The sequence below is a fragment of the Chryseobacterium sp. RU33C genome (assembly GCF_900156015.1).
GTDB classification, from domain to species: Bacteria; Bacteroidota; Bacteroidia; order Flavobacteriales; family Weeksellaceae; genus Chryseobacterium; species Chryseobacterium candidae.
On record NZ_FTMT01000010.1, the window covers coordinates 115,344 to 158,311 of the forward strand.

50 protein-coding genes, 1 pseudogene and 1 riboswitch (1 of these 52 only partly in view) are annotated in these 42,968 nt (G+C 36.3%); of the genes and pseudogenes, 20 read left to right on the forward strand and 31 right to left on the reverse strand.

The window, feature by feature from the left end:
* The 4 genes from hemL to BW946_RS10395 all read right to left on the reverse strand — a co-directional run.
* Positions 1 to 789, reverse strand: the 5' portion of a protein-coding gene (gene hemL, locus BW946_RS10380; protein WP_076596117.1) for a glutamate-1-semialdehyde 2,1-aminomutase. The gene continues 501 nt to the left of window position 1, outside the view; 789 of the gene's 1,290 nt are visible here — the first part of the coding sequence; it begins with the start codon at positions 787 to 789; its stop codon lies off the left edge, out of view.
* Positions 790 to 864: 75 nt separating this feature from the next.
* On the reverse strand, positions 865 to 1,923 hold the full coding sequence (locus BW946_RS10385) for a glucosaminidase domain-containing protein (protein WP_076596118.1): 1,059 nt from the start codon (positions 1,921 to 1,923) through the stop codon (positions 865 to 867).
* 15 nt (positions 1,924 to 1,938) lie between these two features.
* Positions 1,939 to 2,847, reverse strand: a complete 909-nt coding sequence (locus BW946_RS10390; RefSeq protein WP_076596119.1) for a 1-aminocyclopropane-1-carboxylate deaminase/D-cysteine desulfhydrase — start codon at positions 2,845 to 2,847, stop codon at positions 1,939 to 1,941.
* 246 nt (positions 2,848 to 3,093) lie between these two features.
* Positions 3,094 to 3,420 (reverse strand): hypothetical protein, encoded by a 327-nt coding sequence (locus tag BW946_RS10395; protein WP_076596161.1) that lies wholly within the window; start codon positions 3,418 to 3,420, stop codon positions 3,094 to 3,096.
* Between the two features lie 40 nt (positions 3,421 to 3,460).
* Between BW946_RS10395 and BW946_RS10400 the strand changes: the two genes are divergently transcribed.
* The 3 genes from BW946_RS10400 to BW946_RS10410 all read left to right on the forward strand — a co-directional run bounded on the left by BW946_RS10400 (position 3,461) and on the right by BW946_RS10410 (position 6,332).
* Positions 3,461 to 3,643, forward strand: coding sequence for a DUF5522 domain-containing protein (locus BW946_RS10400; RefSeq protein ID WP_047434227.1), 183 nt, complete (start codon positions 3,461 to 3,463; stop codon positions 3,641 to 3,643).
* A gap of 1 nt (position 3,644) precedes the next feature.
* Positions 3,645 to 4,172, forward strand: coding sequence for a DUF4136 domain-containing protein (locus BW946_RS10405; protein WP_076596120.1), 528 nt, complete (start codon positions 3,645 to 3,647; stop codon positions 4,170 to 4,172).
* 369 nt (positions 4,173 to 4,541) lie between these two features.
* Positions 4,542 to 6,332, forward strand: a complete 1,791-nt coding sequence (locus tag BW946_RS10410) for an endonuclease (protein ID WP_076596121.1) — start codon at positions 4,542 to 4,544, stop codon at positions 6,330 to 6,332.
* Between the two features lie 93 nt (positions 6,333 to 6,425).
* Here BW946_RS10410 and BW946_RS10415 read toward each other — a convergent pair whose 3' ends face one another.
* The 17 genes from BW946_RS10415 to namA form a co-directional block, all read right to left on the reverse strand.
* Positions 6,426 to 7,142 carry a hypothetical protein gene (locus BW946_RS10415; protein WP_076596122.1) on the reverse strand — a complete coding sequence of 239 codons (717 nt, stop codon included), beginning with the start codon at positions 7,140 to 7,142 and terminating at the stop codon, positions 6,426 to 6,428.
* Between the two features lie 101 nt (positions 7,143 to 7,243).
* Positions 7,244 to 7,897 (reverse strand): hypothetical protein, encoded by a 654-nt coding sequence (locus BW946_RS10420; RefSeq protein WP_076596123.1) that lies wholly within the window; start codon positions 7,895 to 7,897, stop codon positions 7,244 to 7,246.
* A gap of 17 nt (positions 7,898 to 7,914) precedes the next feature.
* Complete coding sequence (locus BW946_RS10425; protein WP_076596124.1) at positions 7,915 to 8,295, reverse strand: hypothetical protein; 381 nt, start codon at positions 8,293 to 8,295, stop codon at positions 7,915 to 7,917.
* Positions 8,276 to 8,836, reverse strand: a complete 561-nt coding sequence (locus BW946_RS10430; RefSeq protein WP_076596125.1) for a LemA family protein — start codon at positions 8,834 to 8,836, stop codon at positions 8,276 to 8,278. The genes BW946_RS10425 and BW946_RS10430 overlap by 20 nt, the downstream gene beginning before the upstream one ends.
* Positions 8,836 to 9,618 carry a hypothetical protein gene (locus BW946_RS10435; RefSeq protein WP_076596126.1) on the reverse strand — a complete coding sequence of 261 codons (783 nt, stop codon included), beginning with the start codon at positions 9,616 to 9,618 and terminating at the stop codon, positions 8,836 to 8,838. The genes BW946_RS10430 and BW946_RS10435 overlap by 1 nt, the downstream gene beginning before the upstream one ends.
* Before the next feature lie 68 nt (positions 9,619 to 9,686).
* Positions 9,687 to 10,457 (reverse strand): hypothetical protein, encoded by a 771-nt coding sequence (locus tag BW946_RS10440; protein ID WP_076596127.1) that lies wholly within the window; start codon positions 10,455 to 10,457, stop codon positions 9,687 to 9,689.
* Positions 10,458 to 10,460: 3 nt separating this feature from the next.
* Positions 10,461 to 11,048, reverse strand: coding sequence for a hypothetical protein (locus BW946_RS10445; protein WP_131797511.1), 588 nt, complete (start codon positions 11,046 to 11,048; stop codon positions 10,461 to 10,463).
* A gap of 10 nt (positions 11,049 to 11,058) precedes the next feature.
* Entirely contained in the window at positions 11,059 to 13,851 is a 2,793-nt protein-coding gene (locus tag BW946_RS10450; RefSeq protein WP_076596128.1) for an OmpA family protein, read from the reverse strand.
* Positions 13,852 to 13,862: 11 nt separating this feature from the next.
* A complete protein-coding gene (locus tag BW946_RS10455; RefSeq protein ID WP_076596129.1) occupies positions 13,863 to 14,351 on the reverse strand; it encodes a DUF4280 domain-containing protein in 489 nt (162 codons plus the stop codon).
* Between the two features lie 29 nt (positions 14,352 to 14,380).
* Entirely contained in the window at positions 14,381 to 15,424 is a 1,044-nt protein-coding gene (locus BW946_RS10460) for a hypothetical protein (RefSeq protein ID WP_076596130.1), read from the reverse strand.
* Between the two features lie 61 nt (positions 15,425 to 15,485).
* Positions 15,486 to 16,898, reverse strand: coding sequence for a phospholipase effector Tle1 domain-containing protein (locus BW946_RS10465; RefSeq protein WP_076596131.1), 1,413 nt, complete (start codon positions 16,896 to 16,898; stop codon positions 15,486 to 15,488).
* 35 nt (positions 16,899 to 16,933) lie between these two features.
* On the reverse strand, positions 16,934 to 17,908 hold the full coding sequence (locus BW946_RS10470) for a DUF2931 family protein (RefSeq protein WP_262484565.1): 975 nt from the start codon (positions 17,906 to 17,908) through the stop codon (positions 16,934 to 16,936).
* Between the two features lie 61 nt (positions 17,909 to 17,969).
* The gene (locus tag BW946_RS21410; protein WP_156106421.1) at positions 17,970 to 18,140 is read right to left on the reverse strand and encodes a hypothetical protein; all 171 of its coding nucleotides are present in this window, start codon (positions 18,138 to 18,140) and stop codon (positions 17,970 to 17,972) included.
* A gap of 1 nt (position 18,141) precedes the next feature.
* Complete coding sequence (locus BW946_RS10475; RefSeq protein WP_076596133.1) at positions 18,142 to 20,073, reverse strand: type VI secretion system Vgr family protein; 1,932 nt, start codon at positions 20,071 to 20,073, stop codon at positions 18,142 to 18,144.
* Positions 20,074 to 20,221: 148 nt separating this feature from the next.
* Positions 20,222 to 20,626 (reverse strand): type VI secretion system tube protein TssD, encoded by a 405-nt coding sequence (gene tssD / locus BW946_RS10480; protein ID WP_002977458.1) that lies wholly within the window; start codon positions 20,624 to 20,626, stop codon positions 20,222 to 20,224.
* A 271-nt stretch (positions 20,627 to 20,897) separates the two neighbouring features.
* Positions 20,898 to 21,176 carry a DUF2752 domain-containing protein gene (locus tag BW946_RS10485; RefSeq protein WP_076596134.1) on the reverse strand — a complete coding sequence of 93 codons (279 nt, stop codon included), beginning with the start codon at positions 21,174 to 21,176 and terminating at the stop codon, positions 20,898 to 20,900.
* A gap of 30 nt (positions 21,177 to 21,206) precedes the next feature.
* Positions 21,207 to 22,259 (reverse strand): NADPH dehydrogenase NamA, encoded by a 1,053-nt coding sequence (gene namA, locus BW946_RS10490; RefSeq protein WP_076596135.1) that lies wholly within the window; start codon positions 22,257 to 22,259, stop codon positions 21,207 to 21,209.
* Between the two features lie 101 nt (positions 22,260 to 22,360).
* Here namA and BW946_RS10495 point away from each other — a divergent pair, with 101 nt between their 5' ends.
* The gene (locus BW946_RS10495; RefSeq protein ID WP_076596136.1) at positions 22,361 to 22,843 is read left to right on the forward strand and encodes a cytidine deaminase; all 483 of its coding nucleotides are present in this window, start codon (positions 22,361 to 22,363) and stop codon (positions 22,841 to 22,843) included.
* Positions 22,844 to 23,059: 216 nt separating this feature from the next.
* Here BW946_RS10495 and BW946_RS10500 read toward each other — a convergent pair whose 3' ends face one another.
* From BW946_RS10500 to BW946_RS10530, 7 genes are all read right to left on the reverse strand, one after another.
* On the reverse strand, positions 23,060 to 23,371 hold the full coding sequence (locus BW946_RS10500) for a barstar family protein (RefSeq protein ID WP_076596137.1): 312 nt from the start codon (positions 23,369 to 23,371) through the stop codon (positions 23,060 to 23,062).
* On the reverse strand, positions 23,368 to 23,949 hold the full coding sequence (locus BW946_RS10505; RefSeq protein ID WP_139325995.1) for a Zn-dependent protease: 582 nt from the start codon (positions 23,947 to 23,949) through the stop codon (positions 23,368 to 23,370). The genes BW946_RS10500 and BW946_RS10505 overlap by 4 nt, the downstream gene beginning before the upstream one ends.
* A gap of 115 nt (positions 23,950 to 24,064) precedes the next feature.
* On the reverse strand, positions 24,065 to 24,373 hold the full coding sequence (locus BW946_RS10510) for a GIY-YIG nuclease family protein (RefSeq protein ID WP_076596139.1): 309 nt from the start codon (positions 24,371 to 24,373) through the stop codon (positions 24,065 to 24,067).
* Positions 24,374 to 24,424: 51 nt separating this feature from the next.
* Complete coding sequence (locus BW946_RS10515; RefSeq protein WP_076596140.1) at positions 24,425 to 24,928, reverse strand: ribonuclease domain-containing protein; 504 nt, start codon at positions 24,926 to 24,928, stop codon at positions 24,425 to 24,427.
* A gap of 26 nt (positions 24,929 to 24,954) precedes the next feature.
* Positions 24,955 to 25,746 carry an NAD(+) synthase gene (nadE, locus tag BW946_RS10520; protein WP_076596141.1) on the reverse strand — a complete coding sequence of 264 codons (792 nt, stop codon included), beginning with the start codon at positions 25,744 to 25,746 and terminating at the stop codon, positions 24,955 to 24,957.
* 256 nt (positions 25,747 to 26,002) lie between these two features.
* Complete coding sequence (locus BW946_RS10525; RefSeq protein WP_076596142.1) at positions 26,003 to 26,533, reverse strand: GNAT family N-acetyltransferase; 531 nt, start codon at positions 26,531 to 26,533, stop codon at positions 26,003 to 26,005.
* Between the two features lie 11 nt (positions 26,534 to 26,544).
* Positions 26,545 to 27,183 carry a leucine-rich repeat domain-containing protein gene (locus tag BW946_RS10530; protein ID WP_076596143.1) on the reverse strand — a complete coding sequence of 213 codons (639 nt, stop codon included), beginning with the start codon at positions 27,181 to 27,183 and terminating at the stop codon, positions 26,545 to 26,547.
* Between the two features lie 52 nt (positions 27,184 to 27,235).
* On the opposite strand from BW946_RS10530, the gene BW946_RS10535 reads away from it, so the two are divergent.
* From BW946_RS10535 to BW946_RS10580, 10 genes are all read left to right on the forward strand, one after another.
* On the forward strand, positions 27,236 to 28,219 hold the full coding sequence (locus BW946_RS10535; protein WP_083688849.1) for a gliding motility lipoprotein GldB: 984 nt from the start codon (positions 27,236 to 27,238) through the stop codon (positions 28,217 to 28,219).
* 32 nt (positions 28,220 to 28,251) lie between these two features.
* Positions 28,252 to 28,575, forward strand: coding sequence for a gliding motility protein GldC (gene gldC / locus BW946_RS10540; RefSeq protein WP_076596144.1), 324 nt, complete (start codon positions 28,252 to 28,254; stop codon positions 28,573 to 28,575).
* Between the two features lie 132 nt (positions 28,576 to 28,707).
* Positions 28,708 to 29,850, forward strand: a complete 1,143-nt coding sequence (locus BW946_RS10545) for a cystathionine gamma-synthase (RefSeq protein ID WP_262484566.1) — start codon at positions 28,708 to 28,710, stop codon at positions 29,848 to 29,850.
* Positions 29,851 to 29,917: 67 nt separating this feature from the next.
* Complete coding sequence (locus BW946_RS10550; RefSeq protein WP_076596163.1) at positions 29,918 to 30,370, forward strand: GNAT family N-acetyltransferase; 453 nt, start codon at positions 29,918 to 29,920, stop codon at positions 30,368 to 30,370.
* Between the two features lie 80 nt (positions 30,371 to 30,450).
* A complete protein-coding gene (locus BW946_RS10555) occupies positions 30,451 to 30,963 on the forward strand; it encodes a DinB family protein (RefSeq protein WP_076596146.1) in 513 nt (170 codons plus the stop codon).
* Entirely contained in the window at positions 30,954 to 31,400 is a 447-nt protein-coding gene (locus BW946_RS10560; protein ID WP_076596147.1) for a hypothetical protein, read from the forward strand. The genes BW946_RS10555 and BW946_RS10560 overlap by 10 nt, the downstream gene beginning before the upstream one ends.
* Before the next feature lie 6 nt (positions 31,401 to 31,406).
* On the forward strand, positions 31,407 to 32,003 hold the full coding sequence (locus tag BW946_RS10565; protein WP_076596148.1) for a hypothetical protein: 597 nt from the start codon (positions 31,407 to 31,409) through the stop codon (positions 32,001 to 32,003).
* A 113-nt stretch (positions 32,004 to 32,116) separates the two neighbouring features.
* Entirely contained in the window at positions 32,117 to 32,665 is a 549-nt protein-coding gene (locus BW946_RS10570; RefSeq protein ID WP_047378653.1) for an L-threonylcarbamoyladenylate synthase, read from the forward strand.
* A gap of 107 nt (positions 32,666 to 32,772) precedes the next feature.
* On the forward strand, positions 32,773 to 33,117 hold the full coding sequence (locus tag BW946_RS10575) for a nuclear transport factor 2 family protein (RefSeq protein WP_076596149.1): 345 nt from the start codon (positions 32,773 to 32,775) through the stop codon (positions 33,115 to 33,117).
* Positions 33,118 to 33,154: 37 nt separating this feature from the next.
* Entirely contained in the window at positions 33,155 to 34,573 is a 1,419-nt protein-coding gene (locus BW946_RS10580; protein WP_076596150.1) for a CCA tRNA nucleotidyltransferase, read from the forward strand.
* 163 nt (positions 34,574 to 34,736) lie between these two features.
* Here BW946_RS10580 and BW946_RS10585 read toward each other — a convergent pair whose 3' ends face one another.
* The 3 genes from BW946_RS10585 to pafA form a co-directional block, all read right to left on the reverse strand.
* Positions 34,737 to 35,807: a hypothetical protein gene (locus BW946_RS10585; protein WP_076596151.1), complete on the reverse strand. Its 1,071-nt coding sequence runs from the start codon at positions 35,805 to 35,807 to the stop codon at positions 34,737 to 34,739.
* Between the two features lie 16 nt (positions 35,808 to 35,823).
* Positions 35,824 to 37,665 (reverse strand): TonB-dependent receptor plug domain-containing protein, encoded by a 1,842-nt coding sequence (locus BW946_RS10590; protein WP_076596152.1) that lies wholly within the window; start codon positions 37,663 to 37,665, stop codon positions 35,824 to 35,826.
* A gap of 32 nt (positions 37,666 to 37,697) precedes the next feature.
* Positions 37,698 to 37,875: riboswitch (cobalamin riboswitch) on the reverse strand.
* A gap of 172 nt (positions 37,876 to 38,047) precedes the next feature.
* On the reverse strand, positions 38,048 to 39,694 hold the full coding sequence (gene pafA / locus BW946_RS10595; RefSeq protein ID WP_076596153.1) for an alkaline phosphatase PafA: 1,647 nt from the start codon (positions 39,692 to 39,694) through the stop codon (positions 38,048 to 38,050).
* A 101-nt stretch (positions 39,695 to 39,795) separates the two neighbouring features.
* On the opposite strand from pafA, the gene BW946_RS10600 reads away from it, so the two are divergent.
* From BW946_RS10600 to BW946_RS10625, 6 genes and pseudogenes are all read left to right on the forward strand, one after another.
* Positions 39,796 to 40,581 (forward strand): hypothetical protein, encoded by a 786-nt coding sequence (locus BW946_RS10600; protein ID WP_076596154.1) that lies wholly within the window; start codon positions 39,796 to 39,798, stop codon positions 40,579 to 40,581.
* 23 nt (positions 40,582 to 40,604) lie between these two features.
* A complete protein-coding gene (locus BW946_RS10605) occupies positions 40,605 to 40,997 on the forward strand; it encodes a VOC family protein (RefSeq protein WP_076596155.1) in 393 nt (130 codons plus the stop codon).
* A gap of 17 nt (positions 40,998 to 41,014) precedes the next feature.
* On the forward strand, positions 41,015 to 41,551 hold the full coding sequence (locus BW946_RS10610) for a GNAT family N-acetyltransferase (protein ID WP_076596156.1): 537 nt from the start codon (positions 41,015 to 41,017) through the stop codon (positions 41,549 to 41,551).
* 81 nt (positions 41,552 to 41,632) lie between these two features.
* Entirely contained in the window at positions 41,633 to 41,863 is a 231-nt protein-coding gene (locus BW946_RS10615; protein WP_076596157.1) for a hypothetical protein, read from the forward strand.
* A 113-nt stretch (positions 41,864 to 41,976) separates the two neighbouring features.
* A complete protein-coding gene (locus BW946_RS10620; protein WP_076596158.1) occupies positions 41,977 to 42,567 on the forward strand; it encodes a putative glycolipid-binding domain-containing protein in 591 nt (196 codons plus the stop codon).
* A 191-nt stretch (positions 42,568 to 42,758) separates the two neighbouring features.
* A pseudogene (locus BW946_RS10625) lies at positions 42,759 to 42,968 on the forward strand (T9SS C-terminal target domain-containing protein); the annotation flags it as partial.

Below are 42,968 nucleotides of genomic sequence, written 5' to 3' on the forward strand. Positions count from 1 at the left end.
CACCAGATCAGCTTTTACATTGAAAAGTTCCTGAGCTCCTCCGAAAGCTAATCTGAAACCAGTCATCACCTCATCAAAGATCAATAAAGCTCCGTTTTCATCACAGATCTTTCTCAGTTTTTGTAAAAAATCGTTTTCCGGCAGTACACAACCCATATTTCCTGCAACAGGTTCTATAATTACCGCTGCAACCTCTCCCTGATTATGACGGAATAAATCTTCAACCTGTTCAAAATCATTATAACGCGCTAACAATGTATCTTTTGCTGTTCCAGCTGTTACGCCCGGAGAATTTGGATTTCCAAAAGTAGCTGCACCACTTCCTGCTTTAATCAGGAATGAATCCGAATGCCCATGATAACAGCCTTCAAATTTTACAATTTTATCTCTTCCTGTGTATCCTCTTGCCAGTCTGATGGCACTCATACAAGCTTCTGTTCCTGAAGAAACCATTCTTATCTGGTCGATATTCGGAACATTTTCAATGATGAATTTTGCAATTTCTGTTTCCAGTTCTGTAGGAGCACCGAAAGAGAATCCTTTCTCAGCCTGTATTTTCAGTTCTTCCAATACTTCAGGATGGGTGTGTCCTAAAATGGCTGGCCCCCATGAGTTGATATAATCAATGTAAGTATTTTCATCTGCATCGGTAAGGTAAGCTCCTTTTGCCGATTTCATAAAAACAGGCACTCCTCCTACGGATTTAAATGCTCTTACCGGAGAGTTTACACCTCCCGGAATGTATTTGTAGGCTTCATCAAATAAAGCCGAACTTCTTTGATACTTCATATATATTTAGTTGGTGCTGACAGCTGCTGGTTGGCATGTAATTGTCAACGATAAACTCTCAACAAAAAAATTAAATTAGTTTCGTGGTTTTTTGTCTATTAAATAAATAAGCTGTCCTGCAGATGGCTGCTGTCCTTCATCCATTCTGTTTTTAGCGTATAATTTATTTAATTTGATTCCGAATTTCTGTGCAATATCATGCATATCTTCTCCGTATTCAGCTTTATAGGTGGCTGTATTTCCGGTAGAATTTTTAGACTCAAGGAAAACGATGTCATTTTTCTTTAACGTTTCATTTTCCAGCTCATTCCACTTCATCAGTCTGCTTTCGCTTACTTTGAATTTGTTGGCAATGAATTTCACATCGGTATCTTCAGGAATTACAATATATTTCAGCCCGTCATTCGGGTGGCTTTTGATAAGAATAGAATTCAGAATTTCAGCTTTCGTTTTAATTCTCTCTACTCTTTTTTGTTGTTGTGCGTAAGAGGTTTGTTTGTAAGGGACTTCAACGGTAACAGGTTCTTTCACTTTTCTGGTTGCTTTTGAAGGTTCCAGCTGTGCCATGAAAGTTCTGTCGTCTTTCAGATCCGGGTACATTTTAAGAACAGCATACAATACTTCATTAGAATTGGTATTGTCATATTCATATAACTTATACTTTTCAATTTTGGAGATAAGAATGGAAGCATAGCGCGGATTGGTAGCGTACCCTGCTTTTTTTAAGCCGGTTGCCCACGCTCTGTAATCTTTCATATCCAGTTTGAAAAGGTTGGCGTAATATTTTCTTGTGGATAAAAATATAGAATGGTCTTCATAAGACTGTCTTGGATCATCGTACACACGGAAGCATTCGTTAGGTGCATCATCGGTATGTTTCATTGTTCTACCGGTCCAGTCTTCTTTACATTTTATACCGAAGTGATTTTTACCTTCCTGTGCCAGTCTGCTCTGTCCGCCCCCGGTTTCCAATAATCCCTGGGCAAGGGTAATAGAAGCCGGAATTTTATATTTTTCCATTTCTTCTACTGCATATTTAGCAAACTTCTGAATATACTGATCTTCGGTTGCCCAAGTCTGGGCTGAAAATTTTGATAAAACTAAAAGGCTTATGGATAGAAAAAGTCTTTTCATGTTTTTCAATTTTACTTATATAATTAAATTTCTATTCTGTTTTTCCAACAGTAAATTAGCTCCTTCAATTCCCTGTAAACCACCAGTATGAAAGCACAAAACCTTACTGTTTTCAGGAAAATATCCTTCTTCTATCAGTTCAAAAACTTTCTCCATCATTTTCCCTGTATAAACCGGTTCCAAAGGAATACCGTACCTCTCCTTGAAATCATTGATAAAACGAACGTTTGCATCATTTATTTTACCATAACCTCCAAAACATGAATCTATTAGATTAAAATTCTGTCTCAAAGTTAATTCAAAAATTTTATTTTCCAGTGAAGCATCGTTAACGGCTTTAAATCCTATAACTTTCTGATTCTCTTCACAAAATTTTGAAATTCCTGCAATGGTACCTCCGGTTCCAACTGCGGTGCAAAGATAGTCAAAATCTTTTGTTTGTTCATTGAGCATCATTTTCACTCCCTCTACAGCGTCTTTATTGGTTCCTCCTTCAGGAACTATCAAAGCTTCAGGAAACTCCTGCTGAAGGAATTCTGTCAGTTTTTCTTTGTGACGGTATTCTTCACGGGTGACAAATTTCAGGTTCATTCCATTTCTTTTTGCAAAAAGCAAAGTAGGATTATCACGCCATTTATGCTCCAGTTCTTCTCCTCTGATGATTCCCAGTGTTGGAATACCTGCCATATTACCTACTGCAGAAACCGCTGCAATATGATTGGAAAAAGCGCCTCCGAAAGTAATGATGTATGGATTATCAGGAACTTTTTCCAGATAGTGATTCACATTGTGAAAGAGTTTCCAGTATTTATTGCCTGAAATCAACGGATGAATCTGATCTTCCCTTTTAATAAAAAGCCTAATGTTTTTCTCGATAAGAATTTCCTGGATAGAAACAGGTTCTGTGGGAAGTTTTAATAGCATTTCAATTTTACGACACAAGATTATTCTTTGCAAAAGTAGTAAAAGATTTAATCTTGCGGGATTTTGTTTGTTTTCCCACAGATCATACAGATTTTCGCGGATGACTGTTTTGATAATTTTAGGTTTTGGCTAAAGCCGACTGAATTTTTTATTTATTTGATAAACGGGCTAAAGCCCGCTCCTATTGAATATAAAGAACATCAAAATTGATATCCAAAAACCAAATCCCAAACCCCAACATTCACTTTACAAATATTTCCTGAAGTTCCAGAATTTTCTTTCTTTGAGATAATTCATGCTGTTTTCGTTGGCGTAAGCTTCTCTTTCAAAGGAGATTCGTCTATAAGCCACATAACCGTCTTTCAGTTTGAAAAACCAGTAATAGTATTCGATAACATAGAAAATATAGAAGAAAATAATGAGCATTTCCAGTTGTTGCTGTAAATGAATTTTTTCGTGATTGATCAATACATTATTTTCCTTATCTTCGGGTTTCCTAATGAAGATAAAGGGAAAGAGAGCGATGCCATTAATTTTTAATTTTTTTAAAGGCTTTTGGCATACAATTATCATAGTAACAAATATAAAAAGTTTTTTGACAAGCATTTAACTTATGGCCCATTATGACATCAAAGAAGGTGAAGACTTCTACTATAATGAACAGGGGTACAAGGTTTTTACAGAAAAATTTCATCTGAAAAGAGGATATTGCTGTAAAAGCGGCTGCAGACACTGTCCTTACGGGTATGATAAAAAGACTGATACATTCATTAAAAGTGATAAAAAAAATAAATAAAATGAAAAAATATATTTTTATTTTGTTGGCATCTGCTACATTAGGCTTAACTTCTTGTAGCCCTTTTCAGATACGTTCAGATTATGCTGAAACCGCCAATTTCAATTCTTATAAAACCTATAAAATCAGAATTGATGATCTAAAACTGAATGATATTGATAAAGACAGAGTACTGAATGAACTGTCGAGACAGCTTCAGAGCAAAGGACTTCAGTCCGGAGAAAACCCTGATCTGATTATCAACGTAAAAGCAAATCATAAAAAGATTACTGATATCAATTCTTCTTCTCCTTACGGAATGTGGGGTTGGGGCGGACCATTCGGATGGGGCGTTGGCATGAACAGAACATGGACAACCAACTACAATGAAGGCGCTCTGATTGTTGACCTTATTGATGCAAAAAGCAACAAACTGGTTTGGCAGGGTATCGGAAGCGGAATTTCTGTAGATTCTCCAAAAGCAAAACAGAGACAGATTCCAGAGATTATGGCTGAGATTATGAAAAATTATCCGCCACAAAGAAAATAACATTAATATCATCCATTATATAGCCGGTACTTTTTGTATCGGCTTTTTTTATGGATAATTATTTGTTTATCCCGCAGATAGCACAGATTTGCACTGATAGCTGTGGATATAATCTTTCATTATTTAAGTTTCGGCTAAAGCCAAATGAAATCGTTTATTTTTAAACCGGGCTAAAGCCCGGTGCTATTGAATATCCAATATTGAGGATAGATTATAAAAGTCATAATTCAAATATAAAACGGAATCTCATACAAAACCTCATTATTCATTACTCATCACATATTTACATGCAGTGCATTTAAAATTAACGATTTCGTAATTTTTTATTCACAAAAATTGTAGTATTCTTGCTGAAACTTAATATTAATTATGAAAAAAATCATTTTATTTTCTGTATTTGCAGGGCTTGCCCATGCTCAGGCACCTGCAGGATATTACAATTCTGCCAACGGACTGAGTGGCGCAGCACTAAAAACTGAATTAAGCAGCATTATCACCAACGGACATACTGATAAAGGATACAGTGGACTGTGGACAGCGTATAAAACCACGGATATTGATAAGGACTATGAAAATGATGGTACTATCCTTGATATTTATTCTGAAAAGCCTTCAGGCACAGACCCTTATAAGTATAATCCGGGGACCAACCAGTGTGGAACGTATTCTACTGAGGGAAATTGTTATAACAGAGAGCATATTGTGCCTCAAAGTCTTTTCAATCAGGCATCTCCAATGGTAGCGGATATTCATTTTATCAGAGCTACAGACGGAAAAGTAAACGGAATGAGAAGCAATTATCCTTTCGGAAAGGTAGGAAGTGCTTCTTTTACTTCTCAGAATGGTTCAAAACTTGGCACCTCTGTTTCTTCAGGATATTCAGGGACGGTATTTGAGCCGATTGATGAGTTTAAAGGAGATGTGGCCCGTATGATTTTTTATTTTGTAACACGTTACCAAAGCAAACTTTCTACTTTCTCATCAGGAAATATGTTAGGAAGTTCTACATTCCCGGGATTACAGACCTGGGAACTGAATGTTCTACTGGCATGGCATAATCAGGATCCGGTTTCTCAGGCTGAGATCAAAAGAAATAATGCATCCTATACTTTTCAGGGGAACAGAAACCCTTTTATTGATAACCCGAATTATGTTAACCTTATATGGGGTTCTCAGCAGCCCTCAGGTGACACTCAGGCACCTACTGCGGCAACAGGTCTGAATGTTTCAGGAACAACTTCCGGCAGTATTTCTCTTGCATGGAATGCTTCTACCGATAACGTAGGCGTAACAGCTTATAATGTTTATATGAACGGAAGTCTGCAAACAACTACAGGTTCAACTTCAACAACCATTTCAGGGCTTACTCCTTCTACAACTTACAGTTTTTATGTAGTAGCGAAGGATGCGGCAGGAAATTCTTCATCAAACAGTTCAACGGTTTCCGGGACTACTAATTCAGGAGGGACTACTCCAGGTACGAACTGTGCCAATGAAAATTTTGAAACAATCCCTGCAGCCAGTTCTACCTATACAACCAGAACATGGAGCAATGGTGGTATTTCCTGGACAGCAACGGATGCAAGAACAGATCAGACTATTAACAATAAAGCGATTACGGTAAGAAACGGTTCTTTAACTTCCGGCACTTCAGCAAACGGTATTGGCTCTTTGACGGTAACTACACAGCTTAAATTCTCAGGAACCAATGGTACTTTTGATGTAAAAGTAAACGGAACAACCGTAGGGACAATTCCTTACAGTACTTCATCTACAACGACGACCATCAATAACATCAATCTTTCCGGAAATGTAGTGGTAAGCCTTGTTAATAATTCATCAAGCAACAGAGTGGCTATTGATGATCTTGCATGGACATGTTATTCCGGATCAAGTGCAAGAATGGCTCAAAGCACAGCTACTGAAACTACTTCTAACAGTTTTAAAATCTCTCCTAACCCTATCACCAATCAGGAAATCTTTGTAAAAGGAGATCTTGAGAAGGTAAGAAAAGCTGAGATTTATAACCTTCAGGGGAAAACTCTTCAGACGATTGACCAGCCTTTCAGAAATGGAAACTCTATTAAAACCAGAAATCTTGGTCAGGGAGTTTATATTTTGAAGCTGGATCAGGTAACGATGCAGTTCTTAGTAAAATAATTCAAATACTGATTTGATATAAAAATGCCGGTTCTTTTTGGACCGGCATTTTATGTTTCTATTAAACTCCTGTAGATTTTTGCGTATTGAACGTTATAAAGAAATCTTATCCAGATCCGGATATCCTGATCCTTTTAATAGGTCTTTCCATTCTTTATTTTTGAAAACCAAGAGATTGCAGCGGTATTCGTCCGGTTTATTATCTATTTTGGTTTCACAGTAGTAATAGAGCATATCTCTGTTTCTCCAGATGGCAACTTCCTGTCTGAATTTATTATGAGTCTGAATGATTTCATTGTCTTTAACTTCAGATTCAAAACCTTCACGGATTGTATCAAAACTCGGTTTTTGAAGTGTTCTATTCAGGTTATCCAAAAGCGCTTTTTTTTCATGCTCTGTATAAATATCTAGCTGATACATTCCCAATTCATTTTCTTTTTCATTAGCAAGCGGGCCGATTTCCTGATCTACTTTTCCAAAATGCAGAAGGACTTTATTGATATTTTTATTATTTTTTCCTTCTAAATCTATCCCGTTGAAATGTAATAATTCTTTTGATGAAAAAGCCAGCTTTTCATTTCCGATCAGCGTAACGTCAGTGGTACGTAAAGCATCCTTAGCCGTTGCTCCGGCAGATTTTAAAATTTCATTGATATTCTGTCCTGCTTTAAGCTGTGCAAGATTAAAGGGCTCTGTTTGTATACCTCCCTGTGTTTCAACCAAAGACTCACCCTCTTTATTTTTCTGCTGGCTACATGATGCAAGACTCAGGCAGATTACTGGTATTAATACATATTTCAATTTCTTCATAATGCTAGTGTTAATATCCGGTTATTAATAATAAACAGAAAAAACAGGATTTAAGTATCAGGAAACGGTTCTTTTATTACTCTTCTCTTGACTGCCGCCTTTTAATTCATGTACTTGTACCATGGAGAAGCCGGAGGGGTAGGATATTTTAATCCAAATACAGCATTATTACGGTAAGCATCTTTTGATACAGAAATATATTTATTTCTTATTTTCCCATCATCTTCAATGGAGATACTTAGTATGGAATAATTTTTCCCATCATCCCAGAAAAAAGAAGTTGGATAAGTAAAGGAATTTTTCTCATTTTGATTCCATGAGACTTTTTCCGGAGAAAGTTTTTTAAGTTTTTCAAAAATAGGTTTTACCAGTTTGGCATCTATCGGTGTTTTATCGGTGATAGAAGCGGTGGGATTTCCATTCTTTTTTACTATTTTTTCTACAAATTCCAAAGAATATTTTTCGGCAGCATTGGTGTCGAGTGCTCCTACTTTTCCTTTGTATAAAGTAATCCTTGTTCCCATGGTATTATCTAATGGTATATTTCCATAGGTTATTCCTTTATTTTCATCAGCATAATATTGAATGATATCAGCTTTTGCTCCATCTTTCAGAAATAAGTCTTTGTTTTCAAAATCATACTTCTTTGCATCCTCCCCTAATGAAACTGATGACAGGTCAAATGATTGATTTCCACAACAGATATTGATCAATACTACAAAAATCAATACCAGCACTCTTGCTTTTTTCATCATGCTATATTTTTCTAAAATTACTGATTTTGTCTTTCCTTAATTATTTTAGACCAATCACTAAACATTTTGGTAATAGTATTGGCATTGATTAAACTGAAAACAAACATTCCCGTAAGTATCGTAAGCCAGCAATAGGCCAGTTTCACTCCATTTTTATCAGTAATAAAGAAAAGGATAAATATGGTCAGTGTTCCTATTATAAATGTAAAAAGCAAAGTATACATCAATACATGAATGATGTACATATTGAATTTCAGTTTTCTAAAGATCCATCCTATCACTGCTATCGGAATAAGCAGCAAAATGGGTACTAACATCGCTCCGAAAATGGTTGCTTCCGGGTAAGCAGCTATTTTGCCTTCTAATCCGAAAAAAGTATTAAAACTGAACCCCGTCATACTGTTTTTCTTCGTTTGTAATTTCCAGTAAAGTTTTATCTTTATAGCCTAACATTTTCGCCAGTATAACATTGGGAAATTCATGAATTCCAATATTATAAAGGTTTACACTGTCATTGAAAAATTCTCTTCTGTCTGCTATTTTGTTCTCCAGATCGGAAATTCTTTTCTGCAGCTCAAGAAAATTATTATTAGATTTCAGTTCCGGATAGTTTTCTGAAACCGCAAAGAATGAAGAAAGCGCTTTTGAGGTCTCGTTGGCAATCTCGGTTCTTTTATCAGCATCCGTACTGTTATTATAAAAAGTTCTGAGTTCTGTAAGGCGGGCAAGAATCTTTTCTTCATAGTTCATAAAATGTTTTGCCACAGTTACCAGGTTAGGAATTTCATCTGCACGCTGTTTCAGCACAACATCGATATTTCCGTAGGCTTTATCAACATTAAATTTCAGCATAACCAGTTTGTTGTAAAGATTAATTAGAAAGCTGATGATAACTACCCCCAGCAGAATAAGTAATATGATTGCGACCGTCTGATTCATTATTGTGTAAGTATATAAATAATTATTAAAAGGATGATGGAACAGGTAAACATAAATGACCTCAGCAATGGCTGGTATTTATTCCAAACCGTGATTCCTGATGAGGAAGTAATCCCAAGGACTTTATAATGTTCATCTTTTCTGATGAAAGGTACTCCGTTTTTAGAATCGGCATAGCCTACCAGCAGCATCTTCTGACCATCTTTTAAAAGAGTTTCTTTGTACCTTTTACCGCCGTAGCTGCTTACATTGGTTTCTTCTAATAAAACCAGCTCTATTCCTTCCGGTTCTACTTCTATGATTCCTGTGTCATCTTTAACCCGGAAGATATTGCATTTCGTTTCCCTGTGAATGGTTCTGTAGCTTTCTTTTCCGTCTGAATCTCTGTCAATATCCTCAATCGTATAGTAATATCCAATACATGCTTCATTATTTACCGGTGAGAATAAAGGAGTTTTCATCACCAATGTTCCTTCAATTTCTGCCAGTCCTTTTGATACAGAATGGATCTTCGAGGTGGGAAGTGATGACTGCAGGCGTAAAAAACGTTTGGCAGCATTCGGCTTCATTAATATGATAAAGATGAAGACAAAAAAAAGTAAAGGAAAAAAAACGATCGCTTTCTCTGCATAGCTGTCATAGTTATTGGAGATTTCAGAAGCATATTCATGCAGCGGCATTTTATCTTTGAAAATAATCCACAGAATAAAATAAATAAAGCCTGCGGCTATTATTCCTAAAATACTATATACGATGTATGGTCTTTCCTTTTTAACTCCCATTTATTCTGTTATAAAACTGGTGGAAATACCTAGATCTTATTTCCAGTGTTTTTTTCTTTTAAAGATTGCTATATAATCTCAAACTCATCTTTCCCTTCGGGAATATAAAATGTTATGGGCAGAACTAATTCTTCCTCACTTTCCGGATTTTCCAGACGTAATGCAGACATCATATCTGTACATTTTAGTGCGGCCAGCTTTCCGTAGGCTGAATACTCTACCTGAATATCATCCGGAAGACTCTGTGCTTTATATCCATTCTGCATATCGGAAATAATACCCTGCATTCTGGCTTCTGCCTGACTTTTGCTAAGATACATGGCTAAAGCGTTATTATTTTCTCTTTTTTGATATTGATCAATGAATGAACTGTAATTGCCTCCATTGATCAGCTTTATAATTTCGTTATACTTTTTGATCAATTTTTCTTTAACATCGAATTTAGCACCTTTAAGATCTATTCCGTTTTGCCATGCCTCCAGTTTGTAGGGTACTTCGGCTTCAAATGTACTTACATGTCCTATAAACGGTATATTTTTATCTGGCTTCTTGGTAAAATATTCATCAAACTGCTTTACAAAAGCATATTCTCCGGAAGACATATCGTAGAGATTTACTCTGTATCTTATATAAGAATCTTCATGCAATTCTTTATGCCCATCCATTGGAAGTCCTTTCACTTCAATTGTTTGTTTACCTCCTTCCAGAATAAGATGATTGATGGGAAAATCTGATCTTGTCTGTCCCTCAATACTCAATGAAATTAATTCCACATCATTAATTTTGATCTGAAATGAACACATTACCGCACTAAAATCTATTTCGTAATAAGGTTTCATCTTTTATTTTTTAGGATAAGCAAGGGTAAAACTGTCTAAGATGGAGAAAGTGCCGGCATCTGAAGAATTCTCCACTCTGGTTCCTTTCTTTACTACAATCAGTTTGGTATTGGTATATTTTGTATTGTCCTGTGTCAGTTCCTGAGTTTGGGTTAAAAATATCCATTTATTTTTAGCTGATGCATCCCAGAAGTAAGCAGCTCCTGTTTTATCTGTGGATCTTTTTTCCGGGTTACCATAGGTTTTAGTCAAATAATCAATCAGCTTTTTCCCTTCGTCTTCTTTAGCAAGGTTCAGTATAAATCCGAGGTATTGATTATTCTGGTAAGAGTTTACAAAAAGCGCAAGGTTGTTGTTGGAATAATCATATCCTTTGGGTACAGTATATTCAGAAAATGATACAGTTCCCAGCTTATAGTTTTTAACATCGGCCTGTTTATATGATAATAATCCGTAATTGGCTTCTGTTTCTTTTTCTCCCTTCGTAATATTATCCGATACTTTTTCATCAAATTTTAAAGATTCCAGATCGGTTTGTCCGTTGCAGGACACAATAGCCAAAAAGCTAAATAATAAGATAAGATTTTTCATTGTATGAATATTAATCATTTTTAATCAACGGAATATTTGCACTCATTCCAAATAAGGACTCTAATTCTTTTATCACATCAAAAGGAGGAATTACATTTTTAAAATCCCCTTTGGCAATTTCATATTTTCCATTTCTGCTTTCCTCCACTTTATGTTTATTTTTTGCAATTTTAATAGCAAGACCTACACTTATTGTAACTACATATTGGGCATCAAGACCGTCAAATCCGAGAACAGGACGGTAATACAGTCCTTTTTCATCGTAGTTGATACCATGTCCATACGTTATGGAAGCACTTCCTGATGCTGAAGCTTCAAAATAAGCCTCTGCTTTAATAACAGCCAGTGAAACTTCTCCCTGAATTTTCACTCCTACTTTCAATTCCAGTTTAAGTTTACTCTTACTTGAGACTTTAAAGTCGGAATCTTTGAGTTTTCCTGCCGTATTAAATTTAAATTCGGATTCCACTTCTATCGTACTGGAAATAATAAGATCCATGAAGATATCAACAGATGCCTTGAAGCCTGCATTATCATTCCCTACATCTATTCCGGATTTCAGTTTTCCCTGAATTTCCTGATATAATCTTGTTACTCCCGGCGCAGCTGTTCCTCCGCTTACCGCTCCGGAAATACCAAATACCAGTGCTCCCAGAAGATCAACTGTCATTTCCAGACCAATCAGCGGATTTGCTTTCAAACCTATAGCTACATCTGTACCAATAATGGCATTATTATCCTTAGGATGCTTTAAAAGCCAGTTACCTGACAATTCCATATTAGGAGGTTTCACAGCAAAACTTACCGGAATCCCTTTAGGAGAAATGGAGCGTACTTTTCCTTTGGCCTGATTAAGAACTCCATCCGACAGCGCTCCTATGGCAGCAAATGTATCATATATTTTCTTAAACTTGGTTTCGTATTGATATTTTAGCTCTTTTTCCTGCTGATCATTGTTCCATTTTGCCTTTAAACTAAATGCCAGTGAAGCATCTTTTTGCTTCCATCTTTTTTCAGCACCCATTTTGCCTGCTCTTTTCTGCAGCTCTTTATGCTCATGGGGATCCATATTCATCCATTTTACGCTGAGATCATTGGTAAGATTCAATGTAAAACTCAGTGTCCAGTTGACGTCCGGATAGGCTTTTATTAATACCGTAGTCCTTTTCTCATTACTATAGTATCTGCAGGTATGTACATGCAAATGAAACTGATTCGGGTTTGTTCCGGCAGGCCAGATATATTGTATAGGAAAAGCATTGAATTGTGATAAATCTGAATATACTCCATAAGTAAAGGAAGGAGCCGTAAATGTTTTTACCGTATCTCCATTATCTATTGCCTGTCCTACATCTACAATCTGTATCTGTTTTTTGTGTTTTCCTTTACTGTCTCTGAAACATTCTTTTGTTTCAAAGCCGGTAACATCAATGATCAGATTTTTCTTTGTAGACACACTAGGTGCTGTTACTTCATAATGAACAGTTTGCGCATCATGAGCATTGAATACAAATGAGATATCTACTCTACGGTTATTTTCGTAGTCTTTCTCATTTTTGTATCTGATATTATCTCTTCCCATTTTATCATCGGTAGGATCTACTTCCCCTTTTCCTACTGAGATGATTCTTCTTGGATCTAATCCGCCGTCTGCAAAGAATTTTTTCACAACATCAGCTCTTCTTTGGGAAAGCCCTTTGTTATAATTTTCTTTTCCGATAACACAGGCATACCCGCTGAGATTCATGGTGGCATCTTTGTGTTCGAGAAGAAATTTGAGCACATTATTCAGGGTGGCTTCTCCGTCTTTATCAATAACTGTGGAATCAAATTTATAATAGATTGTTCTCTGAATATGTTCCTGTAATGCAGCAGATTTTATCAGTTTGACACCATTACCATTGTCAAAAACTTTAACGGTTGTATTGCTGGCTTTGCCGTCTTTTGTTTCATTTTCCGTGATTTTAATGACTTCAAATTTACACGGCTCGAGTCTGACGGAGTTGACATCCGGCTTATAAACCTTAGTTGGTGTCTGGTTCTGAGCACCATTGGTATTGGTAGTGGCAACTTTATTCTTAACATTCAGATAGATGGCATGAAGATCATCACCCAGTTTATCTTTGATGTATTGTCTGGAAGCAACATCTTTCACTTTAACATAGAATTCCTCTACATTCTGGATATTGTCTACAAAGGCCATCCAGGCAAAGGTATTTTCTATTTTCAGATTGACTTCACCATCTATTACCTGTACATTGTTGTAGGTATGTACCAGTTTATCTGCCTTGGCTGTCTGCTGATTCCAGAGTTCGATACTGACTGTATTTCCATTCAGCCCTTCTGTCATCAGGTTCAGGTGAACAATATGGCCGTAGGAAATGTATTCGTTTTTTTTATTGTTTTTTATGCTTTTGCTGTTTTTCTGCGTAGACCATTTGCTGCTTACAATTTTAGGTTCACACCAGCCTTTTACATATAGCCCTGTATTACCTTTAGGATCTCTAACTCCTGAAAGACTGGCTTCAATATAAAACTGATAGCTTCCGCAGTACTGCTTGCCAATTAAAAATTTATATCCTGTAGCAGAAGTAATCTGATTGATAATAATTTTTTTGCTGCTGTTCTGCCTCATCCACGTAAGAGGTTTCTTTTTGTCTGCATCTGTAGTTCCCGGCAGCCATTCATCCACACCAAACTGCACCCACTGATCCGGCTTTATGGTAATCCTTTGCCCTAATACAGACATTTTCGGGTAATACAAGCCGCTTACAACTTTTATTTTTTTTACGCCTTTTGCCATTTTCTTATCATTTAGATTGCACCATCCTGCCCTCCTCCTGAAGGCTGTTCATTATACATTTCTTCGGAATCTACCAGCGGATTGATCTGCTGCTGAACGTCTTTGTCGGCATTTTTAAAGTTCTGCTGGCTGGCTTCTGCTCTCTGTCCATGGTCTATAATCTCAATGCACGGAGTTCCTGCAACGGCACATACGGCTTTGCTGTCTTCCACAATGATATATCCCCCATTGCTGAGTTGTACTTTATCATAAAAATTCTGCCATTCTGTGACCATAATTTTGCACGGAGGCGGCGGCCCTCCCATTTTGGTACAGTTCCCGAATGTATTTTTTTCAAATGTGGCAGCTCCAATTTCTTTCGTAGTGACGATCAGTTTTTTGGAAGCGCTTTTATCATTGGCATATTCTTTTTGGTGTGTAAGTACTTTCAGCTTGTCCGGAATTTGTCCGAACTGGCATTTGCATAAGGCGCCCTGTACTACAATATGTTTTTCTGCCATATTAATTTTATCTTTAGTGAAGTGGTCATTTATTTATTATCAATTCCTGAAACTGATACTGAAATCTTTTTTTCTTCCTGCAGCATGATACTGCATTCCAGGTAAAGAGATTCCGGAAGTGAAGTTTCTCCTTTCAGATAGCTTATGAGTCTGAAAGTTCCTTCTTCATTCATCACAGGATGATCTTCTATAATCAATGAAAAAGGTGATTTTCTTATAAAATCATCAATATCCCTTTCTTCATATAACTTTCCTGCTCCTTCTATGGTAATCAGCCCTGTTTCTCCTTTAACAGGATCTGTTTCCAGGGTCAGTTTATATCTGGGTTCAATTGCATTGTCTGTTACAGGAAAAGTTTCTGTCATCTCAGTTCTATAATCCTTTCCGAAACTCTGATAGATTCCAAAAAACAAGGCACGGATGAAATAATCATTTTTGATATAAAGATTGACGGCTTCAGGCTGGCTGATCACTTTTTCAATCTTTCCGCAATATTCGTCTACGGTTTCGCCTTCAAATTCTTTATAGAGTTCTTCTTTTACAGCGGGCCATCTTTTGGAAAATACCTCAGCGTTTTCTACTGTTTCAAATCTTCCATGTTCATCTGTACTGATGTGTAAAGGATATAAAACACCTGAGGTTCTGTAGGCCAGCAGATCTGCAATTTCATTTACTTCTTCTTCATTAAGATAGAGCTTTGATGTTCTGTCTATCTCAAAAAAATGATACCCTTTTTCTGTTGTAAGCCAGCGAACAGATGCTTCATATTTTAATTCGTTTTTGGATTCTCCTTTTTCAATGGTAATGACTACACTGTATCTTCGCAATGATTTTTCCGGCTGAAGGGTAAGACTATTTCCTTTTCTGAATTGTACCAAAAGGTTTTTATCTGCCACTGCAGTTCTCGGAACAAAAAGTTCTTTCTGCCCATTAAGATTGATCAGGATCATGTCTTTAACAGCGCAGTGATTATTATGGAAAAGTTTTAATGCATCTTTATCCAACCCGTACAGCGACGCTATACTTTTTAAAGTTTCATCTTTCTGAACAGTATGTATATTATATTTCTGCATAAAAATATTCCTGCTTCAATTTCTTTTCTGTATGATAATCTTATTGTTAAAGATTTTAATTCTAATGGATAACCCTTGTTCTGTTCGGTCTCGGATCCATACCAATCCCTTCTCTTCTGGCTGACCAGTGAAGGTATTTGTGACGAAGCTTTCTTAAATCATCCTGTTCCTTTACTTCTTTCTGATAAGCTGCCTGACGGTCTTCCGGAATTTCGTTTCCTCCATAGGCATCCTTCAGTTCTTTATAATGTCTGAAAGAGTAAGGTTTGCCATCTCCCATTACGTAAGTTCTGAGACGGTCTTTAATTCCTATCAAAAACTGATCATCCAAAATGGAGTATTTATCATCTGTCATTTTTTTTAAGGTTATGGGAAGGTTTTTATCAATGCCGTATTCTGCCATAAAATGTAAAGGAATATAGCTGAAAGTCTTCAGAAGATCACGTGTTCCTCTTAACGACAAATAGAATCCGGGGGTAATGGTGAGTTCACCTTTATGATACCAGCCTTCATTTTCAAGCTCTGCCTTTAATGCTTCTAATTTACTGCTGGTAGTCCATGAAGTTTCCACTTCTTCCCATGTTTCCCTTCCGTTTTCATAGGCTCCGCCTACATCGCAGTGTACACCCGGAAATGTTTTTTCAGTTCCGATGTGTACCCTTGTGAGGTCAAAGTTTTCTCTGTGTTCATCGGCAGCGATAAAGTGAACTACAGTCTGGGCTTTTCCAATTTCATTCAGGCTCAGCTCTTCTACATCATTGCTGAAATTAGGCATTGGTGACAGATATTTTGAATAGGAAGAAACAGTATCGTAGATTCCAAGAAATCTTACTTTCAACACATCTACCTTTAATCCTGCTTCTTCGAGTTTGAGGCCAAGATGTCCCCATTTTGGAAGTTCTTCTGATGCTACACTTTTGCCGTCATCATCTGAATAAGTGGTCACCGAAACCGCTTCGTTGGCAACGGTGCGTGAAGTGGCTTTATACTTTGCTTTTCCGATTTCGTATACAAAATTACGTGCGGCAGCAGCTCCACGGCTGAATCCGAATACATCGAAAGTAAGAACCGCAATTTTATCGGCCTTCTTTTCTGCTTTAATGGTTTTCACCTTTTTTACAATCTCTTCGCAGCCTTTTCTCACTTTAGATCTGATCCCTGTATCTCCTGTTCCGAAAGCGTAGCCCAGCGTAGCATCTCCTTCTTTATCCTGTGTACCAATACCTTCTATATAAATACCGAAGTTTTTATCATAGTTATCCCACATGCGGGCTACATTGCTCCAGTCATTATTGTAGCTGGTATTGTCTTCAGCTTTTCCGCCATGTTTTTTATGGGCATCCGTTCCTTTCCTTCTCTCTTCAGTATTGGTTTTATTATTCAGGGTTCCGTCAAAAAAAATCCCAATGGTAATATCCAGTACTTCCTCTTTGGATACAGATGGTGTATAGCTTCCAAATTGATTGTTGTGCATCGTTCTTAATTTTTAAATTGACTGAGTGAAACCTATCATTCTATCTTTTTAGATACCCTTATTTTTGCTTTGGTTACCGGAAACTTCTCTTTTTCAGACTCAAGGGATACCAAAACCTTTGTGTTATCTTCATTGACTTTAATGGTCAGATCAATATTTTTGTCTTTTCCTGATTTCTGAAACAGATCAAATATTTCTTTGTCATCAAAAGCGTCTATCCATACTGCATATCTGTTGTTGTTTTTATCTTTCCAATAAAAACCGCAGAATTTTGGTATAGCCCTGCTTTTGTAAGTATTGTCTTTTAAGCTCTGATCAAAAAGATTTTCCTGCTCACCGTTATAATTGGTAAAACCGAAATCTATCCATGCAGCTCCTTCAGGAAGAATCACGGAAGGTTTCCAGTTGTATTTTTCTCTGTATACGTTATAAATATCTGCTGGCGGATAGCCTTCTTTTTCAATTTTCTCACGAACTTCCGGCTTGAATGTCTTGTAAGACGGGTCTTTGAGCATTCTTTCTGCAAATCCTTCTTTCAGCATGTACTGAGCATTATCGTAGGCTTTTTCTTTGGTGATAATTGTATCATGAGCCTGGAAAGCTCCTACTTCTTTCTGGTTTCCGGGACCTTTCATCCAAAGCACTACTCTTCCCTGCGGAGCTAATCCTACCACGAAGGAATTATAAGTGGCTTTCTTTTTCGTATCCTGATCAACAAACCCTTCATCAAAAAGGCTTTTTATCTTTTCTTTATCCAGATTCCATTTTCCGGTGTAGAATTTATTTTCCACCAAAGAATACCATGTAAATTCCAGTTCATGAGGAGCACTCATTCTTTCGGTATTGACGTTCATGGTACCGCCTTCTTTTCCCCATCCTGTATTCTGTGTTCCCCAGATGGCATCAAAGCTGTAAGTAAAACCATCGGCAACAATAGCTCCTTCATATACTTCCATCGGGTATTCCTGCGGGGCGGAAACGGTTCCCAGCCAGCTGTACTTTTCTTCCATTTTTTTATTCTGACAATTCGTTAATGAAAAACACCATATAAAAAGGATCAGCAGGTTATATTTACTTATGGCCATGGGACATAATCTTCTTGTTACTTGCTAAAACCAGATTATCTCTGTGTGCCTCCACATTGATTTTCTTTGCTATTTTCTCCACCTTTTTTCCTACGCTCAGATGATAAGAATCTTTAACTGTTATGCGCAGATTGGTTGCTGTTTTGATGATCGCCATATCAGAAAAGTTTTGATTTTTCAGCACTGTTGAATTCTACAATCTTTCCGCTCTGCATGGTCATATTTTCCAGTTCGCTGAACATGGAAATTTCACCTGCAATTTCGTTGGATGTTTCGGACTGTCTTTTGAATTCTTTTTCAATCATTTCCGTTCTGGTGTCGGATGTTTCGGTAATGTCTCCCGAAGCCGTAAGTTTCATATCCTTCCCTGCAATGGAAATAATATTGTCATTCGCAGTACTGGTTATACTTGCTCCTGCTCCTATTGATATTTCTTTTCCTGCGGTGATATTGATGTTGTCGCCTGCATTTAAAGTAAAGTTTTTAGGAGCTTTCATGCTGATATTCCCTTGTCCGTCCATGTAATAAGTATTTCCGCTTGGATCAAGAATGGTTACGCTTCCTTCTTCATCATTCATCAGAATCCTGATTCCGCTTCTGGTTTGAATAGATTTCAGATGATTGTTAACACCTCCTCCTAATGCCACTCCTCCATGGAACATTCCTCCCATTACGAAAGGTCTGTCCGGATGGCTGTGCACAAAGTTGACCATCACCTGATCTCCCACTTCGGGAATGGCTACATAGCCACGGTTTTGGGTAATCTGATCTGTTCCTCCGGCATCAGGGCTCATCATACGGATAAAATGAGTGGTATCATTGGTCTGCCAGTCAAATCTTACCTGTATTCTTCCCTGTCCTTCCGGATCTGTATTGGAAATTACAGTGGCAGTCTGTGGTTCAGCCTTCGGAACAGTGAATTCCGGTTTTGGAAGAAACCCTGTATCTGCAGCTATTCCTACGAAGCTTCCTTTGTAATGGCCTATGGTATCAATCTCATGTTCTGCTTCTGTAATCATTATCCTTGTGAAATAAGAGGTTTCATTAGAATCCTGTTTACGCATCTGGACATCTGCTACGCAACCTGGATGAAGGAAAGGAACTGTTGTATTTCCTGAAACAGAAAAAACATTAACAGCTTCACTTCCGGATGCACTTTTCTGCGAGTACTCCACATCCAAATGTGTAGTGGCTTTAATGGGAGCCATCTGCAGAGCCGGAGTCTTATAAATAGTTTCGTTATGACTGTATGCTGTTTTTGCAAGGTCACTTACGTGTTTTATGGGTGTAGAACCTGATGTCAGTCTTTCATTTTTATTACTGTTGTAGCCGTAGAACTGAGGCTTTGTATGTACAGCTTTCAATTCAACTTTTATATCATTGGCGCTGCTTCCGTAAGTAAGGGTAATTGCTTTGTTCTGAGCAGGAAGTTTTCCGAAATGTAAAACTTCACCGTCATAATAAAACTGCTCACCATAGGCTTCAGCCATTCTTGCCAGATAGTTATAATGGGTTTCGTTATACTGGCTGCTGTAGATGATCTGGGAAAAATTATTGGCATCTACTCTTACATCGAACCGGCTTTTATCAATTCCCTGTTTGATTACTTCTTCGGCAATAATTCCTACGTTAACCGACTGACTGCCTCCAAAACTCTGGATATGTGGTGCACCGTCAAGAAGGATGGTTGGGCTGTAGCCTGTAAGCACAATATTTCCCAGACTCATATGTTCCTGACTGAATCCTACTCCGGTAATCACTCCCACAAAAGTTCGTTCCGGGCTGTTGTCAATATCTTTATAGGAAATAACAGCTGTAAGTCGTTTCCCAAGGAATTTATTAGCTTCTTCCAAAGAATGGGTCTGTCTGCCTCCCAAGGTATCATGTGCCAGTGTCAGCGTAAATTCGTGATGCCGTCTGGTACTTTGCTTAAGCTTGAAATGCTTATAGTACTTGATAATTTTCCCTTCTATGACAAGAGAAAGCTTTACCAGACGGTTGATACCTGTGTGATGGTTTTCGGAAATACCATCTGCATTCTGCGTCGGACGAAAAGACGTCGCTTGTGAGTTTCCAGGTGTATTTGACATATTTTTAGTGATTTGATTAGTTTTCTAAAAGATTATTCTACAGAAGGAGAGTTTAAAAATTAAAAACAAAAGATCCTGCAGAATATAGTTTTAGGTAAAAAAAGACCGTCTTGTAAGGACAGTCTTTTATTTCTAGCTCATGAAAGACTTAGCTCATTGGCCAAAGTCCGTCATAGGATGAATTTCCATACGTAATGCTTTCAGCACTTACTACAAAACTGATCAGCATATTATTGCTATCAATGGCATCGAAGTCTACTTCATGCTGGATCACATATCCGTTTTCCCACTTCAAAGAGATCAGTGTTCCTTCTTCGTGAGATTTATTAAAGTTGATTTCTCCGCTTGTTGGTTTATATTTGCTGTTTAATAAACTTTCCAAAACATCAGATTTTTCTGTTGCTTCAATGGTTACTTTAATCAATGCGTTTGACGGGTCAGATGCTACACGTCCTGAAACATCTGTAGATCTTGACACGCTATAGTTAAGCTTTAACAACTTCTGACCTTCACCTCCATTGAATTTTAAGATTCCTCTTGAATTTCCTGCCATATTCTTACATTTTAATCATTAACGACTGTTCCCTGATATAGGATTTATACAACAAAGATAAAGGTCATGTTCTAATTTAAAAAGTTTTTAGGGCACTGTTTCAGAAATTGTAGTAGTTCTACGACATTTTAAAATTCTACACAATAAAACAATTCGGGAATATTAATCTAATAAATCATATTTTTTATTAAAATTTTCCTACATACTGTTGAACAAAAAATCAAAACACAAAAGCAGTTCACAATCAAATACTTATTTTTAACTTTTATAGTTAATAATGTTTATACAGATACCCAATCACCATAATAATCAGGTTAACAACCACCATAATCATTAAAATATTACTGTATTTTCTTTTTTTATCGATAAAGCTAACCCCAAGGATCAAAAAGAATAACAATAAGGTGTATACAGCCGGATACATTTGAAAGGCTTCTGAAAACTTTCCTTCAAATACCAATACGATTGCTCTCTGCGCACCACAGCCCAGACATTCTACCCCTAGAAATTTTTTACTGGGGCAGGTAAGCATGAAATCATTGATATCCATTTCTGTTGTTTTACAGATTATTTGTGATCATTAAGTAGAGATTTTGGCTCTGGTATACTGATGTGGGAAAAAGCAGCCTTCTTTCATTTCAAAAGATCCCTGAACAGCAATATAAGGATTTCTCAGAATTTCTCTTGCTACGAAAATAAGATCAGCATCCCCTTTCTGAAGAATCTCTTCGGCCTGTTCTACCTTGGTAATCAATCCTACAGCTCCTGTCTTCACTTCAGCCTCATTTCTCACCTTGGATGAAAAAGGAACCTGATAGCCATCAAAAACCGGGATTTTCGCTCCATGAATATTTCCACCACTGGATACATCTACAAGATCTACGGCATGTTCTTTTAGAATTTTTGCCAGCTCAACACTGCTCTGAATATCCCAGCCATTATCAGCATATTCCGTTCCTGAAATTCTTACAAAAAGGGCTGTGTTTTCATTCAGTTCTTCATTAACAGCATCTACAATTTCGATCAGAAATCTGATCCTGTTTTCAAAACTTCCGCCATATTCATCTGTTCTGATATTGGATAGCGGCGACAAAAACTGATGAATCAGATATCCGTGAGCACCATGAATTTCAATAACATCAAAACCAGCTTCTACCGCTCTTCTGGCTGCTTTTTTAAAATTCTGAACCTGTTCTTTTACCTCATCGGCCGTTAGCGTATGGGGAATTCTTTCTGTGGGATGATAAGGAATAGGGCTTGGCGCCACCGTTTCCCAGCCTTCTTCTACAGAAATCTGTATATTATTCCATGTTGACCCTTTTCTTCCGGCATGAGCCAGCTGAATTCCTATTTTGCTTTCTGAATTTCTGTGTACAAACTCAACAATTCTCTGTAATTTTTCTGCCTGCTCATCATTCCAGATTCCCATGCAGTGATTGGTAATTCTTCCTTTGGGTTCTACACCTGTAGCTTCTACAATCAAAAGACCTGTACCGCCCTGTGACCGGCTTCCATAGTGTACAAAATGGAAGTCGTTAGCTTCTCCGTTTTCACATGAATACATACACATAGGTGACATTACCCATCTGTTTTTCAACTCTATATTTCTGAATTTTATTGGTGTGTATAACATTTTTTTAATCTTAAAAAAATTGAACTTTTGCCGGGAGAATAAAATATTGCCCACTTCATTAAAAAGAACTACTTTTACCCCCCTTTTTTAGTCGACAATATATGAAAAAAGACATACAGATCGGTTACGAATATTTTAAAAATAGCAGCGAACTGAGCGATATAGAGAAACAATTATTTGAAAGAGCCAAAGAGGCTCGTGAGAATGCTTATGCGCCTTACTCTCAATTTCTGGTAGGATGTTCCGTTTTATTGGAAAACGGAGAAATCTATTCCGGTAACAACCAGGAAAATGCAGCTTATCCGTCCGGACTCTGTGCGGAAAGAACAACTGTTTTTTGGGTAGCTGCCAATTTTCCAAATATGAAAATAAAAAAGATTTTTGTAGTTGGAGGTCCTAAAGAGTTTCATGAGAAAAACCCTCCGATTCCTCCTTGTGGAGCATGCCGCCAGAGTTTAATTGAGTATGAAACCAAACAGAATGAAAACATTGATCTTTATTTTTCAAGTATGAATGAAGAGGTTGTAAAAGTGCATGCAGTGAAAGACCTTCTTCCTTTCTATTTTGACTCTACGTTTTTGTAACCAAGTAAAACTTGATTTTTAAGCGCTGACAGGGTGTGAAACAAAAAGTTCACATCGACTAGTCCTAAATAAATCTTACAGTTAAATAAGATAAGAAACCTGACAGGTTTTGGAAACCTGTTAGGTTTGTATGTTAAAGAATAAAGATTTGAATACTATAGAATAAGGATCAGCATAAAAAAGGCTGTCTCCTGTATTGGGACAACCCTTATTTTTTTATTCTTTTTCAGATTCTACATCGTCATCTTCGTCTTCGTACTGCTCGAGATAATAGCTGAAACTAAAGTCTTCAATTTCTTCTTCCGCATCCTCCAGCGTTGTCAGAAGATCTTCAAATATCTCAAGCTGATCTACAGTCATGTTGACGAATTCTAAATGGAGCGGCATTTCCATATCTCCGGTGATCGTATCAAAAAGGGCATCAAGATTATCACCGAAATGCTCAGGAAGCTCAACTTTCTCCTTTAGCTGGGTGTAAAAATCTTCATAGTCACCTATGTCTGTAAAATCTATATATACTGTCTTCATATTGAATTAAATTTCCAATTTTTATTGATTAAAAAAGTTTTGCATTTTTTGCAGAAATCCGTTTCTTCATTGGTAGGATTCTTGCCTTCTGCATCTCTCATAAAACACATTTTTTCCGGGCAATGTGGCAGCCCCTGAGTATGTCCCAGCTCATGAATGGCTATTTTATAAAACTGCTCATCCCGGTTTTCTTTATTCAGTCTGAGATTTGAAGCCACGCAAGCTTTTCCAGGTCTATACCCCAACCCCATGATTCCAAAGTCTTTGATCGTTCCTCTGGTAGCACTGATATCCTTCGCTGTCAAACCAATTGTAACAAAGCCTTCTTTTGTTTTGTTATTCAAAAACTTAATGATTGAATCGGCTCTATACCGGCTTCTCTCTTTATAATAAGTATTTTCAGGAAATTCTATCGCATCCAGAACTTTTACATTCGGATATACTTTCTTTATTCCTTCCGTTACTTTTTCTATACTCTCCGGTTGAATATCTTTAAACGGCTGAATGAGTATTGTTACGGCTGGTTTTGCTGCTTTTTCCTTTACTACATTTTTCTTTTCCGAACATGAAAGTATCATAAATAGAATGATAGTAAAGTAAAAAAGGTTATAATTTTTCAAAATTAAGATTTATAATAATTACAATGCAAATTATACATTGGTCATTGCGAGGAGCAAAAGCGACGAAGCAATCTCAAAAAACATCTAAAATATGTTGAATGTCGTCCGTAAGATCTTTCCAATCAGGATTTATACTGTTTATCAAATCTAACTTCTTTTGTCTGGAACCTGCTTTTATTTGTTTTTCTCTAAATATAGCATCCCCTATTTCCTGAAAGGATTCCCAATAGACAAGTATATACAAATTATATCTTGAAGTAAAACTTTGAGAATAACAGGACTCCTTATGCTGTTGAACACGTTTGGGCAGATTTGAAGTCACTCCTGTATAAAGAGTAGTGTGGTTTTTATTTGTCATGATGTAGACAAATCCTGCTTTCATCTTTGATTCTTTTATAGAGATTGCTTCTTCACTTCGTTCCTCGCAAGGACACTACTGCTTTTCAAAACTTTTATAATGGTTTTTGGTAAGATACACATCGCCATTCTGGGTGTAGATGATACGGTCAGCATTTCTTCCACCGCAATGGTAATTTACATCTGCTTCAAAGTATTTTTCGCCATCCGGCAAACGTTTTTCCCTGTTTCCGAATTGATCTCCGCCAATTGCTTTTCCTGGAAGTACGTCACAAAGATTTCCTTGGGAAGGATTCCACCCCTGTTTTCTGGCTTCATTTTTAGTGATATAATAATCCGGCAGCTTATGATTTTGTTTTACATAGCTGATCACCGTTTTTTCTTCCGTAAGCTGATCTATAGAAACCTGAGCAGAGGAATTTCCCTCCGAAGAAGCACTTCCGTAACTTACTGTTTCTTTTTTTACAGAATCTGACTGATCTTTTTTATCTTCAATAAAATTTCTGTAGACATACATCACAGACATTCCGAAAAGAAGTCCCAGACATATAAAAAAAACAGATCTTATTTTTCCGTTCATAGCTGTAATTTAATGTAATATGATTTCTATGCTCTCCATTCTTCAGGAATATCACAAACCGGAATAGGATCTATTTTATGTTTTGCAGCCTTATGCATTCTGTCGAAAATCAGGAATACTTCTTTATCCCGTCCTTCGTAATCATCAGCAGTTTTAGTTCCATATTCTTTCTGGATTTTTTCCAGTTCCGGATAAGTAGCACCAATCTGCTGCTCATCTGTTCTTTCCGTATCCCAAAGTCCATCGGTAGGAATGGCTTCCTGAATGCTTTTGATCAGATTCAATCCTTTCGCAAGTTCATATACTTCAGTTTTATAAAGGTCTGCAATGGGTGACACATCTACTCCGCCATCTCCATATTTTGTATAGAAACCAATTCCGAAATCTTCCACTTTGTTTCCTGTTCCACATACCAGAAGCCCGTTCAGCTGTCCGTAATAATAAAGTGTAAGCATTCTAAGACGTGCTCTTGTGTTGGCAAAGGTCAAATTCTCATTGGGATATACCTCATCATGTACATGAAAGGTTTTATAGATCTCTTCAAAGGCCGGGGTCAGATTAACAGAGATTGTTTCTACATTGGGAAATCTGGATTTAAGGTCATTCATATGATCCTGCGCACGATCTACCTGATCGGCTTTCTGGCGGATCGGCATTCCGATCAGTAATGTTTTCATGCCTGTCATTGCCGCTAAAGTAGAAACAACTCCGGAATCTACTCCTCCGGAAACTCCAATTACATATCCTTTTACTTTGGCATTTGTAGCATAATCCTTTAACCAGTTTACAATGTGATCTATTACTTTTTGTGTCTGCATCGTTTATTTTTTTAGTCTATTTCAAATTCATGAGGGTATTCGCTCCTCTTTTTTTATCTTTTAATCTGTCTTTTACCAATTCTACAGCCATTCCGTTTTCTTCCGGAATATCGAATGGAAAAGAAATTCCAAAATTACTTGTTTTTTTGTAAAGAGAATATGCACGGCAATCTCGCAGGTTTCATTTCTATGAAAGCTTCTTCTGCCAATTGAAAAATCTGTTTGGTCGTCTTTTTCTCTTCCTGTTATACTGTTATCATTTTTTATTATAGTTTTCCCGCTTCAGTTCGTACCAGAAGCAAATTCCGTCAGGTTCTTCAAATTCACTGGTTTTTTCAAATCCTAATTTTCTTAAAATATGGTTGGAAGCATCATGTTCGGAATGAGCATACGCATAAATAACTTCTGCATTAAGATCATTAAAACCATACTCCAGAGAAGCTTTTCCAGATTCCGTAGCATACCCTTTTCCCCATGATTCCGGCAGAAAACGGTATCCCAGTTCCAATACATTTTTGTACCCATTGGTTTCATGGGTAAGTAATTTCAACCCGCTCCAACCTATCAGAAGTCCGCTTTCTTTTTCCACCACTCCAAATCTTCCGACTCCATTTTCCTCATACTGTTTCTGAATCATGCTGATGACCTTTTTTGATTCATTGATATCCTTCAAAACCGGTACACCAATGTATTTCATGACTTCAGGATTGGAATCCAGCAGAAATACGCGTTCAAAATCATCATCTTCGAGCTTTCTTAAAATAAGTCGTTCAGTTTCTATTTTCATAATTATTAGTTTTATTCTTCAGCTCCAAAAATGGTCACCTCTGCTTTTGTGCTTTTTTTTATATCTGTTTTTCTTATCTTATTCCCTGCTATATTAAGGGTTTGTAAGGCAGAATTACCGGAAATATCAATTTGCTGAAGCTTATTATGTTCTACATTCAGTTTTCTTAATACTTTAAACTGAAGCAGATTTATTGTTTTTAATTGATTTAAAGATAATGTTAATTGATCAATTTTTGGAATTCCTGTCAGCGAAATACTTTCCAACAGGTTATTATCCAGGTATAATGAGGTTAAATTTTTCAGGTTTTCTGCTTTGAATGAGGATATTTTACATTGTGTGCACGAAAACAATTCCAGCTGATCAAGATTGTTTACTACAATATTCGGGATCATATTATCATCAAGGACAATCATTTTTACATTTTTAAAAAGATGCAGATCTTCTGTGGTAGTAATTCCCTTTTTAACAAGAAACAGATTCGTAATCATACCAGCTTCAGTGGATTCAAGCACTCCGTTTTTATTCACGTCAAAATTTTCGAGTACTGCTTTTTCAAAGTTTTTATCTTTAAATTCAAGTGTTTGTCCATAGAAAAAAGGAAGTCCTGAAATAAGGCAAACGGTTGTAAATATTTTTATTTTCATCATTAATTGTGTATTTAATCCTTATTTTTGTAAACTTAAATTCCATGTAAAAATAATGAAGATTTTTAGATATATTGCACTTTCTTCTCTTTTAGCTGCCGGACTTATTTCCTGCAAAAAAGAACCTGAAAATCAATGGAAGGTAGAAGTAAAACAAACTGCCCAAAAAGTTGACATCACAGATATTTCCAAAGAATTTTACAATCCGGATATTCCTCTGGATCAGTTTAAAGCTAAGTTCCCGTGGTTTCAGGGAAGTGTTTCTGATGCTGATTTTGGAAAAAGAAGAGCGGATGCTGAAGAGATAAAAATCTACAAGGAAGCTATTGGAAAAATAGATCAGACAAAGCTGCAAAATGAGCTTCAGAGTTTATTTTCGCACATCAAGTATTATTTCCCACAATTTAAAAATCCCAAAGTATATCTGTTTTCATCTGCCCTACAGATGGTTCAGGATCCGATATTTTATGATGAAAAAGGGAATCTCTTATTTATAGATGTTACTGGTTTTATGGGTGATGGAAATCCCAATTATAAAGGACTGGAGCTGTATTTTCAAAAATCGATGAACCCGCAGAATATTGTTCCGAAGGTATCACAGCTTTTTGCAGAAAATATTGTCACAGAATCTCCTGATCATCAGAAATTCATTGATCAGATTATTCTGAACGGAAAAGTAATGATTCTTCAGGATGCTTTTCTTCCGGATACGCCTGATTATCTGAAAATGAATTATACTCAGAAGCAATATGAATGGGCTGCCGGTAATGAGGCGAATATCTGGAATTATTTTGTAGAAAGTAATCTGATCTTCGGCGATGATCCTAGACTGGGAGAACGTTTTATTTCACCCGGACCATTCTCGAAGTTTTATACAGAAATCGACAATGAATCTTCCCCGCAAATCGGGATTTTTACAGGATGGCAGATCTGTAAAGCATATCTTAAGGAAAAACCTGAAACGAAGTTAACAGAGTTCCTGAAAATGGATGCTACCACAATTTTTAATCAATCCGGTTATAAACCGAAACTTAAATAAAGAAAATTTTAGAATTTAGAAAAAATAGAAAAATGAGAAAGACTCAGATTACGATAGATGTTGAGCTTGATGAAAATCACGTACCGGAAAATATTACATGGAATGCTCAGGATGGTGGTATAGAAAAACAAGATACCAAAGCTACCATGATTTCCGTATGGGATGATAAAACAAGAGAAGCATTAAGAATTGATCTTTGGACCAAGGAAATGCCTGTAGACCAGATGAAGATGTTTATCCACCAGATTTTAATATCTTTAGGAAGCACGTATCAGAGAGCAACCGGAGAAGAGGATGTAGCGCAGTGGATGGAGGAAATTGCAGAAGAATTTGCGGTAAAATCTGCTATTAAGTAAAAAATACAATTGCAATAAGCAGGAGGCAGTAAGCGGTAAGCTTTTTGCATTCAGCTAGAGCAACTTTTATTAAAAACAATGAACATTAATCAATAGATATATCTGCTTAATGTTCAAAGCCTAAAGCAAAAAATTATGAATTTTAACACAAAAGTAATTCATGGAGGGCAGCACCACGAGTCTGCAACTGGTTCTGTAAATGTACCTGTATTTTTAACCTCTACGTTTGCACAGAAAAGCCCGGGAATACATTCCGGATATGAATATTCAAGAGCTGCTAATCCTACAAGACAGGCATTAGAGGATTCTTTGGCAAGTATTGAAAACGGAGCGAGAGGTTTAGCTTTCGGTTCTGGTCTTGCTGCGATCGACTGTGTTTTGAAATTATTAAATCCAGGTGATGAAGTGATTGCTGTAGATGATCTTTACGGAGGAACTTACAGAATGTTCACCAGACTTTTTGAAAAATACCAGCTGAAATTTACCTTCGTGAATTTTGACGATACTTCTAAAATTGCTGATGTTATCACGGATAAAACAAAACTGATCTGGGTAGAAACTCCAACTAATCCTTTGATGAAATTAGTAGATATCAAAGCGGTTGTAGATATTGCAAAAGGAAAAGATATTTTAGTAGCTGTAGACAATACTTTTGCTACGCCTTATATCCAGAGACCTATTGATTTGGGAGCTGACATTGTAATGCATTCTGCAACAAAATATTTAGGAGGACACTCCGATGTGATTGCAGGAGCTCTTATTGCTAAAGATGCTGAGCTGGGAGAAAAGCTTCACTTTATCCAGTTTGCAAGTGGTGGTATTTTGGGACCTCACGATTCTTACCTGGTATTGAGAGGAATCAAAACATTGGCATTGAGAATGCAGAGACACTCTGATAACGGTCTTGCAGTAGCAAAATATTTGGAAACTCATCCGGCGGTAGATAAAGTAATTTATCCGGGATTGGAATCTCACCCTCAATATGCATTGGCAAAATCTCAGATGAAGGAATCCGGAGGAATGGTGTCATTCACTTTCAAATCAGGAAAGAAAGAAGATGCGATCAAATTCCTGGAAAAAGTAAGAGTATTCACCTTAGCAGAATCTTTAGGAGGAGTAGAATCTCTGGCCAATCATCCTGCTTTGATGACACATGCTTCAATTCCCGCAGAAAAACGTGCTGAACTGGGAATCACCGATGACCTTGTTCGTTTAAGCGTAGGTATTGAGGATGCAGAAGATCTTATTGCAGATCTTGAGAAAGCTTTTTCTTAACATACCATACATTAAAATGAGAAGGATTACATCATCTTTCTCATTTTATTATAACACCGCCAATACTATGAAAAATACAAGAAAAGCTGTTCTTTCCGACTTACCACAACTGGCGGAATTGTTTGATCAGTACAGAATATTTTATCATAAAACATCAGATATTCCCGCAGCTGCCAATTTTCTTCAGGAAAGACTGGAAAATAAGGACTCCGAAATTTTTGTTGCAGAAGAAAACGGAATCCTGACAGGCTTTGTACAGCTATATCCCATATTTTCATCTACAAGAATGCAGCGTTACTGGCTGTTGAACGACCTTTACGTCAATATAAACCACAGAGGAAAAGGCTATTCTAAAAAGCTGATTGAAGAATCTAAAGAACACTGCCGTTCATCAAAAGCATGTGGTATTCTTTTAGAAACAGGAAAAAGCAATGATATCGGAAATCAGCTTTATCCAGCCTGTGGCTTTGAACTGTATGACTCCGTAAATTTCTACGAGTGGACTAATCATGAGCAATGAGTAATAAGTAATTTATACATTACACTCACTATGCCGAATCTAGAAACTAGAAAACCCGTACCCCAAAAAGAAAAAATGATATGACCGACTTTCAAAAATATATTCAAAGATACTTAGATCAGATTCCATCAGGAAACTGGATCAACGAACTGCAGATATCTGCCGACAAAACCATTGGAATTTATTCCAATCTTACCGAAGAACAATCTAATTTTTCTTATGCAGAAGGAAAATGGACATTGAAAGGACTTCTACTCCACTTATCCGATACAGAAAGAGTTTTCCAGTACAGAATATTAGCTTTCGCAAGAGGAGAAAAAAACAACCTTCCGGGATTTGACGAGAATGAATATGCAGACCAATCTTTTGCCAGTGAAAGAACTCTTGAGTCTCTTCTGGAGGAATACAAACTGGTAAGAAAATCTTCTCAGATTCTACTGGAAACGCTTCAACCTTCTGCTCTACAAAATACAGGTACAGCCAATGGCCATGAAATTACGGTAGAAACCATCGGAAAGCTTATTGTAGGTCACAATTATCACCACCTGAATATTATTGAGGAAAGGTATTTATCGAAATTGGGATGGATGTAGGAAAACGAATTACTCTTATCAGCCTGTTAATTTTTATCCTATCTCTTTGTTTTAACGCTTTTAAAGTTGAAGATATGGGAGAGATTAAAAATTATAAATCATTTGAAACTTTTCTTATAGGTCCGATTAGCTTTTTAGGCGGGGGCTTATTTGAATTTCTGGTATGGACAGCTAATATTTGGTTCTCTATTGCAGTGATATTCTGTTATAAAAAATATTTTTTAATTTCTTTGATATTGGCTACAATAGCTTTTTTCATTGCTGGAACATTTTTTTTCTGGAAGGAAATTCTGGCTGCAGAAAATGGAAGAATGGGAAGAATATACAGCTTGGAAACAGGTTATTTTTTGTGGATAGCTTCTATTACATTTTTAATAGTTGGCTCATTATATTTATCCATAAAATCTAAACTTAACAACCCTAAAATATCATCCTAATTTCCAATGAGATCACTAAAAAACTTAAAGATCACAGAGAGTATTCAAACTGAAAAATTAATTTTTGAAGAAAGTTCATACGATAAGTTTGATGCCATCTCGATCTATTTTGGATTTTCAGCATTGGCAGGAGCTTCTCTGCTGTTATTAAAAGAAGTAGATTTTTCTCTTAATAATAGCTTCGAGTGTGCAATTCTTATAAGTTTATTTATCCTTAGCATATATGTTCTGTATTGTAAATACACCGAAAAACATTTAAAAGAAATTAAATTTGAAATTCCCAAAGAAGAAGCTAAAAGCAGAATCATTGAGTATGGAAAAAAACATCATCATAGAATTTCAATGATTTCAGGTAACCTGATTTTCCTTAATGAACCGACTGATCTCTACAGTTTAGGTAAAGATTATGAACAGACAACCATTGTATTTTTTAAAAACAATGCTATTCTTTATACTTTAATTAAAGAAGGTTCAAAATCAAATTTTCCTGTCTTGATTTCACAACATCTTACCAAAAAAGATTTAAAAAAAATACTGCATCCTGATTATATTGAGCCTATTAAGCGTACAACTTATTTTAATTCATTTTTTCACGGATTATAATCTTTGTATTTTGTTATAATCATCAAACTGACAAACCACATTTATATCCTTATTTTTTGCCTGAAATTCATAGATTTTCTACCTTTATCCACTGATTGAATTCACATACAATTATGGAACATATTATTGAAATATTAAAATCCGGCGGAACCATTCTTTACCCTACAGATACAATATGGGGAATTGGCTGTGATGCTACCAATATAGAAGCTGTCAATAAAATTTTTGACATCAAAAAGCGTGAAAAAAACAAATCCATGATTATCCTTGTAGAATCTGAAAAAAGACTACAGGATCTGGTGGATGTTCCTGAAATGGCATGGGAAATTATTGATCTGAGTGAAAAGCCGGTAACGATTGTTTATGAAAACCCCAGAGGTTTACCCAAAGAACTTCTTGCAGAAGACGGAAGCATCGGAATCCGATTGGTAAAAAATGATTTCTGTAAAAAACTGATTACAAAACTGAACAGACCTTTAGTATCTACTTCTGCCAATTTCAGTGGGGAGAAAAGTCCGCTAAAATTCTCCGATATTTCTGAGGAGATGATCAGCCTTGTAGATTACGCAGTGGAAGAAGACAGAGAAAAGGTTTCAAAATACTCAGGTTCATCAGTAATCAAAATATGGAATGACAACAGGATAAAAGTTCTTAGAGAATAAGAATTCTGAACTTTTATGTTAATTTTTTAGAGTCTTGTCAGTTTATATCGGCAGGATTTCTTTTTTTTAATTCTATCTTTGCAAACTCAACTCATAAACTATTTGCTATGGATCATCATGAATTTGCTCAACTGTGGATTAATGCATGGAATTCTCATGATCTGGAGGATATACTTTCCCATTATTCGGATGATATTGAGATCACCACTCCTATGATCGCACTGGCTACCGGCGGTAAAGAAAGCTCTTTAAAAGGAAAAGAGGCAGTTCGTGAATACTGGAGAAAAGCATTGGATAAATTTCCGGATCTTCATTTTGATCTGATACATTCCACTGCGGGAGTAGATTCGGCAGCATTATTTTATAAGTCGATTATGAATAAACATGCTGTTGAAGTCATGTTTTTTAATGAAGAGGGAAAAATTAGTAGAATGTATGCTCATTATGATTAATGGGTAACATACGTAGAAATTGTCACTATTATTAACGATGAAAATTAATCTTAATCAAAATAAGAATTTAAAACTATTTAAAATCATTTCTGAAGCAGCAGAAAGGAATAACCAGTCCGTATACATTGTGGGCGGTTATGTACGAGACCTTCTGATGAACAGAAAAGCTTCTACGGATATAGATTTTGTAACGGAACAAAGCGGTATTGAGCTTGCTCAGAACGTAGCTCAGGATATAGATCCTAAATTAAAGGTTTCTGTATTCAAAACTTATGGCACGGCCATGATCAAGTATAAAGAACTTGAACTTGAGTTTGTGGGAGCAAGAAAGGAAAGCTATACAGAAAACAGCCGGAAGCCGGAAGTGGAAGGCGGAAGCTTGGAAGATGACCAGAAAAGAAGAGATTTTACCATCAATGCGATGGCTATTTCTTTAAATAAAAATAATTTCGGAGAACTGATTGATCCGTTTAACGGAGTCGGAGATCTTGAAAATGAGATTTTAAGAACACCTTTAGAACCGGCGCAAACCTATTCTGATGATCCTTTGAGGATGATGAGAGCAGTGCGTTTTGCTTCTACTTTAAATTTTAAAATCGAGGAAGACTCTCTGAAAGCTATCCAGCAGGAAGCAGAAAGAATCAAGATTGTTTCTATGGAAAGAATCATGGTGGAATTCAATAAAATCATGCTTTCTGAAAAACCATCTATCGGACTGAGACTGATGGAACAAACCGGTCTTATGAAACTGATTATTCCTGAATTAATCGAACTGAAAGGCGTAGAAGAAGTAGAAGGACAAACCCATAAGGACAACTTTTATCACACCCTGGAAGTTGTAGATAATATTTCTGTGAATACAGATAATCTTTGGCTTCGCTGGGCTGCTCTACTCCATGATATAGGAAAAGCTCCAACTAAAAAGTTTGTAGAAGGAACGGGATGGACATTTCACGGACATGAATTTTTAGGTTCAAAAATGGTAAAAACGCTTTTTCAAAGATTAAAATTACCTTTGGGAAGTGATATGAAATATGTGCAGAAAATGGTAAAGCTTTCATCAAGACCAATTGCTTTGATTACTGATGATGCTTCAGATTCTGCGTTGAGAAGGCTTTTATTTGATGCCGGAGAAAATCTGGAAGATCTTTTTACGCTTTGCAAGGCAGATATTACCACTAAAAATCCTAAAAAGCAGGAGAAATTCAAAAGAAACTTTGAATATGTAGCGGTAAAAATCAAAGAAGTAGAAGAAAAGGATCAGGTAAGAAATTTCCAGCCGCCCATCACCGGAGAAGAGATTATGGAAATGTTTAATCTTAAACCGGGCCGTGAAATTGGTATCCTGAAAGAGAAAGTGAAAGAAGCTATTCTTGAGGGTGAAATTCCTAATGAAAAAGAAGAAGCGACAAAATTTGTTATTGCTGAAGCAAAAAAATTGGGACTGACAATCTAATTCAATACAAATACGAAAAAGCCCGGCGGGATGTTCCATCCCGCCGGGCTTTTTCGTATTCAAAATATAAAACAAAGCCGGCCGGTTTCTTCGAAACCGGTCGAAAAAAAACACAAATGATGAAAAAATAAAAAATTATAAGATATACGCGGAAGCGTAGTATTTAGTTTTTATAGAATCCATTTGTTCCAATTCCTGCAGTAAAGTTTTTCAGTAAAATACCGTTAGAGGCATTATAAACATTCACTTTACCATCTGTACTATAATTTGCATCTGCAGCAAAAATTTTACCATCGATTACGTTGAATCCATATACATCCCCTACAGCTGTAGTAATAGGAGTCGTTGGAACTGTTGTAGATCCAACAGCCATTGTATATATCTTATTGGTGTCGGTGATAAAATAGAATCTGTCATTATCAGCTCTAAGCTTCTGAACTTTAGGTATAGCTGTCAAAGTGGTAGTTTCATAAGTACCGTTTGCCGTATTAATCTTATAGATAAATGAATTTGTATTGTCTGAAACCAGTACATAAGCATTTCCTTTATATGAGATAAGGTCTTTAATAATTCCTACGTTTGGAAGATTTACCGTATAACTTACCACATTTGTAGACGGATTCACAACGGTTACAGTATATCCTGTCGGAATTGGATTCCAGCTTGAGTCGTAACCCACACCGTCAGTCTGAACAACGATACTTCCGCTTGCTTCAACTACTTTTTCAGCAGCGTTTGTAAAATCAATACTTTTTACAAAGGAGTTATCCGAAATATTATAAATATTAAGTTTTCTTTTGTGAGTATCAAAATTATTGTTGGTTACATAATATTGGTTTCCTGAAAAAGCAATATATCTTGCGCCATCCAGGTTAGCCGTTACAGTAGTCAGTTTCTTGAATGTATAACGGTCTACAATGTCAATCTTATTAGGAATATTACATACCAGATAAGCAAGGTTTCCATTGAATCCTATTGTCTGAAGGACTTTCCCCAGGTCTTCCTTATTATTACTCATTCCATAGATCTTATTAAATACTGTAGTAAGATCATTGCTTACAAAGGAAACTTCAGAAGTTGTTGTGGTAAAACCACCTTCATTGGAGATAAGCACTCCGGAGTCAAATCTAAGCGTTCCATCATCAGTACTTTCATAGCTGCTGTCTGTGCTGCATGAAACATTGAAAAGTAACATAGAAGCGAATGCAAGAGATAAAATTTTTCTAATATTCATATATAATTAATTTATTTTAAAAATTGATATTTAAAGTGAGACTATAATTTCGTTTAGGTAATGGATAAGAAAGCATGGTATAATAGGTTTCATTCAAAATATTATTTATTTTAAAACCTAGGGTATAATTTTTAAAGAAAGTTGTACTGACACCGGCATTCATCACAAAATATGGATCTAAAGCATCACTCTTGGTTTCATTAGAATCTGTATACGTTAATCCATTAAACATCCCTTGTACATACACCTTCACAAAGTCATACTGATAGTCTATGTTTCCAATAAATTTATGAAGAGGCACATACATAAGCTTCTTTTGAATATCAAGATCTGTTGACTTTGTATAAGAATATCCAAGATTAGATTTCAAAATATGTTTTCCAAGTTTTTTCTCAAATTCCAGTTGGGACTCCAGTCCATATGTTTCTACTCTATTGGTATTTGAAGCTCCATAATATCCGGCAGGAGTTCTTAACCATCGGATCATATCCCGGATATTCATGTAATAAGGAGTAACGGAAAGTTTGAAGTCTCCTATTTTAAAGTGGTTTCTTAATTCAAATTGGTAAGAAGTTTCCGGTTTTAAATTCATATTACCTCCCTGAGCCCAATACAAATCGTTAAATGATGGTGCTCTGAAGTTTCTTGAAAAATTGAATTCAGCATCATACCATTTTACAATATCCCATTTTCCTGAAAAAGAAAGCAGAACAGGAGAGCTGATATCTTCTACAAAATCTTTCTTGATTCCTGCTTCAAAACGCAAATCTTTTGTTGGAAAATAACGCAGTAATCCTGCAATAGATCCTGCACTTCTGTTAATATTTCCAATTCCTGAACTACCTGCTCCATTCCCTTTATTAATTTGAAATTCGCCGATAATATTAACATTCCACTTTGAATTCAGAAAATAATTAAAATCATTTTTCAGAATATAATTCTTCCCTACCCCTCCGCTGGTTTCAGCACCGTTAATATTACCAAAGTACTGGAAATTTTCCTCTGTATAGGCTGTTTTGAATGAGTTACTAAATTTTATGGTACTCCAATCCCAGGAAAGTAAACTTCGGGTATTCTGAGTTTCATATTTTGTTTTGTTTTCCAAATCTCCAAAATGAACAGGATAATGTTGTTGCCCATTAAAAAATTCTGATATCCAGGAAATCTGATGATGCGGAGCAATTTTATAGGCTGTTGCTATATTGATATTCGTATTATAATATTGTCCGTTATCATTACTGTAAGTTTTTCTTTTATCCACCTCAACCTGATAATCATTTTTACTTATTGAGTGATTGCCAGAAACTTTAAAAGTGAACTTATCATTACTGTAAGAACCTTTTACAAAATTATTATAGGTATTAAAAGAAGCGGCTTCTGAAAATAATGAACCATGGAAACCTTTATTAAAATCAAGGGTATTATTCAGGTGAATACTTCCCCCTATGGCACCACTTCCATAGATTACACTTCCACCACCAGCTTTTATACCAATCTGATCATAGCCGAACAAAGCAATATTATTGATATCTCCTTGTCCTAAAAAATTAGAATTGATATTAATTCCGTTCCATACAAATGCAGTCTGCTGGGCGGTAGTTCCTCTGAAAGAAGGGGAAGAAACAGCACCACGCCCGTTTTCTTTGATATAAACCTGTGACTGAAATCTCAGGAGTTCTGAAAGGTTACTGGAGTTTTTCCCGGCCTCTTCTGCCGAAATTGTTTTTACGGGATGAAAAAGCTTCACCCTGTTCATCTGGTTGTCGAAGACATAAATAGTGTCAATGGTTTTCTCTTGTCCAAAAAGAAAACAGCCATAAGATGAAAAAAGCAGTACTAAAGATCTTTTTATATCCATTCCTTTTTACTTTTCCTCCGAAAGCAATATGTTTTTATAATTACAACTCTGGCAGGTCTCCTGACTTTCGCATTCTGCACCTTCCCGTTATATACAGTGGTTTTTTGCAGAAACTTTTGTTGCGATTTACAGTTGCGGGGACAGTCCGGGAGTTACACCCGATTCCCTTTTCATTCCAAAATACTGGAAACCAAAATTTTTGCAAAGATAGTTTTTTATGTGTATATGCCAAAAAATAGGGATTAGAAACAGATAGTATCTTTTAAGACCGGGAAATCCTTTCTCAGGAAAACGCCAGATTCAAAATTTGATGGGAAATGAATAATAAAATAGCTGCTTCCAGTTGAAAGCAGCTATATATCATGAAATAACGTTTAATTAATTATTTACCAATAACTTCGGTAATCGGGTTTCCTACATTTCCGCTTGGGAACTGAATTTTCAATAGAGAAGATACTGTTGGAGCAATATCTGTCATATGATATTCCTTATTGCTTTCTCCCTGTTTTACTCCCCATCCCATAAAGATCAACGGAATATGAGAATCGTAAGAATTCCATACGCTGTGTGTAGTTCCTGTTTTAGAATATGGCGGAAGCATAGAGTCATGAGAAATTAACTGGATATCTCCACTTCTCTGTCTGTTGATTCCATTAATAATTCTTTGTTTGATTGGCTCCGGAATGCTTGACTCCTGAACTTTGTCTACAGAAACAGCATATAAAACGGCAGGATCTTTCTCAATTTCTTTTACAGCAAAGTTTCTTACATCATCCAGCTCAAGCTTATTGTCTGCCAATACTTTTCTGTCGAAATAAACCTGGTAGTTATCAATGGCATTAACCAGTTTATCTGCCCCAAATTTCTCTTTCAGTTTCTGGTTCAGATTCTTTTCCGCATCTTCTCCGAAGAAACCTGTCGGGATTTTATGTTCTTTAAGGAATCCCACAGAATGTGCTCCACCATGGTCGGCAGAAAGGAAAACGGTATACTCTCCTTTTCCTACCTTTGAATCAAGATACTTGAAAAATTCAGCTAGATCCTGATCTAATCTGATATAAACATCTTCCACTTCAATAGAATTCGGTCCGAATTTATGGCCTGCATAATCTGTAGATGCCAGGTTGATGGCTAAAAAGTCTGTGATATTATCTCCACCCAGTTTTTCACCTTCTACAGAAGCTTCTGCCAGTTTCAATGTCAATGTATTTCCGAAAGGCGTATAACGGATGTTATCTTTTTTAGTCTGATAGTCTTTTGCTAAATTACTGTAAGGGAAAGTAGGTGTTTTTGCACTTCCCAGCAAACCTTCCCAGGGAGAATTGTCCGGTGCACTTTCTGTATATTCATTGATTGGAAGTAAAGTATTCCAGCCATTGGCTACTAATTTTTCAGGAAGATTCTGAGAATTGAATGATTTTACCCATTGCGGAAGATCATTCATATACCATGTACTGGTAATGAAATTCCCTGTACTGTCATCAAACCAGAAAGCTCCGTTTGGAGTATGTCCTGCTGGAAGAATGGAAGCACGGTCTTTCAAGGAAACCCCCACTACTTTTCCCTGGAAATTTGTTGCCAGTCTCAATTCGTCAGTTACTGTGGTAGACCAAAGATTTTTAGGAGAGTGGCTTCCCGTTTTTATATTGGCAGTTCCTACCGGCTGAACGCTGTCATCTGCAGTACAATAAACTCCTTTACCCGTTTCTTTATCCGTCCAGTCGTTTCCTGCAATCCCGTGAATTGCCGGTACAGATCCCGTATAGATACATGTATGTCCCAAAGCCGTAATGGTAGGAACATAAGGAATATGTACATTATTTAAAGAATATCCTGTATTCAAAAGTCTTTTGAAACCATCATTTCCATATTTACCATAAAAACGGTATAAATAGTCCCAACGCATCTGGTCTACTACCAGACCCACAACCAATTTAGGCCTTTCAAGTTGTGTATTTCTGTTCTTCTGTGCATTGATTGTAACTACGGAGAATAAAGTAGCTGCCGCAATTGAAATGTTCCTAAGCATCCAAGTAAATTTTATTGGTGACAAATTTAAGGGTTTTGAAAGTTTTGGAGTGTGAAATTTTATTTAAATTTGATTATTGTACAATTATCAACCAATCTTTTATGATTTTAGGTGTATACTGGTATTTCAAATTCCCGGATCATTTATATGACTTTCAGTTTTTCAAATTCTATCCGGGACTTGGAGGGCACGCCGATACCCCAGCTGAATTGACCGCCAGAATACAGGTGGAAAATACAGATGATTTTGTCCATCAGCTGGAATCGCTAAAATCAGGTTTCAAAAGAACATATTTACACCTGAATATCGATGAAAATCAAATCGTCATCAATATCGGTGACTATATGCTTTTTGATTTCCACTTTCAGTTTGCATTAGAAATAGAAAACCTATTAATCCGGGAAAATGCTTTATCCGTGGGTTTCAGCATTCCTTTTACCATTCAGTCCACCAAAAGTTTTGCTCCGGAAAGGGAAGAATTCAAAAATATAGAACACCGTTTCATTCAGATGGTGGGTTCTGACTTCAAAAAAAGTAATGCAGAAAATTATGCTGCCAGAATTGATTGCAATCTTCCTTTACCATACAAACAGAGGCTTATTGATGACTTAGTATCGATATGTAGAGAGGAAAACATCCATGTATTTTACTATAATGATTTCGATTGTAAAGATCATTGTAACCTGATGCTCTTTTTCACCAATGGCCGACAGAGAAAAGATTCTTTTCAGAAGGTTGACATCAATTCATTTGGGAGTAAAGTAAGACAACTTACCCAGAAATACCCTCTTCATTTCGGTCATTTCGGAAGCTTTAAAGAGTATCCTTTACTCGGGCCTCATATAGAACTGATAGTAGACGGAGAATATATTATAAATAAGAAATAAAAAAACCATTTAAATTCAATCATATGATCAAATTTAAGTATGTCATTCTCTATGTAGAAGATGTAGAACAGTCTATGAATTTTTATAAAAACACCTTTGGCTCTGAAATAAAATTCATTACGCCCGAAAAAGATTATGGTGAACTGCTGACCGGAGAAACTAGTCTGTCATTCGCCTCCGTGAGCCTGGCTAATTCCAATATTAAAAAAGGATTCAAAACAGCAAAAACTGAAGACAAACCGTTCGGGATGGAACTGGGGTTTACAACGGATGATATAGAGGCTTTGGTAGAAAAAGCAATAAAAAACGGAGCCGTCCTTTATGAAGATATCGCCATAAAACCATGGGGACAAAAAACAGCTTATATCAAAGATCCCAACAACTACCTTGTAGAAATCTGTACTGAAATGCAATAAGCGTAAAACAAACTGATTTGGAAATAAGAAGATTACAAAAACTCACCTTTGATCCCACCTTAACTTGGGGACATAATGGTTATACAACGAATATAAGATATGTGGTATCCTCCATAGAGGTTGGAAGTTCTTTTGAGTTTATTCTGAAAGAAAAAGCTTTACCATACAACAAAATCTGGGAAACAACTTCCGAAGATCTTGAAGAATTGAATACCATCATTGAACAGGGAAATTCCTTCGGAGCCTATGTGGATGGAGAAATTGCAGGCTGGATCATCTGCGAACAAAGAATATGGAACAACAGTTTTTATATTGAAAATATCCTGATCAATGAAAAATACAGAAGACAGGGAATCGGGATCATGCTGATTAAAAGCGCCATTAAAGAAGCCAGGAAATTAAACAGCAGAGTGATTGAGCTGGAAACCCAGAATACGAACTATCCTGCGATACAGTTTTACAGAAGAATGGGATTCAATATTACAGGACTGAATACAAGATTATATGAAAATGCAGAGGAAATTGCGCTTTTTATGACCTTGGATATAGAATAATTTTTCTAAATACATTAAAACACTTGTTAGTGTGTTGAAAATTTTATACATTAGTAATCAACAAATTAAAAAATAATTACTATGAAAAACCTGAAAAAGCTCAAGAGAAATCAGCTGGTTCTGATCAGTGGTGGCGACACTCCTTATGCATTGTGTGACATGGATGGTAATTGTCCGCCCACTACAGGCTCTTATTATTGTAGTGGCGGTACCTGTTACAGAGTGTCCGGCGGCGGTGGCAACCCCGGATGCAATGAACCTATGCGTCTTTGCCAGGAATGGGAAACAGGATGCGGATGCGTTTATATGTAAAAAATATTTGTTAGATAAAATTTTGTTGAGGGCGGTTTTTACCGCTCTTTTTTGCAACCAGCCATAGCATTCATTAACTTGCATTTCTTAATAATACATCAAAGAATATCATTATGAAAACATTGATCTGGAAAGGAATCTATTATCAGTCCCTTGAATATTTTAATTTATTTTCCAATGATAAAAACTATACGGTAGAATCAAAAATCATCGGTTGTCATGAAAATAACATCTATGCTTTAGACTATAGGATTCTCATAGATAAAGACTGGATTATTCAGGATTTTTTGATCGAATCTGAAATTAATAAGGTTAAAAGAATTTTTTCGGGAAAAAGAAACCAGAACCAATGGGAAATCAATGGGGTTATACATTCTGAATATAATAATTTCAAGTTCATAGACATTTCTCTCACTCCTTTCACCAATACCCTGCCGATCAATAATTTAAAACTTTCAGAGAGCAGTTCTCAAAAGATTGATGTCATGTATATTGATGTGCTACAAGATCATATCAGACCCGGACAGCAACAATATACCCGGACAGCTGTTAATAAATACCTGTATGAAAATATCGAAACCGATTTTAAAGCTGAAATTTCGGTGGATAAAAGTGGATTAGTAACCAACTACCCTGAATTATTTGAAAAAATTGCTGACTCTGACTCTGAAACAACCAATAATAATTTAGTCAGGAATAATTAATCAAAATATATTTTAAATTATAAAATAACACGATGAGCTTTGTCGTTGCGTGTAAATAATTTTGCTTCAGATTAAAATAAAATAATAAATAGCATATTTTACATTAAATCACATTAATATGATTTTCACATCTTAAAAAGAATTAAATTAGCATGGTTTTAAAAACTAATTACTAACTCAGAAAACATAGAATGAAAAAAATCTATCTCGGTGCATTTACTTTATGCACAGCCCTGGGCGTATCTGCTCAGGAAGTGGTATGGCAGAAGGACATCCAATCCTCTACCCAGGATTTTCTAAGCCAGATTACTACAACCATTGACGGACAGTATCTTGTCTCAGGAAGTTCCATTCAAAGCGATAAACTTCAACAGAACAGCAAACAAAACAACGGTTATGAT

Excerpts from the sequence above, each read along its gene's own strand:
- BW946_RS10385 (WP_076596118.1), bottom strand. The coding sequence starts at position 1,923 with ATGAAAAGACTTTTTCTATCCATAAGCCTTTTAGTTTTATCAAAATTT.
- BW946_RS10390 (WP_076596119.1), bottom strand. The coding sequence starts at position 2,847 with ATGCTATTAAAACTTCCCACAGAACCTGTTTCTATCCAGGAAATTCTT.
- BW946_RS10395 (WP_076596161.1), bottom strand. The coding sequence starts at position 3,420 with ATGATAATTGTATGCCAAAAGCCTTTAAAAAAATTAAAAATTAATGGC.
- BW946_RS10400 (WP_047434227.1), top strand. The coding sequence starts at position 3,461 with ATGGCCCATTATGACATCAAAGAAGGTGAAGACTTCTACTATAATGAA.
- BW946_RS10405 (WP_076596120.1), top strand. The coding sequence starts at position 3,645 with ATGAAAAAATATATTTTTATTTTGTTGGCATCTGCTACATTAGGCTTA.
- BW946_RS10410 (WP_076596121.1), top strand. The coding sequence starts at position 4,542 with ATGAAAAAAATCATTTTATTTTCTGTATTTGCAGGGCTTGCCCATGCT.
- BW946_RS10415 (WP_076596122.1), bottom strand. The coding sequence starts at position 7,142 with ATGAAGAAATTGAAATATGTATTAATACCAGTAATCTGCCTGAGTCTT.
- BW946_RS10420 (WP_076596123.1), bottom strand. The coding sequence starts at position 7,897 with ATGATGAAAAAAGCAAGAGTGCTGGTATTGATTTTTGTAGTATTGATC.
- BW946_RS10425 (WP_076596124.1), bottom strand. The coding sequence starts at position 8,295 with ATGACGGGGTTCAGTTTTAATACTTTTTTCGGATTAGAAGGCAAAATA.
- BW946_RS10430 (WP_076596125.1), bottom strand. The coding sequence starts at position 8,836 with ATGAATCAGACGGTCGCAATCATATTACTTATTCTGCTGGGGGTAGTT.
- BW946_RS10435 (WP_076596126.1), bottom strand. The coding sequence starts at position 9,618 with ATGGGAGTTAAAAAGGAAAGACCATACATCGTATATAGTATTTTAGGA.
- BW946_RS10440 (WP_076596127.1), bottom strand. The coding sequence starts at position 10,457 with ATGAAACCTTATTACGAAATAGATTTTAGTGCGGTAATGTGTTCATTT.
- BW946_RS10445 (WP_131797511.1), bottom strand. The coding sequence starts at position 11,048 with ATGAAAAATCTTATCTTATTATTTAGCTTTTTGGCTATTGTGTCCTGC.
- BW946_RS10450 (WP_076596128.1), bottom strand. The coding sequence starts at position 13,851 with ATGGCAAAAGGCGTAAAAAAAATAAAAGTTGTAAGCGGCTTGTATTAC.
- BW946_RS10455 (WP_076596129.1), bottom strand. The coding sequence starts at position 14,351 with ATGGCAGAAAAACATATTGTAGTACAGGGCGCCTTATGCAAATGCCAG.
- BW946_RS10460 (WP_076596130.1), bottom strand. The coding sequence starts at position 15,424 with ATGCAGAAATATAATATACATACTGTTCAGAAAGATGAAACTTTAAAA.
- BW946_RS10465 (WP_076596131.1), bottom strand. The coding sequence starts at position 16,898 with ATGCACAACAATCAATTTGGAAGCTATACACCATCTGTATCCAAAGAG.
- BW946_RS10470 (WP_262484565.1), bottom strand. The coding sequence starts at position 17,908 with ATGGAAGAAAAGTACAGCTGGCTGGGAACCGTTTCCGCCCCGCAGGAA.
- BW946_RS21410 (WP_156106421.1), bottom strand. The coding sequence starts at position 18,140 with ATGGCGATCATCAAAACAGCAACCAATCTGCGCATAACAGTTAAAGAT.
- BW946_RS10475 (WP_076596133.1), bottom strand. The coding sequence starts at position 20,073 with ATGTCAAATACACCTGGAAACTCACAAGCGACGTCTTTTCGTCCGACG.
- tssD (WP_002977458.1), bottom strand. The coding sequence starts at position 20,626 with ATGGCAGGAAATTCAAGAGGAATCTTAAAATTCAATGGAGGTGAAGGT.
- BW946_RS10485 (WP_076596134.1), bottom strand. The coding sequence starts at position 21,176 with ATGGATATCAATGATTTCATGCTTACCTGCCCCAGTAAAAAATTTCTA.
- namA (WP_076596135.1), bottom strand. The coding sequence starts at position 22,259 with ATGTTATACACACCAATAAAATTCAGAAATATAGAGTTGAAAAACAGA.
- BW946_RS10495 (WP_076596136.1), top strand. The coding sequence starts at position 22,361 with ATGAAAAAAGACATACAGATCGGTTACGAATATTTTAAAAATAGCAGC.
- BW946_RS10500 (WP_076596137.1), bottom strand. The coding sequence starts at position 23,371 with ATGAAGACAGTATATATAGATTTTACAGACATAGGTGACTATGAAGAT.
- BW946_RS10505 (WP_139325995.1), bottom strand. The coding sequence starts at position 23,949 with ATGATACTTTCATGTTCGGAAAAGAAAAATGTAGTAAAGGAAAAAGCA.
- BW946_RS10510 (WP_076596139.1), bottom strand. The coding sequence starts at position 24,373 with ATGAAAGCAGGATTTGTCTACATCATGACAAATAAAAACCACACTACT.
- BW946_RS10515 (WP_076596140.1), bottom strand. The coding sequence starts at position 24,928 with ATGAACGGAAAAATAAGATCTGTTTTTTTTATATGTCTGGGACTTCTT.
- nadE (WP_076596141.1), bottom strand. The coding sequence starts at position 25,746 with ATGCAGACACAAAAAGTAATAGATCACATTGTAAACTGGTTAAAGGAT.
- BW946_RS10525 (WP_076596142.1), bottom strand. The coding sequence starts at position 26,533 with ATGAAAATAGAAACTGAACGACTTATTTTAAGAAAGCTCGAAGATGAT.
- BW946_RS10530 (WP_076596143.1), bottom strand. The coding sequence starts at position 27,183 with ATGATGAAAATAAAAATATTTACAACCGTTTGCCTTATTTCAGGACTT.
- BW946_RS10535 (WP_083688849.1), top strand. The coding sequence starts at position 27,236 with ATGAAGATTTTTAGATATATTGCACTTTCTTCTCTTTTAGCTGCCGGA.
- gldC (WP_076596144.1), top strand. The coding sequence starts at position 28,252 with ATGAGAAAGACTCAGATTACGATAGATGTTGAGCTTGATGAAAATCAC.
- BW946_RS10550 (WP_076596163.1), top strand. The coding sequence starts at position 29,918 with ATGAAAAATACAAGAAAAGCTGTTCTTTCCGACTTACCACAACTGGCG.
- BW946_RS10555 (WP_076596146.1), top strand. The coding sequence starts at position 30,451 with ATGACCGACTTTCAAAAATATATTCAAAGATACTTAGATCAGATTCCA.
- BW946_RS10560 (WP_076596147.1), top strand. The coding sequence starts at position 30,954 with ATGGATGTAGGAAAACGAATTACTCTTATCAGCCTGTTAATTTTTATC.
- BW946_RS10565 (WP_076596148.1), top strand. The coding sequence starts at position 31,407 with ATGAGATCACTAAAAAACTTAAAGATCACAGAGAGTATTCAAACTGAA.
- BW946_RS10570 (WP_047378653.1), top strand. The coding sequence starts at position 32,117 with ATGGAACATATTATTGAAATATTAAAATCCGGCGGAACCATTCTTTAC.
- BW946_RS10575 (WP_076596149.1), top strand. The coding sequence starts at position 32,773 with ATGGATCATCATGAATTTGCTCAACTGTGGATTAATGCATGGAATTCT.
- BW946_RS10580 (WP_076596150.1), top strand. The coding sequence starts at position 33,155 with ATGAAAATTAATCTTAATCAAAATAAGAATTTAAAACTATTTAAAATC.
- BW946_RS10585 (WP_076596151.1), bottom strand. The coding sequence starts at position 35,807 with ATGAATATTAGAAAAATTTTATCTCTTGCATTCGCTTCTATGTTACTT.
- BW946_RS10590 (WP_076596152.1), bottom strand. The coding sequence starts at position 37,665 with ATGGATATAAAAAGATCTTTAGTACTGCTTTTTTCATCTTATGGCTGT.
- pafA (WP_076596153.1), bottom strand. The coding sequence starts at position 39,694 with ATGCTTAGGAACATTTCAATTGCGGCAGCTACTTTATTCTCCGTAGTT.
- BW946_RS10600 (WP_076596154.1), top strand. The coding sequence starts at position 39,796 with ATGATTTTAGGTGTATACTGGTATTTCAAATTCCCGGATCATTTATAT.
- BW946_RS10605 (WP_076596155.1), top strand. The coding sequence starts at position 40,605 with ATGATCAAATTTAAGTATGTCATTCTCTATGTAGAAGATGTAGAACAG.
- BW946_RS10615 (WP_076596157.1), top strand. The coding sequence starts at position 41,633 with ATGAAAAACCTGAAAAAGCTCAAGAGAAATCAGCTGGTTCTGATCAGT.
- BW946_RS10620 (WP_076596158.1), top strand. The coding sequence starts at position 41,977 with ATGAAAACATTGATCTGGAAAGGAATCTATTATCAGTCCCTTGAATAT.